Genomic DNA, 57090 nt, shown 5'->3' on the forward strand with positions numbered 1-57090 from the left:
TCGACAACGCATATGGCGACAGAAACCTAATCTGCACATGCCCCCCAATGGACGCTTACGAAGAAGCCGCTGAGTAAGCGGGCTGAAACTCACGACCGACCCCCGAAATTATGGGGGTCGGCCATAAGAAATGGGCGGTGCCCCGAAGGGCAAAGCCAAAGACCATCAGGTGGAGGAACAATGAAACACTATGTCCTCAAAAATGCCCGTTCACGGCAAGCCTGCGTTGCCAGGCAAACACCCAACAGAAATCATCACGTCGATGTTGTCCTCTCTGGCGAGGACACCGAAGCATCTGCACAGATCGTCCTGGATTTCTTTGATGCCTTGAACAGGCTGGTCGAACATCATTCTTACATCATCAACATTCGCAGGTTGGCTAAAGATCCGGTCGAAGGGCCGCTGTACTGGTCTGGGCGAACGGCACTGTTTTGGGGGGATATCCACGAAAACTGGCGGTTGGATGACTCTGAGAAATCCTGGACCTCACAGGTTGTGAACCTGTCGTCGCGCACAATATTTGTCGGCAGCGCCGTTTTGCTGCTTGCTCAGATCGGGCGGGCAGAAAAAACAGTCGCCGCGGTGCACCCCAACTTCACGGCCGCAGCGCAGGAAATCGGACTGATCGAAGATGGATCGGGTATCCACATGGCCAATGATAACCGTTTGCACAGCGCATCGACCCGGTTAAGCGCTTTACGGTTGTTGTCCAATTTCGTTTCGATCGATCACGGAGAGCACCTCGCAGACACTCTGCGCGGATACATCGGACTGTCCGAGCCTAAAAGGACCGCCAAGAGCCATCTTGCAATCCGGCTTTTCCAACGGTCCGAGGCCGATCCACAAGTGCGACGAGCCATCGAAACGATGAGTGATAATCTTGAGGAGCCATTGCGGATCTCGGATCTGGCGCAAATGCTGGGTACGTCCACCCGACAGTTGCAGCGTCGATTCCTAAACAGAACCGGGACAAAGCTTTTGACAACGTACAGAGAGTTGCGTCTGGAACGGGCTGACACGTTGCTTCGGACAACGGATTTGTCGCAGCGAGAGATTTCGGCAGCCACCGGGTTTTCTTCTGCCGTCGCTTTGGGGCGCGCCTTTCGCGCCCATTACAAGACATCCCCGGACGACATCCGAAATCAACGCTTTGCGGGACAGTTATCCGCCAGGTAGGACGAAAAGGACCGCGCCCCGGCAAACAGTCGGTTCGTCACCCTCACCTTAAGTCAAACACACTCGCTGACCCACGCGTCGGGTGAGTTGCCGTTCCCATTGGGCCGTCTTCAGAGTGCGCACTGAAGCCGTTTTGGTTGGCTCAGTCTTGTAGGTTGTAGGCGCGCTCATCGCTGGCACATGACCGCCGGACCCCGCCTTTTGAAGTTACGACGGGCGCAACTCCCTGCATTTGTCAGGGATAGGGGGCACAAACGTGAGGCGCCGCCCGGCTTTCGACCAGACGCGCCAATTCAAAGGCCGAAACGCGGGTTCCAATGCCTTTAAGATCGAACGGTCCCGCCGGGGTCATATCTATCCGGACCTGACGCGCAGTTGCATTTGAGACAAGCACCTGACCGTCCTTGGCGATTTCACACAGGCGTGCCGCCAGATTGGGCGCAGGCCCGATGGCCGAGTAATCCAGACGACCCTCAAAACCGATCCGACCCAAGGTCGCTGCGCCCGTTGCGATCCCAATGCCGAGGCCAAGACCATGCTGCGCTATACCCGCCCTGTATGGGACCATCGCCTTTCGAACATCCACTTGCATTTTCTGGGCCAGATCAACGGCTCTCTGCGCGGCATCATCCAGCGGCACCGGCGCGCCGAACAAAACCATCAAACCGTCGCCAAGAAACCGTTCCAATGTTCCCCCGCAGGCCTCAACAAGCGGCCCGCAAGTGCCGTGAAATGAGTTGAGCGCCGCGACAACCTGATCCGCATTGGCAACGGTGGCGAAGGCCGTGAACCCGCGCAGATCAGCAAAAAGAACCGTGATCTCGGCCTTACGGGTTCTCAAGACATCCGCCTCATCCGTCGCGCCGACAATCATCGCTGCCACCTGCGCCGGCAAGAAACGTTTCAGACGATTGGTGCGCTCGATCTCTTCTATCTGGTTGGCGACCCGAGTTTCCAGCGCTGCATTCAAATCAGCTAGTTGGGCTTTTTGCACTTCGACTTGCCCGTAAAGCGCACCCAGTTTTTCGCTGGTCTGGTTCACGTGGTTTGCCAGCTCGCCCAGTTCGTCCCGATTGGGAACCGTAATCCGGTTGTCGAACCCACCCCGGGACAGCTTGCTGAGCACCGCATGGATACGTTCGATCGGCCACAACAGGGACGACGAAATCGAATATCCCAACAAAAGGGCAATCCCAATCGCCGCGATCGCCGCAGCCGTGATGCTTAGGCGTGAAGTCAAATATGCTTGTTCTGTAGTCCGCGCCAGTTCGCGCACTTCCTGTTCGACATTCTGCGCCACGGTATACGCCTCGCGCTGCATGGCTTGGAGCGGCTCGAACATGTGGTCGATACCGTGTTGCGCTGCGGCTAACAGATTGCCTTCGCGGTTTAGACGGCGCAGTTCAGTGATTGCCGGTAAAATGTCCTGAAGGTCAGATCGAAGGTTCGCAATCGCCTGCGCATCCGGCATTCCGGGCTGCCCGAAACTGCGAAAACCAAGGGCAAGGTTACGCTCTAGTGCTGCCGAAACGTGAAGTATCGAACGCGTAGAAGCTCCCAGAAATCCGTTCTGACGAGGAAAGTCTTTCAGGTTTTGCGGAACGAACAAGGACAGTAGATGTGTGTTCAGGTTCGAGATCGTCGTGTGGGTGTCATTAAAAAACGCAATACGCTCCTGATCGCGCATCATCGTCTCGGACCGCAGATTGGCCTGATGCAAAGCATATAGACCAAACAACACCAAACAGACCAGCAGACCGGTTATTCCTAGAAAAGCCACCAGCAGCTTGGCCCGAACCGAAAGAGCGACCTTGGCGACGCTGAGCGCAACCAAGGGCGGCCTGTCAGGGCCACCGTTGCGGTCGTGTGTCATGCTGCACCCCCCGCCGAAATACGCGGCAGAACTGGCATCATTGTACACAAACATGCGAAAAAACGCTAGCAAATATGCCAAAATGTCTGCGCTAATAACCCTATCGAAGCGGAATGTGCGCTACTTCTCGGACGAGTCGCGTTCGGCATAGTCACGCAGGCTTTGGATATCCGCGATTTCGGCGTGATTGCGATTGATCTTCACACCCACCGGCTTGAGTCGCGAAAACGCCCGGCTCAGACTTTCGGGTTTCATGCCCAAGCGCCCGGCAATCAGCATTTTATCATAAGGCAGCTCAACCTCGCAGCCGCCAGACACCTTGTCGGACAGGTTCAGCAGAAACTCGGCCACCCTCTGTGCGCCGGTCTGAGCCTTGAGTTGCTCCAACTGCGCGACCAGTGAATGCAAATGGGTAAAAGTCGAAGCCAGGATCGACACGCCAATCTCAGGGTCTTCGCGCATCAGGGACAAAAGAAGCGGGCTGGGAATATGCATGATTTCGCAGGCCGAAACAGCCTCTGCAGAGACTGGGTAAGGCACATTGCGCAGCGCGACCGCCTCACCAAAGCTTTCGCCACGGGTAAAGACACTGACGACGGCCTCGGCCCCAGTGGGCGCCATGCGAAACAGCTTGACCCAACCCGCCAGAACCACGTGTACGGCCTTGGCCTCTTCCTCCTGCAGAAAGATCGTCTCACCCCGGTCGTAGCGCCGCCAGATCGCATGGCTGAGCAGTTTGTCGATATGGTGCTCTGGCAGGCTTTTTAGCAAGAGCGACTGTCTGGCGATTGCCTTTTGTGTTTCATGGGCCAAGAAGTGCCCCCTTTTTCCCTGGCCAATCTCTCAGCCGGTACATTCGTTGCCTTATGGCTATGCCAAACCTGAATCCTCTGCACCAGCTTTTTCCTGCGCCACAACTTGACAATTGTCATGTCATCGCACCGCCACCATGCCTAACCTCAGGTCAAAGCCAGTATTCCCGGGAGTGTGTGAGATGGACTACCAGCGATTTTTCACCCAGAGCCTTGATGATTTGCGGGACGAAGGAAACTATCGCGTTTTCATAGATCTGCAACGGCACTGCGGGGCCTTCCCAAACGCGCGCCAGACTGATGGAGCGGTGCAGCGAGATGTGCGGATCTGGTGTTCCAACGACTATTTGGGCATGGGGCAGCATCCGGAGGTGATTGGTGCGATGCATGACGCACTGGATCGCTACGGTGCAGGTGCGGGTGGCACGCGCAACATCTCGGGCACAACACATGACCACGTGCTGCTGGAAAATGAACTGGCCGATCTGCACGGGAAAGAGGCCGCGCTGCTGTTCACTTCGGGCTATGTCTCGAACTGGGCCGCGCTGGGAACTCTGGCGGCCAAAATCCCCGGCCTGATCGTTTTCTCTGATGCGTTGAATCACGCGTCGATGATCGAAGGCATCCGCCATTCGCGCGCGCAAAAGGTCATCTGGAAGCACAACGACCTTGAAGACCTCGAGGCGAAACTGGCCGCGGCCGCCCCCAACGCGCCCAAGATGATCGCGTTTGAATCTGTCTATTCAATGGATGGTGACATCGCTCCGATCAAGGGTATCTGCGATTTGGCCGACAAATACGGCGCGATGACCTATCTGGATGAAGTTCACGCCGTTGGTCTTTACGGCCCCCGTGGCGGTGGCATTGCCGAGCGTGAGGGGCTGATGGACCGGCTGACCGTGATCGAAGGCACGCTGGGCAAAGCATTCGGCGTGGTTGGCGGTTACATCGCCGCTTCGGCTGCGCTGTGCGATTTCGTGCGCAGCTTTGCCAGCGGGTTCATCTTTACGACGGCCCTGCCCCCCGCGATTGCAGCTGGTGCTGCGGCCTCGATCCGGCATTTGAAACAGTCGAATACCGAACGTGATCTTCAAAAAGCACGCGTGGGGCAGGTACGTGCCCGACTGGATGCCGAAGGAATTCCTCACCTTCCTAACCCCAGCCATATCATCCCCGTGATGGTAGGCGATCCGGTGAAATGCAAATTCATCTCGGATACGCTGTTGGAAGAGTTCGGTATCTATATCCAGCCGATCAACTACCCAACCGTGCCCAAAGGGACCGAGCGTTTGCGGATCACCCCTTCGCCTGTGCATACGGACGAGGATATTGACCATCTGGTCGGCGCCCTGTCGGCCCTGTGGCACCGCTGCCAGATCGCGCGGATGCCGATGGCCGCGCAATAGCCATGGTGCCCAATCGCACCTGAGAACTTGCCGCTCTTGAAGGCGGCTTTTTCTTTGATCACATGAGGTAGAGGGAAAAGATGACGAGCACAAAGCCGGTCAGCACCGCTGTGAACCCGCGCAGCCAAACCTGACTTTTTGCGAGGTCCAGATACAATGCAAGGATAACGCGGGCTTTGATCAGCGCGAGGATCAGGATACCGGCGCCCAGAAGCTCCGGTAGTACGGGCAGCATGGTCAACAATGCGGAAACAAGGCTTAGCGCGAGCAACGTAAGCCAAGCACGCAGGAGTGAGTTCGGGAGCCTCTGGCGGGCGCATTTGAAAAAAGATGAAGCCTGTGACACGGTGCCTATCCCAGAAGGTAAATCACGGGAAACAGCATGATCCATACCAGGTCGACCATGTGCCAGAACTGAGCGCCAGCCTCGATGTTACGTGCATCGTCGCGCCAGGCAACGAGCACCAGGATACCCACCCCTGCCAACACATGTGCTGCGTGAAACCCGGTCAGCAGGTAGTAGAACATGAAAAACGGGTGGGTCTCAAACGTGATCCCCTGCGCCGCTTTTCCCGTGTACTCGACCCCTTTGATGATCAGGAACACTACTCCCAGCAGGGCAGCACCGATCAAGGCAAGACGTGCGGCACCACGGCGTGCCACCTTGCGCCAAAGAAGCGCCTGCGCGGCGAGGTAACCTGACGTGACCAGCACTGCTGTATTGAAGGCCGCACCCGTGCGATAAAGATGCGACTGCGCCTCGGCAAAGCCCGCAGGGTCGGTCAGGCGAACGGCCATGAAGGCGATCAAGCCTGCCCCGAACACCAACAGCTCCGAGATGATGAGCACCCACATCAACAACTCACCTGGAAGCTCGTCGATCAGGGAGGTATCGCTCATGCGCCGACCAATTGGCGGTAGATCTGCGGCAGCGCCATGGTCAGGCGGTGCGGGTCGGGGATGACCGCAAACCCACCTTGTCCGAACATTCGCGGGAACCAGCTTTTGCCGGTTTTGTCGATGGTCACACCGAACACCGAATGCCCGGCGCGGCGCGCCTCGCGGACGGCCATGCAGGTATCTTCGATACCATGGCGCCCCTCGTAATGGTCCAGATCGTTAGGCTTGCCATCGGTGATGACCAACAGCAACCGCCGCTTTCGGCTTTGACCTGCTAGATCGGCCGAGCAATGGCGGATCGCGGCCCCAAGCCGCGTGTAATGGCCCGGCCGCAGCGACGCGATGCGCTGTTCGACAGTCGTACCCATCGGCTCATCAAAGCGCTTGCAGCGCTGGACGTAGACGCGTTGGCGTTTTAGCGAACTGAAGGCGTGGATGGCGAAATCGTCACCACAGGCGTTCAGGCCCCAGGCCAGCGCGGCCAGTGCCTCGCGCGCGATGTCGATCACGGCCCGTCCTGTGACGGCGCTTTCAGTGGAGCGGCTGACATCCAGCAGGATCGAGACGGCAAGGTCGCGCGCTTCGGGACGGGATTGCATCCAGATACGCTCGGTTCCTTCACCATTTGCGCAGCGATCAACCTGTGCCCGTACGGCGGCCTCGATATCCAGTTGGTCGCCATCCAGATGGCCGCGCGTCATAACACGACCGGGGCGCAACGCCTCGAACTGGCGCTTGACCGCGCGGATACGGCGAGCGGCGGCTGGGTCCTTGCCAAACTCCGCCGCGTCTTCGCGGATATCTGCATCCGAGAGCAGAACATTGACGTGATCGGGCAGATACCGACCCGTCCGCACATCCCATTCGGGATAGAGGATACGGCCCGACAACCGCTCTCGGTTCACATCCTCAGGGGCGAGGTCCAGATGCAGTTTTAGCTTGGTGGGCGGCGCCTTGGAGATCTGCCCAAGGCCAATCTCTTCTTGGTCGTCGGCAGCCTTTTTGGCGTTGTCGGGATCATCGTCATCGATACGGCGATTGATGTTTAGAAACTCAGCCCAGCTGAGGATGGCTTCGAACTTGTGTAGGATAAAGCTGTCGCTGCGGGACGCCTGATCGGATTTGCGACGGCGGGCACGGTGAGTTTTCTCGCCGGATTCTTCAGGCGGACCCTCGGTATCGGGGTTTTCGACCTCGTTGTGTTCGGAAAAGCCAACCGCACGCAGTGCGGGCCACAGTGGGACCGGGCGCATCGGTTGATAGCCGCGCGGTGCGGTCAGTTGATCGTCCATCGCCAACAGGTTTTCGGCCTGCTCCGACAATTCGGCGCGATCGCCCAGTCTGTGCCGGATCAGCTCTTCGACAGCGGCCTCGACAGGCGGAAGGTTGGGGGTGTCGCGTTGAAGCAGAAAACCTTTGCAAAGCTCGGTGTAAAGCGGGTGAAGGCCCGGGGCGCCTTCCAATGTCGCCTCGACCATGTTTCGAGCGGCGATCAGCGCTCGCAAATCGGCGCGCAGCGGGTCATCTTCGTCAATTCGTGTTCCGGCATGCGCGGCTGCTGCCGCCAGCCAGATATACAATGCGCCGTTTGCCTCGCGCACGGGAAACACCGCCAGACGATCTGGCAGGCGCAGAACCTCGCCATCAAACGAGGCGCGCGGCATCAATTCAGTCTCGGTAGCCAGCCGGCGACGCCAGCTTAAACGATGACGGGAAACCTCGGGTGAGACCGGACGCAATTCAACGCCCGGACTACCTCCCAGCCCTCGGAAAAGGACTGCCAGCCGCCCCGCGACCTCAGAGAGGTCGACCGCGGCTCCTACGTGCACCTCAGGTGCATCAAGGCGGCTGGCGAGGGTGTGCCACAGTTTCCCGATCGTTTCTTCGGGTTCCCATGGCTCAAAGTCGATCTTGACCATCGGCCGGCCTCACCCAAAGACAGCCGTGACAAGATCGAGGAGCCCGCGTTTGATATCCTCGTCATCCGTCAGAGGTTCGATCATTGCGGCAAGGATGGCGCGGTCGGTGGACATGCCTTGTGCGATCAGCGTCGCGGCATAGACGACCAGACGGGTGGAAACGCCTTCCTCGAGATCCTGACCCTTGAGCCCGCGCAGCTTACCGGCCAGTCGGACCAGTGGCTTGCAGCGTTCCAGCGGCAAGCCGCTTTCCTGCGCGACAACTTCGGCCTCCATCTCGGGCGAGGGGAAGTCGAACTCCAGCGAAATAAAACGCTGCCGGGTCGAGGGTTTCAGGGTTTTCAGAATGTTCTGATAACCGGGGTTGTAAGACGCCACCAGCATGAAACCGGGCGCAGCCTCGAGCTCTTCACCTGTGCGGTCGATCGGCAGGATGCGCCGGTCGTCGGTCAACGGGTGCAGCACGACAGTCACGTCCTTGCGGGCCTCAACGACTTCATCGAGGTAACAGATTGCGCCTTCGCGCACCGCGCGGGTTAGCGGGCCATCGACCCAGACGGTTTCGCCACCTTTCAGTAGGTATCGCCCGATCAGGTCGGCCGCGGCCAGATCGTCGTGGCAAGCCACTGTGTAAAGCGGACGGCCAAGGCGCGCGGCCATATGAGCCACAAAGCGGGTTTTTCCGCAGCCTGTCGGACCTTTCAGCAGGACCGGCAAGTTGTTGGCATAGGCGGCGGTGAACACATCGCATTCATCGCTTTGGGGCAGGTAGAAGGGGGCGTCAGCCGCCCCCGTTCCCATTTGAATGGAGCCATCCATTTGCATCACTCCGCAGGGGTTTCAGCTGCGCCCGGCTCGATGATCTCTTTGCGAGGCACCCAGACCGAGTAGATGAACAACAGCGCACCAAGGACCACCACGACGCCAGAGCCAAAGCGCATCCAGTAGAAGATCGCGATCTGGTCTTGCACGTCCATGAAGTAGTCTCCGACCACGCGCTGCATGTGCGTCTGCACGGTTCCGCCGAAAGTCAGCACGAAGGTCATGAAGACCATGCCGCTGGTCATCAGCCAGAACGACCCCATGTTCATCACCTGATTGTACGGATCGCGGTTTTTGAGGATCGGCATGGCATAGCTGAAGATCGCCAGGTTTAGGCAGACATAGGCACCGTAAAAGGCCAGGTGACCGTGGGCTGCGGTGATCTGCGTACCGTGGGTATAGTAGTTCACCCCGTGCAGCGTGTGCAGGAAGCCCCATACCCCGGCGCCAAAGAAGGCCAGCGTGGCACAGCCAAGCGACCACAAAAGCGCGGCCTTGTTGGGATGGTCCCGACGGCCCTTCCAGACCATGACGAAAGCAAAGGCCATCATCGCGAAGAACGGGATCACTTCGAGGCTCGAGAAGATCGAACCGATCCACTGCCAGTACGCAGGGGTACCGATCCAGTAGTAGTGGTGCCCAGTTCCTAGGATGCCCGAGAACAGCGCGGCCGCGACGATGACATAAAGCCATTTCTCGACCACCTCACGGTCAACACCGGTAAGCTTCAGCATCAGGTAGGCAAGGATCGAGGCCATGATCAGTTCCCACACACCTTCGACCCACAGGTGGACAACATACCACCAGTACTGCTTGTCCAAGGACAGGTTGCCAGGGTTGTAGAAGGCAAACAGGAACAGCAGCGCCAGCCCCCAAAGACCCAGCAGCAAGATGTTGGTGATCGCGGTCTTCTTGCCCTTCAGAACCGTCATCGACACGTTGTAAAGGAAGATCAGTGCGGCCACGACGATGCCGGCCTTGACCCATTTGGGTTGCTCAAGGAACTCGCGCCCCTCTTTGCCCAGCAGCCAGTTTCCTTCGAACAGGTTGAACGTATAGGTCAAAACCACGCCCAGTGTACCAACCACCAGAATGATCAGCTGCAGATATGCCAGCATGGGCGAATGGATCTCACGCTCGGCCTCTTCCGGGATCAGAAAATAGGCCGCGCCGAAGAAGCCCAGGATCAACCAGACGATCAGCGCATTTGTGTGCAGCATCCGCACAATGTTGAACGGCAAAAGCTCGCTCAGGAAATTGGGCGATACATAGATCCAGCCGGCGATCAGACCACCGATTACCTGGATCGCGAACAAGCCCATCGCTACGGCAAAGTAGGCATAAGCAATTTTTTGGGATTCGTACTTCATTACTCTGTTCCCTTCCTCAGCCGGCCTCGTTGGGCGGCCAGTCCTGAGCGTCGATATTGTCCGTCCAGATCAAAAAGTTGGTCAGATCACGGATTTCTTCGTCGCTGAGGTTGAAATTGGGCATCTGCCGACGACCAGGAATGCCTGTGGGTTGTGCTTCCATCCATCCCTTGAGGGCATCAAAGGCCGATTCCGGATCATCCAGAACATCCCACCGGGTCATCACGTTGCCGACCTCTGGGGCAAAGTAAGCCCCTTCACCCAGAATCGTGTGACAATTGATACAGGCGTGTTTTTCCCAGACGTGTTTGCCCCGCACCACGCTGTCATCAAGATTCGCGGCATTCTCGGAATTCACGATGTACCAGTGGGAATGGGCCGACAAAGCCAGAAAGATAAGAATAAAGAACAGTGACCCGCCATAGAAAATATTGCGGGCCATGCTCTTGGTCATGACTTCTCGCATCGCGCTCTCCTTTGCGCAGATTAGCTTGTGAAGATCAGCATGCAGTTGGGGACCGTGCAGCGCCTTAACGAAAGTCAAGACTGGCAAACATCGCTGATGAAGCACCCAGAGCCCGCAACAAAAAGGCCAACCCGAGTGTGGCCTGCGGAAGACTATTGCACCTACAATTGGTCTAAATACCCCAAAAATGCCGTTTTAACGCCTTGAAAAACGTCGCCAGACTTAGCAACATTTTTTCGTGAGCACTCAGTAGCGACGCTTTTGCGCGGCCTCGCAGAAGCAAAGCACACAAAGGTCAGGGTAACGATGGCAATTGATATTTACGGTGCATTCCGTTCTGACTCGACGATGTCGACCAGTCAGGCGCAGCTTTACCAAGTCAATACTACATTCCAGATATCTCAATACAGCCAGATTACGATTTCCGACGGTGCCGATCCTACGATCATCGATGGGGATAACGTATCCAATGAAACTCCCAATGACCCAACCCAGACATATCTTGGGCGCGCGTTTGATTGGGATTACACCATCCGGGTCCGTGATGAAGATGGCAATACTTATGAAATCGGCGTCATGGATTGGGACATCAACAACAACGGGTCTATGAATACCAACTCCGCTGAGCAGGGTTACTTCCTTGGCTTTATTGGCGGCAGCGTCCCTCCTCTGAACACGACGCTCACTATTATCGAATTGACCGACAATGGCCCGGACATTCCGGTTGATACGGTTGTGCCGTGTTTCACAAATGGTACGCTGATCGAGACGCCAGATGGCATGCGCCCTATCGAGGCGCTCGCGGTCGGGGATGAGGTGGTGACGATGGACAGGGGTCCGCAGCGTATTCGCTGGATCGGCGCACGCGCATTGACCGGCCAGGAGCTGTCGGAAAAGCCCAAACTTCGCCCGATCCGCATCGCGGCTGGAACATTGGGCAGCGGACTGCCGCAGCGCGACTTATTGGTATCGCCACAGCATCGGATGCTGGTGCGCTCGGCCATCGCGATCCGAATGTTCAACACCAGCGAAATTCTGGTGGCTGCTCATGCGCTGGTTGGCGTTCCCGGCATAACGGTCGAGGAAAACGCAGAGTCGGTCGAGTATTTTCACATGCTGTTCGAACAGCATGAGATCGTCTTTGCCGAAGGCGCCCCATCAGAAAGCCTGTTCGCCGGAGCCGAAGCGCTCAGAACCGTGCCACTTGCAGCCCGGGCAGAAATGCTGGAGCTGTTTCCTGCCCTGGCCACCGAGGATTTTGTGCCGCCATCCGCGCGTCCGATCCCGAGCAAAGGCAAACAGGTCCGACACATGGTGCAACGCCACATCAAAAACAGCCGCTCATTGATCGAATGATTTCGATCGTTTGAAACGATAAGGTTCCTAGTCTTGCTTCGCGCGCGGTCCTGTCAATGCGGGCCACATCGCAACCAGATACAGCGCAAAAGCCATGACCCACAGACCGTCAGACAACAGCATTGCGACCAAATAGCCCGTGTCCATCTCGGCCCCGATCCAACGCGACAGCGCCGCCGCCGCCATCAATCCATAGGCCACAACCATTGGTCCAGGTGCGACCAGCGCGCGACCGCTATGTCCGAGCGCGGCGCGACTCATGACCGCCAGTGTCATGCCACCTACGCAACCGATACCCAGGACATGCAGGGCGGCAACCTCATTGCCAAGACCCAGCACCGCCAAGCCCCACAGGATCAGACCCAGTGCCAGCATGCCCAACCCCAGATGCAGCGCCAGCAGGATCGGTTCACGCGCAGCCCAAATTGTCCGCCACCGAGCCATGCGCAGGATTTGCACAACGCCCAACGTTAGGGCAACAGCCCCGGCAATTTCCCAATCGCCTGATGCCAGAACGCTTAGCGGCAAGATAAGCGACAATCCCATACCGGCCTTGTTCAGCGCACCGACGGAAACGGGCCAGTCAGCCTCAGACGCCCCGGCGCGTTTCATGGCGTTGCGGGTAAAGGCCGGCGTGATCCGCCCGCCCAGAATGGCTATCATCGCGCAGAGCGTCAGCAAACCCATCCGCAACCCGGATTGTAACGTGTCATCCGTCAGCCCGATCCACTCAAAATGAGTCAGCAAGTCCGCGATCCAGATCAGGCTGAGCAAAAGTAGGAAAATCATGTTCTGCGGTTTCGGCCGGCGGATCAACAGCGTCGCTATCTTGGCTGCAAGGATCGGAACAAACGCAAGGTCGATCACGGCAACCATAACCGGCGGTAGCATACCGGAAAACCACATTGCCATCCGGCCTGCCAGCCATACCCCTGCCGCAAGGGCGATGAACCGCGCGCGCGCGTCAGGTGCACCGGTCCAGTTTGGCACCGCCGTCAAGAAGAACCCGCCCAGCGCCGCGGTGGCATAGCCAAAGATCATCTCATGCGCATGCCACATAGGCGGCGTCATGCCGTAATCCGGTGCCACGTAAGGCACCGTCAGCCACAAGCCCCAGACTAGCCCCACAAACAGGCCATACAGCCCGGCGGACAGAAAGAATACGCGGAACCCCTCACCAAAAATACGGGTGATGACTGCGGGCATGGCTGCTCTCCTAGGTCGTTTTTCCAAGCCCTAGCAGCCTGCTTGTTCGCGGCACTTAACCAAAATCAAAACGGCGGAAAACATGCCTCTAAAACACAGATTTTCTGAGGTTTTTTTGGGTGAATTTTTGCATCTCCACCCCGGTTTACGCCCCATCCGTTGACTTTCGTCAAGGAGCCGAAGGCTTCGGTGGGCCAACCTTAGCCCTGCCTCACCAGCAAATGGAGAGTGATCATGTCACTTGGAATCAGCTACAAAAAAACTGGCCGTGCCTTTGGGGTCGGTTTGGCGATGCTGCTGGGCAGCGTCGCTGCTCCGACACTCGCCGAAGAGCCAACCCTTGATAAGGACGCCTTTGAATCGTCAAAACAATTGTACTTTGAACGCTGCGCTGGCTGTCACGGCGTGTTGCGCAAAGGGGCGACGGGCAAAAGCCTTGAACCATTGGTGGAAACGAAAAACGCCGACGGCACCGTGACCGAATCCGGCACCCTCAAACTAGGACAGGAACGGCTCGAAAAAATTATCGCTTGGGGCACCGAAGGCGGGATGAACAACTTCTCGGACGTTATGTCTGAGGACGAGATCAGCAATATGGCGACCTATATCCAGATGGAGCCACCCAAGCCGCCGGAAATGTCGCTTGAGCAAATGATGGCGACCCGTAAGGTCTATGTCGAACCCGAAGATTACCCAAGCGAGCCACTGCACGGCCGAAACTGGGAAAACTTCTTTGTGGTTATCGAACGTGACGTAGGCAAGGTGGCTGTGATCGACGGCGACACCAAGGAAGTGCTGGCGCATATTCCGACAGGCTATGCCGTGCACGTTCTGAAAGCGTCTGAGCACCATAAACTGGAAGAGCCGGAAAACCCTGGCCGCTTCTGGTACACCATGGGCCGCGACGGCAAGATGACCAAGATCGACCTGTGGCAGAACCCTGAGAATATGCTCGTGGCCGAGGTCACCATTGGCTATGACGCCCGCGACGTGGCCGTTTCTGGTGATGGTAAATACGTGATCGGTGGGGCCTATTGGCCGCCGCATTTCGCGATCGTCGATGCCGAAACAATGGAACCGAAGAAGGTTGTCTCGACCCGAGGCTACAACGTGGACGGGGACTATGTGGAAGAGGCGCGTGTTGCCGCGATCTACACCACTCCGAACGAGCCAACCTGGATCGTAGCTGTGAAAGAACTTGGCCAGCTGTGGCAGGTCGATTATTCCGATCTGGATAACCTGCGGATCGACAAGATCGACAGCGCCAAGTTCCTGCATGACGGGTTCTTTGATCCAACCGGCCGTTACTTCCAGATCGCCGCGAACGCGTCGAACAAGATGGTTGTGGTCGATACCGAAACCCACAAATTGGAAGCCATGATCGACACGGCGCCGCTGCCGCACCCCGGCCCGGGCGCCAACTGGGAAGACCCGAATTGTGGCCCGGTTGCCGGTACGACCCACTTGGGCGAAGGCACTGTCACCGTGTGGGGCAACGACCCCGAAGGTCGTCCGGATGACGCCTGGAAAGTCTGCTACGAGGTGGAAACCGACGGACCCGGTCTGTTCATTCGGACACACCCGGAATCGGACTATATCTGGGCCGACCAGACCAAGCACCCTGAGCCTGAGGTTCAGCAATCGGTGCAGGTCATTGACAAGGCAACCGGTGAGATCGTGAAAACGATCCAGATCACAGAAGAGGAAGGCAACGTCGCAGTCCACTTCGAGTTCAACCAGGACGGTTCCGAGGTTTGGGTTTCCAAGTGGAACCGCTCGACCTCGAAGGAAGCGAACGGTGAGATCGTGATCTACGACGCCAAGACGCTGGAAGAGATTGGCCGCGTGAAGGGGCTGTTTGCACCGACCGGAAAATTCAACGTCTACAACCGGTCGAACCACGTAACCTGACGGATTCTCTACCAACTTCGGAAAGGGCGGGCCCCTCGCCCGCCCTTTCCTCGTTTGTTCACTCAGCCAAACTCACCGGCCTGCCATCCAAGGCCAGACAAGACAGCCAAAACGGAGCCCGGATATGACTTCCGAACCGGAAAAGAAAAAACCGATCTGGCGCCGGTATTTCCTGTGGGGAATGCCCGTGGCCGGTATTGCCGCAGCCTTTGTCGGCGGCATCATCTTCTGGGGCGGATTCAACACCGCCATGGAAGCCACCAACACCAAAGATTTCTGTATCTCTTGTCACGAGATGCGCGATTTTGTCTATGAAGAATACACCGGCACGATCCATGACGTGAATCGGTCCGGTGTCGGTGCGGTCTGTTCCGACTGTCACGTGCCCAAGGACTGGACCCACAAGATGATCCGCAAGATCAAGGCGTCCAAAGAGCTGTACGGCAAGGTGGTTGGCACCATCAACACGCGTGAGAAGTTCGAAGCCAAACGCGTGCATTTGGCGATGAATGAGTGGGAACGGATGAAGGCCACCGACTCGCGTGAATGCCGCAACTGTCACGACTTTGAATCGATGATGCCTGAATTCCAGAAACCCCGCGCGCGTCAACAGCACCTGAACGCGATGACTGTGGGCCAGACCTGTATCGACTGTCACAAGGGGATTGCGCACTCGGACGCCCGCGACCGGGCCGACGAAGAGTATCTGGAAGAGCTTGAAGCGCCGAACCCGGACTTTATCCGTCAGATCCCGCCGGAATATATGGCGAGCCTTGAACGGATCGAAGCCAAGGAAGCCGCAGAAGCCGAGACCGAGAAAGCCGCCAAACAGGCGCAACATGAAGCCGTGCAGGCTCAAATCGCTGCGGCGGTGGATGCGGCCGTGGCCGAAGAACGCGCCAAATCCAACGGTGATGAAGCAGCAGCGCCCGCAAGCGGGGGTGGTGACGATGTCGGCGCGGATATCGACTGGAACGCGGTTGCCAGCACCGATTTGAAACTGTTCTACCCCGGTCAAGCCTCGTTTGAATGGGTCCAAAACGGTAAGTTCCACGGCGGCGCGCGTCCTCTGACCAAAGGTGGAGACCAGTGTACGACCTGCCACGCCAAAGAGCTGGACACGATCGGCAACAAGATTGTTGCTGGCGGTGAATTGGAACCGACCCCGATCCCCGGCAAACGCGGCGTGATCGATGCGACCGTGCAGGCAGCGCATGATGACGAGAACCTCTATGTCCGCATGCAATGGCCGGATGCGGGTCACAATCCTGCGCCCTTTGTCGATGGCGGCAAGATGGATCCCGACAACCAGATCAAGGTTGCCATGATGATCACCGGCACCGGTATCGAACTGGGCGATCAGGTGGGGTGCTGGGCTTCGTGCCACGCCGACAACAGCTATATGCCCTTTGACCCCGGCGCGGATGCGATTGCCGCCAATGGCGACGTCGCAGGTCGCATGTCCGCGCAGGACACCGTGACCAAATACATCAGCGAAAGCCGCACGGATGTCGAAATCAAAGGCCGCCGTGGCAAAGCACTAGGCGGTTGGGACAAGCTGGAGGCCGAAGCACAGATCGAGCAGTACCTGGCCGATGGCACCTATCTAGACCTGATGCGCGTCTACGCCGATGGCAGCGCGACAAACGGCTATCTGCTGGAACAGCGCGTGGTCAATGACGGTGAAATCGCCGCCTCGGCGAACCTGTCCGGTGGCATGTGGACCGTGGTCTTTACCCGGCCGCTGAACTCGGGCGCGCCGGGTGACGTCCCGCTCGAGCCCGGCCAGACCTATACGGTTGGTTTTGCGATCCATGACGATTTCGCCGCCGCCCGGTTCCACCATGTCACGCTAGACACCAGCCTGGCATTGGACGACGACGACGCCTTCATCAACGTGGTCAAACAATAACAGATCGGGGCCGGGCACTCCGGCCCCACCCCATTTTGGAAAGGAGACTTGGACGATGAAACCCCAACACCTTCTTCCTGCCCTGCTTTTTCTGTCCGCGCCAGTATGGGCCGAGGACACTGCCGAGCTGTGCGCCGAAGCCGAAGACCGTTATCTCACGCTTTTTGGCCAGCCAACCTCGGCGGTCGAGGATGCCGAGGTGGTGCTGATGTACAAGTACAACTTCTGCCCATCCGAACTGACCGTGAAGGCCGGCACCACTGTCCGCTGGGTCAATGTCGACAAGCGGACCAGCCACTCGGTCTTGCTGAAGGATGGCGGTAAGCCGGAAAGCGACCGGTTGTTCCCTGAAGAAACGGTCGAGATTACCTTCCTTACCCCGGGTCCGCAGGAATACCTGTGTGGCCCGCATTGGGAAACACAGAACATGATCGGAATGATCACAGTCGAACCCTGAGCCGAGGCAAAAATACAGGCAGAAAGAAAGGAGCGCGGGCGCAAATCCCTCGCTCCTTAACTTTAGTCAAGGAAACAGCGCAGTTAATGCGCAAACCTACCAGCATGACACGCCCGGTTGGCCCAGCGACGTCCTCAATTCGCCGAATGGACCCGGGTTTCGAAGACATTCAGACCAAGCGAGTTTGCACATGAGCGGTAAGGTTTTTCTGATTGGTGCCGGTCCCGGCGACCCCGAACTCATGACCCTGCGCGCACTGCGCATGTTGCAAGAGGCCGATGTGGTTGTGTATGACCGGCTGGTTTCGGCCGACATTCTGGACCTGCATGCCCCCGGCGCGCGGCTGATCCCGGTCGGCAAAGCGCCCAAGTGCCATACGGTGCCGCAGGACCGCATTAATGACATTTTGGCAAAAGAGGCCCGCGCTGGCCTCACCGTAGCGCGTTTGAAGGGTGGCGACCCGATGATCTTTGGCCGCGGCTCTGAAGAGGCCGCGTATCTGATGGCGCACGGTATCGCCATTGAATACGCGCCAGGCATCACAGCGGCACAGGGGGCATCCAGTTCCACTGGCGTGCCGCTGACCCATCGCGGCCTGGCAACATCGGTTCAATATGTCACCGGTCACAGGCAAGCCGACAAAGTGCTGGACCTAGATTGGAAACGGCTGGCCGATCCTGACGCGACGCTAGTCATCTACATGGGTGTCGCAAATATCGGTCAGATCGCCATGGGCCTGATGACGGAAAACCTGCCTGGCTCGACGCCTGTTTTGGCCGTAGGCAAAGCGACAACGCCAGACGAGCGTCGACTTGTTTCAAGACTGGACAAATTGGCGGCGGATGTGCGCGAGGCGGATCTGAAGGCCCCGACGCTGTTTATCGTCGGGCAAGTGGTTACCCTTTATGCGGATCAACCCGTGGCGAACCTGCTGGAGCAGGCCCATGGTTAGTGATGTCCAATCGAATGGCGGGCTTCCGGCATGGGCCTCACGCGCTTTACTCACAACGGCCGTCCTCATAGCAACGTCAGCCCTTGCCGCCGATGTGCTTGATGGCAACGCGCTCAAACGGCTTGTGCATCAGGATTGCGGCTCTTGCCACGGGTTGTCTCTGAAAGGCGGTCTTGGGCCGGATCTACGGTCCAAATCGTTGGAGCATTACGATGCAAACGTTCTGACCGACGTCATCCTTGACGGTATCCCCGGCACTGCAATGCCCCCGTGGCGGCCCCTGATCAGCGAAGAAGAGGCCGAATGGATCGCCCATTACCTGCTGGAACAGGAGGAACAATGAAACACTTTTTCCTTGGTCTCGCGGCCATCCTGATGATGACAACGGCGCAAGCCGAACCCACCGCTACCGGCGACTTAGGCCTGGTGATCGAACGGGCCAAGGGCTCGGTCTTGCTGATTGATCAATCAGACCGTGTCGCGCTGGCGCGGATCGAAGGGCTTGGCGACCTGTCCCATGCCTCGCTGGTCTATTCGCCTGATGAACGCTTTGCCTATGTTTTTGGCCGTGATGGGGGCCTGACCAAGGTCGATATCGTCACACGCCAGATCGTGATCAGAGTCGTGCAGGCGGGCAATGCTATTGGCGGCGCGATTTCGGATGACGGCCAATTGGTAGCCGTATCGAATTATGAACCCGGCGGTGTGCGGGTCTTTGATGCCAACACGCTTGAAATGGTTGCCGACATCCCCACCGATAGCAAAACCATCGGTCTGGTCGACGCACCAGGCCGCCGGTTCGTGTTCACCATGTGGGACACGGGCGAGACCTGGATTGCCGATTTCTCGGCGGGCAAGCCAGAAATCACCAAGATCTTCGACATGGGCAAGAACCCCTATGACGCGCTTATCACCGCCAATGGTCGGACCTACATCACCGGGCTATTCGGCGAAGACGGGCTGACAGCGCTGGACCTCTGGGCCGACAACCCCGAACCGATCCGCGTGTTACCCGACTATGGTCGTGGTCAGGAAGAGATGCCCGTCTACAAGATGCCCCATCTGGAAGGCTGGGCACTAACGGGGCGCGAGTTTGTGCTGCCCGCCGTCGGCCATCACGAGGTGCTCTGGATCGACGCCGATACCCTGACGGAAACCGGGCGCACCCAAACCCATGGCCAGCCTGTCTTTGCCATGTCGCGACCGGATGGTCGAGAGGTCTGGGTGAACTTTGCCCACCCGCTGAACGACACGATCCAGGTGATCGACAGTGTCAGCAAAGAGATCATCCACGAGTTCAAACCGGGGCCTGCAGTGCTGCATATGGAGTTCACCCCGCGTGGGCATGAGGTCTGGATCAGCGTGCGCGATGCCAACAAGGTCATGGTTTACGACACACAAACTTTCGAAAAGCTGCGCGAGATCGAGGCGGACAGCCCATCTGGCATCTTCTTCACCGCCCGCGCGCACAAAACGGGGCTGTAGGCGATGGAACATATCACCGACCCGATCGATCGCCGCCTGCTGGATGAATTTCAACGCAATTTTCCGGTAACGGACCGCCCTTTCCAGGTTTTGGCTTTCACGTTGGGGCTGGACGAGATTGAAGTGTTGGATCGCCTAGCCCGAATGCGGGCGACCGGCCGGATTACGAGAGTCGGCGCGACCATTGCCCCTGGCGCGGTTTCTGCCAGCACTCTGGCCGCCGTCGCTGCACCGGGTGAACGTCTGGAAGACGTGGCCGCTCTGATCGACGCCGAACCGGGTGTGAACCATAACTACCAGCGCGAGGACAAATGGAACCTCTGGTTCGTGGCAACCGGTCCAGACCGGGCGCATGTAAATGACACGCTGGCTCGGATCGCCCAGCGCACAGGGCTGCAGGTTCTCGACCTTCGGTTGGTTCGTCCGTTCAACGTGGATCTGGGGTTTCGCATGTCAGGCAAGACCCGAAACGTTCCAAGCCCGCGCAAGATAGATCGATCGGTCTTGCAAGACGGCGATCGCGCGTTGCTTCAAGCCCTCAGTTCGGGTTTGCCGCTGGTCGCTGAACCCTATGCCGTGCTGGCCCAGTCAATAGGTCGCGACGCTGCGGGTGTGATGGATCGGATCGAGGTACTGCACAGAGCCGGTATCATCTCGCGCCTGGGCGTGATCGTGCGCCACCGTGCGCTCGGATGGTCAGCCAATGCAATGGTTGTCTGGGACTTGCCATCCGAACAGATCGACGCCGCCGGTCCTGCCCTTGCAGCCCACCCCGGAGTGACCTTGTGTTATGAACGGTGTCCGGCCGAAGGGGTCTGGCCTTATCGCCTTTACTCAATGATCCACGCCCGCACCCGCAGCGAAGCGCTGGAGATCCTGGCCAGTGCGCGCGCGCTGCCGGACCTGTTTGGCGCGCAGCACAAGGTTTTGTTCTCGACGCGCTGTTTCAAACAGACCGGCGCGCTGATCCAACCGAAAGAGGCCGCCGCATGAAACTGGATGGAACCGATCGCGCGATCCTGAACCGGATGCAGGACGATCTACCCTTGGTATCGCACCCTTATGCAGCCGTGGCAGAGGAGTTGGGCATTCCTGAAAGCGAAGTGCTTAACCGCCTGACCCGTATGAAAGACAGCCGAGTGATCACGCGCTTTGGTCCGTTCTTCGACGCCGCCGCCATGGGGGGCGCTTTTTGCCTGTGTGCAATGGCGGTGCCAACTGAAGAATTCGAAACCGTCCTGACCAAAGTCAATGCGCATGCAGAGGTTGCCCACAATTATGAACGTACGCACCGGCTGAACATGTGGTTCGTGCTGGCCACTGAAACTCCTGAGGGGATCGTGGGCACTGCTGATGCAATCGAACGGGAAACGGGGATCTGCGTTCTTCGTTTCCCCAAACTACAGGAATTTTTCATCGGCTTTCGGGTGGCGGCATGATCGACGCAACAGATCGAGAGATTATCGAGGCGCTGCAAGGCGGGCTGCCCCTTGTGCCCGCGCCTTATGCGCAGGTGGCCGAGATACTTGGCATGGATGAAGATGCCCTTTTGTACCGCTTAGCCGAGTTCAAGTCGCGCGGTGTGATCCGTCGCATCGCTGCCGCGCCGAACCACTACAAATTGGGCATGACATCGAACGGGATGACCGTCTGGGATGTGGATGACGACCGGATCACCGAATTAGGCGCCCGGATCGGCGCGTTGCCCTTTGTCACCCATTGCTATGAACGCCCCCGCGCCCTGCCCGATTGGCCATACAATCTGTTCGCCATGGTACACGGCGCTGATCGTGACGAGGTCGAAGCAAAGCGCGCCGAAATTGCTGACATTCTAGGCGATGCCTGCCGGGCCAAGGACATCCTCTATTCCACGCGCATCCTGAAGAAAACCGGGTTGCGCCTGAAAACGAAAGGCTGAGACATGTTCCGCCTGACCGAATACATGCACCAACTCGTCAAACCGACAACAGTGCGTAAACGCCGGCCCGGCCCGGTGAAGCCGGTGGTGATCTGGAACCTGACGCGGCGCTGCAATTTGAAATGCCGCCATTGCTATACTGTTTCGGCGGATGTGGCCTTCCCGGGTGAGCTCAGCCATGAGCAAGCCATGGTAACCCTTGAGGATCTGGGCCAATTTCGCGTCCCGGCCCTGATCCTCTCGGGTGGAGAACCACTGGACCGGTTCGATTTCTTTGACATCGCCAAACGGGCCCGCGATCTGGTGCCGATGCTGGCATTGTCGACCAACGGCACGCGGATCTATGACGAAACCGCCGATATGATTGCCGATGTGGGGTTCAACTATGTGGGAATCTCGCTGGACGGTATCGGGGCCACAAATGACTGGTTCCGAGGGGTCGAAGGCGCCTTTGCCGACGCCCTGCGCGGTGTTCGCGAATGTAAGAAGCGCGGCATCAAAGTGGGTCTTCGGTTTTGCCTGACCGAGGGCACGCAACACCACCTGCCCGATCTGCTGCAGCTGTGCGATGACGAGGGTGTCGACAAATTCTACCTGTCCCATCTGGTCTATGCCGGTCGTGGAGACAAGAACCGAGGCGAAGATGCTGAACATCTGCGCACACGGAACGGGCTGGACCTGCTGTTGGAGCGCGCATGGGAGGCTGCCTCAGGTGATCATCCTCTGGATATCGTGACCGGTAATAATGACGCTGACGCGGGGTATTTCCTGAACTGGGTCCGCGCGCGTTTCGATGCTGAAAAAACAGCTCATGTACGCGAACATCTGGCGGCGTGGGGTGGCAACTCCAGCGGCCTGGGCGTGGCCAATATCGACAATCTGGGCCGCGTACACCCCGACACCTACTGGTCGGACTACACGGTCGGCAACGTGAAGACCCGGTCGTTCTCAGAACTTTGGACCAGCGATGATCAAATGCTGGCCATGCTGCGTACACGTCCCCGCCCCCTGAAAGGGCGCTGCGGTGCCTGTCAGCTCAAGGATGTCTGTGGTGGCAACACCCGTATCCGAGCTTTGCAGGTGACCGGCGACCCGTGGGCGGAAGATCCGGCATGCTATCTGTCAAACCAAGAAATCGGCGTGGATGACGCGGGCGAACGCCTGCAGGTCACGCCGTTCCGGGGGAAACGCCATGATCCGGCGCATCAGTTCTTCTAAGACACTCAAACTCGGCACTCTCTGCTCGCTGTTGTTGATCGGAACCGCATGGGCTGACGCTCCTTCGGATTACGCTGAATTTTGTGCGTCCTGCCACGGCGAAAACCGCTTAGGCGGCGTGGGTCCGGCGCTTATCCCTGAAACGCTGAAGCGGATGCGCGGTCCTCGCGTTGCCGCAGTTATCGCCGAAGGGCGGACCGCAACCCAAATGCCTGCCTTCTCGCACGAGCTCGACGCTTTGCAGATTGAAGAACTGGCGGGTTGGTTGAAATCACCGCTGGAAAGCGATCCCGAGTGGGGTGAGGCCGACATAATGGCCAGCCGAATTCTGGACGAGAATTACGTCGCAGTTGAAGCACCCATCTGGGACAGCGACCCGATGAACATTACTCTGGCTGTTGAGACAGGGGACCATCATGTCAGCGTGCTGGACGGCGACACTTTCGAGGTTTTGGACCGGTTCGAGACACCCTTTGCCGTTCATGGCGGTCCAAAATTCAGCCCAGACGGGCGATATGTGTTCATCATGTCACGTGATGGCTGGGTCCAGAAGTATGACATCTGGGCCTTGGAACAGGTTGGCCGCGTGCGCGCTGGCCTAAACAGTCGCAACATCGCCATGTCGGGCGATGGCAAATGGGTGGCAGTGGCAAACTACCTGCCCAACAGCCTGACCTTGCTGTCGACCGAAGACCTGTCCGTGGTCAAGGTCATCGACATCAAAAGCAAGAAGGGCAAGCCCAGCCGCGTTTCGGCGGTCTATCAGGCCCCCCCACGCGAGAGCTTTGTTCTGGCCCTCAAGGATGTGCCCGAGATCTGGGAGGTCTTCTACGGGGCCAATCCTCCTCAATTTGGTATCGGTCATGATTTCCGCATCGAAGGACAATTCAAAAACCCTGACCCTTTCCCGGTGCGCAAGATCACCACGCCGGACTATCTGGATGATTTCTTTTTCGACCAGAGCTATGAATACGTCATGGGCGCATCCCGCGGCGGCGAGGGCGGTCAGGTGATTGATCTGGTCATCGGTCAGAAGGTCGCCGATCTGGATCTGCCGGGGATGCCGCACCTGGGCTCGGGGATCACGTGGAGGTATGGCGATACGACCGTGATGGCAACGCCGCACCTGACCGATGGCACCGTTTCCGTGATCGATATGGAGACCTGGAAAACTGTTAAGCAGATCAAAACCGAAGGGCCGGGGTTTTTCATGCGCAGCCATGAGAATTCTCCTTACGTCTGGGCCGATGTGTTCTTTGGACCCAACAAGGACGCTATGCATGTGATCGACAAGCAGAGTCTTGAAATCGTTAAGACTCTGCGCCCGGCCCCCGGTCAAACCGTGGCTCATGTGGAATTCACCAAAGATGGCAGCCACGCACTCGTGTCCATCTGGGAAGATGATGGCGCGGTTATTGTCTATGACGCGCAAACATTGGAAGAGGTCCGCCGCCTGCCGATGCGCAAACCTTCAGGGAAATACAATGTCTGGAACAAAATCACCTTCTCGGAAGGCACCAGCCACTGAGGGCAATTGGCCGGTCTGGAAACTGGCCATCCTTTTGTATCCGGCCACGGCTTTGACCGTGGCCATCAACCTGTTTCTAGCGGGGCTGATCGCCAACAGCGCCGGGTTTGGCGTGATTACGCCTGTAGCCGCGATCCTGTGGTCAATTCCCCTGGGCGTACCCGCCGCGTGGTTGGCAGGGCGTTGGTTGCGCGGGCTGATGGATGAAGCGGACGAATAACGCGAAATTTCCTGCAGCCTAACCGAAGTCAAGTATCACCAAGCGAGAATCCCCTACGACTTAGGAACGATTTCCGAGTTGGATTCTCCATGCCCGCCCTTAGCCCTCTGCACAGCCTCCCTGTTCGCGCGTTACGTGCGACGTGTGCGTTGGCGGGTATCCTTATGCTGTTGTTGCAAATGATCGGTCCGGCGCTGGCGAGTCCCGGCCAAAGCATGTGGGTGGAAATCTGCTCGGAGGCAGGGGCGGTCTGGGTCCAGATAGACCTTGAGGAGGAAGACTTGGACCCAACCGCGCCCTGCCCCAAATGCGCCGATTGCGCCCTGTGTGCTGTCACCTCGGCTGCCCCGGTGCCGAACTGGCCTTTCCTGGCACGGGACAACGCTATTCACACCGAACACTCTTCGCCCCGCGATCTGGTTCAGGTCTGCAGCTTGAAACGATTGTGGCCTGAAACCCGTGGCCCCCCGGCTGCGCCCAAGAAATACCTCGAACGCGCCCAGCGCGCGTCCATAGCGTCAATCCAAGTATCCGGAGGTGCGCTGTGGCCGTAAGTCGCGCAATCCAATTCCTGCGGGCCCTTACCCTGTCCTGCCTGATGGCGATCAGTGCCCATGCTGACAGCCTCGCCAGCTTCCTGCCTGACATCACCCCTTCTGAGTTGGCCCCTGAAGCCGATGCCTTTGGTCCCGTGCGCGATGACGTGCCCGTTGCTCCGGTTCTAAAGGGCGGCGAGACCATCGCATGGGCTTTTCTGACCTCGGATTTCGTCGGCACCACCGGCTATTCCGGCAAGCCCATCCACGTGGTCGCCGCCATCGACGACGACGCAGTTCTGGCCGGAGTGAAACTAGTCAAACACTCGGAACCCATTGTTCTGATTGGCATCCCCAATTCGCGCATGGTCGAGTTGACCGAAGGTTATGCCGGGCTGGACCTAAAAGTCGAAGCTGAGACCGGTGGTGAGGGGCATGACCTCGATATCATTTCGGGCGCGACTGTGACGATCATGGTGATTGATGACAGCCTGGTTCGTGGCGGCATCAAGGTAGCCCGTGCGCTGGGTCTGGGTGGTCTGTCGCCGCTACAGGCCGATGGTCCCAAGCGCGAAATCGATATGGCTAAGAACTCAGTCTATGACTGGACCACTCTGTCCGGCGATGGCTCGGTCCGGCGCCTGACTTTGGATGTCGGTCAGGTCAATGCCGCCTTTGCAGCCACAGGCGATCAGCGCGCCATCAAACGCCCGGAACCGGGCGAGCCGAATGACACGTTCATCGACATGCATGTGGCGCTGGTCTCGGTCCCATCGGTCGGCAAGTCCCTGTTGGGCGAGGCCGAATATCAGAATCTGACCGAGTGGCTGGACGAAGGTGAACAGGCCATTCTGGTGCTGGGGCGTGGGGCTTACAGCTTCAAGGGTTCAGGCTATGTGCGCGGCGGAATTTTCGACCGGATTCAGCTTATTCAGGGCGACAATTCGGTGCGGTTCTTTGACAAGCAGCAAGAGCGTCTGGGCAAGGTTGCGGCCCCGGATGCGCCCAGCTTCACCGAACTGGATATCTTCAAGATCCCTGCCGAGGCCGAGTTTGACCCCGCCGAGCCGTTCCGCCTGCAATTGCTGGTGCAACGGGCCGTGGGCGCGGTTGAGAAGACGTTCCTGACCTTCGATCTGGGCTACAAGCTGCCCGAGCAATACCTGCTGCCCGTCACCGCCCCGGCGGTTGTTGACGATGCCACGGGCGAAGCCGCGGCCAAAGCCGCACTTTGGAAGCGCATCTGGAAGGACCGCACGGTCGAGATCGCCGTGCTTGGCGTCATGCTGCTGGTGCTGACCGCAACCTTCTTCTTCCAGTTCCACGCGACGATGAATGCACGGGTCTTCTACTGGTTCCGCATCGGGTATCTGACCATGACCCTGTTCTTTATCGGCTGGTACGCCAATGCGCAGCTGAGCGTGGTGAACCTGATGGCATTGGCAGGCAGCCTGCGAACCGGCTTCTCATGGGATGCGTTCCTGCTGGATCCACTGGTCTTCATCCAATGGTTTGCCGTCGCCGCCGCGTTGCTATTCTGGGGCCGTGGTGCCTACTGCGGCTGGCTGTGTCCATTCGGCGCACTGCAGGAGCTGACCAACAAGATCGCGCGGGCCTTACGCGTCCCGCAATGGACGCTGCCTTGGGGCCTGAACGAACGCCTCTGGCCTGCGAAATACATGATCTTCCTGGGTCTCTTCGGCCTCAGCTTTGTCTCCATCCCGCTGGCCGAGAAGTATGCCGAGATCGAGCCCTTCAAGACCGCGATCATTCTGAAATTCATGCGCGACTGGCCGTTTGTGGTTTTTGCGCTGGCCCTGTTGGGGATCGGCCTGTTCGTTGAGCGGTTCTACTGCCGCTATCTCTGCCCGTTGGGCGGAGCACTGGCGATCCCGGCCCGCATGCGCATGTTCGACTGGCTACGCCGTTACAAGGACTGCGGCACCCCCTGTCAGACCTGTGCCAATGAATGCCCCGTTCAGGCGATCCACCCCACAGGTGAGATCAATCCGAACGAGTGCGTCACCTGCCTGCATTGTCAGGTGCTCTACCAGTCCGAGGACAAATGTCCCGTCGTTATCCGTCAACTGAAACGGCGGGCCAAGACAGGGTCGGTCGATCTCAAGACCCCACTCGGACAACCACCGGCGAACCATCCAAACGCCAAACCGAAAACCGTTTCCTAAAAGGAGGAACGATCATGTCGGAACATGACAACAAACTAACCGTCACACGCCGCGGTATGCTGGGGGCGACCGCCACTGGCGCCGTGCTGGCCGGAACCGGTCTGGGATCAACCCTGATGACCGCAAAACAGGCCAGCGCCGCGGCCAACGCCAATCTCGAACCTGGTGAGTTGGACGAATACTACGGCTTCTGGTCTTCGGGTCAGACCGGTGAGCTGCGCATTCTGGGCTTCCCGTCCATGCGCGAGCTGATGCGGGTGCCGGTGTTCAACCGTTGTTCGGCCACCGGTTGGGGTCAGACCAATGAATCGCTGAAGATCATGACCGATGGCCTGCTGCCGGAAACCAAGGAATTCCTCGCCAAGCGCGGCATGAAAACCTACGATAACGGTGACCTGCACCACCCGCATATGTCGTTCACCGACGGCACCTACGATGGCCGTTACCTGTTCATGAACGACAAGGCCAACACGCGCGTTGCTCGCGTACGCTGCGACGTGATGAAATGCGACAAGATCACCGAAATCCCGAACGCCAAGGCGATCCATGGTCTGCGTCCGCAGAAATTCCCGCGCACTGGTTATGTCTTTGCCAATGGCGAAGATGAAACTCCATTGGTCAATGACGGCACTGTGCTGGACGATCCGTCGCAATACGTGAACATCTTCACCGCGCTGGACGGCGACACTATGGAAGTGGCATGGCAGGTGATCGTGTCGGGTAACCTCGACAACACCGACTGCGACTATCAGGGTAAGTACGCCTATTCGACCTCGTACAACTCGGAAATGGGTATGAACCTGGCCGAGATGACCGAGAACGAGATGGACCATGTTGTTGTCTTCAACCTCGCCGAAATCGAAGCAGGTATCGAAGCAGGTGACTATCAGGAGCTGAAAGGCGTCAAGGTTCTGGACGGCCGTAAGGGTCAGAACAAGAAATACACCCGTTACATCCCGATCCCGAACTCACCGCACGGCATCAACACTGCGCCTGACGGCAAGCATGTCTGCATCAACGGTAAACTGTCGCCGACCGTATCGATCATGGATGTCACCAAACTGGACGCCCTGTTCGAAAGTGATGCCGATCCACGGTCCTGCATCGTGGGTGAGCCGCAGCTGGGTCTTGGCCCGCTTCACACTGCTTATGACGGCCAGGGCAACGCGTTCACCACGCTATTCCTGGACAGTCAGATCGTGAAGTGGAACCTCGACAAGGCAATCGAGGCTTACGGCGGCGCCGATGTAGATCCGATCATCTCGAAGGTCGATGTGCATTATCAGCCGGGCCATAATTCGACCACCATGGGTGAAACCAAGGAGGCTGATGGCAAGTGGCTGATTTCGATGAACAAGTTCTCGAAAGACAGGTTCTTGAACACGGGTCCACTTAAGCCTGAGAACGAGCAGCTGATCGATATCTCAACCAACGAGATGAAGGTGGTTCACGATGGACCGACCTTTGCCGAGCCGCATGACTCGATCATGGTGCGCGCTGACATCGTCAACCCGGTCAACGTCTGGGACCGTAACGACATCACCTGGGAGGACGCCCGCAAACAGGCTGAGGCCGATGGCATCGATCTGGAAGATGGTGCCGAGGAACCGATCCGGGACGGCAACAAGGTGCGGGTCTATATGACCTCGCAGGCCCCAACCTTCAGCCTTGAGAAGTTCACCGTCAAACAGGGTGATGAGGTAACAGTCTACATCACCAACCTGGATGACGTGGACGATGTGACCCACGGCTTCTGTCTTGGCAACTACGGCATCGCGATGGAAGTTGCGCCGATGGCGACCGCTTCGGTCACCTTCACCGCTGACCGTCCGGGCGTGCACTGGTTCTATTGCCAGTGGTTCTGCCACGCGCTGCACATGGAAATGCGCGGCCGGATGCTGGTCGAGCCGCAGGGCGCATAACCCATGCGTTTGCCCCTGCTCATACCGCTCCTGCTCGGCTCGCCCCTTTGGGCGGCGAACTGGGATGTGCCCAACCGGGCGGGGGCCATCAATGAAACACTGGCGCAGGCGGCGGATGGAGACACCCTCCGCCTGAGCCCCGGTGTCTACACCGAAACACTTGTGCTGGACCGGCCCGTCACCATCGACGGGCTGGGACAGGCCACCATCGACGGACAAGGTGAAGGCAGTGTCATCACCGTGACCGGGCCCGGCGTAACCGTGCGGGGTCTGGCAGTGATCGGTTCCGGTTCAAGCCATGACGGGATCGACAGTGGCATCCAGCTGACCAAAACGGCTAAGGCGCCGGTGGTCGAGGGTAACGTGCTGCTGGGCAATCTTTATGGCGTCGACATTCATGGTGCCAAGGACAGCATCGTTCGTGGTAACCGCATTGAAGGTCGCCAAGACCAGCGAATGAACGACCGTGGAAACGGAGTCTATGTCTGGAACGCGCCCGGTTCCGTGGTGGATAGCAACGACATCCGCTATGGCCGCGACGGGATCTTTGTGAACTCGTCGAAAAAGAACACCTTCACCGGCAACCTGTTCCGCGATCTGCGTTTTGCGGTGCATTACATGTATGCCGACGACTCAGTTGTCAGTGACAATGTCTCGATCGGCAACGATCTGGGTTATGCGGTGATGTTCACGACCAATGTGAAAGTCACCGACAACGTCTCAATCGGTGACCGTGAACATGGCGTGATGTTGAACTACGCCAACAAGAGCGAGATCACCGGCAATGTCGTGATCGGTGCCAAGGAAAAATGCACCTTCCTTTATAACTCCAACAAGAACGAATTCACCGACAACTGGTTCGAGGGATGCGGTATCGGCATCCACTTTACCGCTGGCAGCGAACGCAACCGCATCGTTGGCAACGCATTCATCGGGAACCGGACGCAGGTGAAATATGTCTCGACCAAATGGGTCGAGTGGTCCGAAGAAGAACGCGGCAATTACTGGTCCGATTTTGCCGCCTATGACGTGGACGGCGACGGCATCGCCGACGCCCCTTATCGCCCCAATGACAGTATGGACCATGTGCTGTGGACCCAACCCGCGGCCAAACTTTTGCTCGGCTCCCCCGCCGTGCAACTGGTGCGCTGGTCCCAATCGGCCTTCCCGGCGCTGTTGCCGGGCGGTGTGATGGACAGCAACCCACTGATGCAAGCCCCTGAACCCCCAGCAATGAAAAAGGTGCCTCATGACGGATAAGGCCCTATCTATCGACCATGTCTGCAAGGACCGAGGGAAAACCCGTGTTCTTGACGATATCACCCTGTCTCTTGCCCCTGGTCAGCGCGTGGCGCTGCTGGGCCATAACGGCGCGGGCAAGTCGACCCTGATCAAATCCATCCTCGGCCTGACGCCGATCCATGATGGAGCGATCCGGATCGGAAGTGCCACCCCCGGCAGCGCGCAGGCGCGGCGCGAGACGGCCTATCTGCCCGAGGCGGTTTCGTTTCATCCCGCTTTGACGGGGCGAGAACAGTTGACCCTGTTTGCGCAGCTCTCCGGAACCAAAGCCGATGTGCCCGGCCTGCTGGAGCGTGTCGGCCTGAGCGATGCGCTGGACCACCGGATCGGAACCTATTCCAAAGGGATGCGGCAACGTCTGGGTCTGGCGCAGGTGCTGCTGGGGCAGCCGAAAGTGGCGCTGCTGGACGAGCCGACCAGCGGGCTGGACCCAATCTCGCGGCAGGATCTCTATGCCATCATTGATGAGCTGGCCGCGCAGGGCACAGCCGTCCTGATTGCATCTCATGCGTTGACCGAGGTCGAGGCCCGCACCGACCGCATTGCCATCATGCGCAAAGGTCGGATGGTAGCTGACGACACGCTGACCAACCTGTCGGCGCTGGCCGGTCTGCCGATCCGCCTGAAGGTACGTGCCAGTGCCAACCCTGACGCCCTGGCTGCCGAGCTGGGCGGCAACCGGATAAATGGCGCATCCGTTGAGTTGCTCTGCTCACCCGAAGACAAGATGGAGGCCCTGCGCCGCATCGCCGGACTGGGCGACGCCGTGGCGGATGTGGAAATGACCCCGCCCAAACTTGAAGACCTCTACCGCCATTACGCACAGGAGGAGATGCAATGACCCGCTTCCTCGCCATCACCCGCACCGAAATGTTGATCCTGCGCCGCAACCGCTGGCTGTTGATGGCCACGCTGATAATGGTCCTGTTCGCCTTGGCCCTGACCTTTGCAGGCAGCGCGCCGACCGGCACGCTGGGCGTCGATATGCTGACGGTCTCGGTCGCTTCGATGACCACGCTTTCGGTCTATCTTGCGCCGCTGCTGGCGCTGATGATCGCTTTCGACGCCATCGCAGGCGACGTGGACCGGGGCAGTCTGTCGTTGCTGCTATCCTACCCCGCCGGACGCGGAGAAATTCTGCTGGGCAAATTCACCGCCCATCTGGCGGCATTGGCCTTTGCCATGACCATCGGTTTCGGCACCGCAGGCGCAGTGGCAGCGTGGTTCAGTGGCGCGGGCCAAGAAAGCCTGATGGCTCTGGCGCGTCTAATCCTTACCTCCATCTTGCTGGGCGCCGTTTTTCTGGCACTGGGGTACCTGCTGTCTGCTCTGGCAAGGGGCGCTACGGCGGCGGCAGGTCTGTCGGCCGGGCTTTGGCTGGTCTTTGTCGTCCTCTATGATCTGGGCTTGTTGGGAGCCGTGGTCATGGATGAGGGCGGCACATTCACCCAATCCGTCTTTCCATGGGTGATGGTGGCCAACCCGGCCGACGCATTTCGGCTGTGGAACATTTCCGCGACCGAAGGCGTCGCAATGGCGTCCGGCATGACCGGTGCGGCCCAAGCTCTGCCCGTCTGGGCCGCGCCCGCCTCGCTGCTGATCTGGCCGATACTGGGCTTTGCCCTCGCCCGCGCCGCCTTCCGGAGGGTTGAGCCATGAAACGTCTTGTGCTGATTGCGCTGATTGCCTTGGCGGCTTGCAAAGAGGAGGTCGCCGTTGCTCCCGACCCGGTTGATCTGACTCCCGATGCCCTGAGCTTCTTCTGCCAAATGAATATCGCCGAGCATGGTGGCCCCAAAGGGCAGATCCACCTGGAAGGATACCCCACGCCGCTGTTTTTTGCGCAGGTGCGGGACATGGTAGCCTATCTCAAAAGCCCCGAACGGGACGCTGATATCACCGCCGTCTATGTCAGCGATATGAGCGTTGCACTCAACTGGCGTCAGCCTGGCATCTCGAATTGGATCGACGCCGACGGCGCGACATTTGTTGTCGGCTCCAACGTGGCAGGCGGCATGGGTGCGCGTGAGGTGGTGCCATTTTCCAACCCAGCCGATGCCGCATCCTTCATCGACCAGTATGGCGGTGCCGCTCTGCCCTTGTCCGAGATTCCTGATACCGAGGTGCTAGGCCCGGTCGACCTGGGCTTACTACTGGAGACACCCGCATGACCTTTCTGTCCCGCCGCCGGTTTCTGACCATCTCGGCCGCAAGCGCGGCCTGTCCTGCAATCGCAGCCCCGGTTACAACCGCCCGGTGGCGCGGTTCTGCATTGGGCGCACCCGCCAGCATGCAGTTGGTCGGGCTGACAGATACCCAAGCCCGCCCCGTTTTTGCCGCCGTCGAAGCCGAAATCACACGGCTGGAAGATATCTTCAGCCTGTATCGCTCGAAATCCCAACTTTCGCGCCTGAACCGCGATGGGTTTCTTATGCAACCAGCGCCCGAGCTCTTGAGCCTGTTCAGCCTGTGCACAGTTTTGCACCAGAATTCAGGGGGCGCTTTTGACCCGACAATCCAGCCTCTCTGGGCTGCTCTGATCAACGGTGACGACGCCACAACCGCCCGCAAATCCATCGGGTGGGATAAGGTCACGGTTAATAACGATGGCGTCCGCCTGCCCTACCCAGGGCAGTCGGCGCTGACTCTGAATGGAGTAGCGCAAGGGGCAATCACAGATCGCATCGCTGCCCTGCTCAGATCACAGGGGCTGCAAGACGTTTTGGTCGACATGGGGGAAATCGCAGCGCTCGGACAACGCCACGATGGGCGCGATTGGCAAGTCGGTTTGGCAGGCCCCGAAAGTCAGATCACTAAGCGTATCTCTCTGCGCGACCGAGCTGTTGCGACCTCTGATTCCGGTAACCTGATGCTGACGGACGCTCACGGTCACATCCTCAACCCCACCGGTCAAACACCAGCGCGCCGGATTTTGTCGGTATCTGCAAACTCCGCAGCGCTCGCCGATGGGCTTTCAACAGCCCTGTGCGCACTGTCTGACGGAGATATACCGAGCGTTCTAAACCGTTTCCAAGATGCGCGATTAGAGATGAAAGTCTAACCGGAATCGCACGAGTCGGACAAAAACGTCGCGCAATATCGGTAACAAATGAGTTCGCGATTACGTCCGATTCAGAGTGTAATGGCGGAGACGAAGGGATTCGAACCCTCGAGACCCTTCCGGGCCTACTCCCTTAGCAGGGGAGCGCCTTCGACCACTCGGCCACGTCTCCGCTGGCGGGTATATCCTTGCATGTCGACCAGATACAAGACGATTTTGATCGAGCGCGATATTTTTCTGAAATCGATTGCGCTGATGCTGTTGGGATGCATTTGCTTGGCGAAAGCGCTGCCCCATCTGTTCCCTAATGCGATTTGGAACTATGAGGAGCGTCACCGCGACGTTAGCCCGGTTCGTCAGCTTCGATTGCCGCTCGCATGAGAAACAGTGTCGCCGGGTCCAGATTATTTTGAGCCATAATAGCTTCGAAGTTGGGGTTCAGTGCGTTGGTGCCCCAAGGTCGTACGGCCAGGGCAATCCAAATCGCAACAGTGCTGTCTTTGTCCAACTGATGCCTAAACACATCCAAGATCCGGGGTCGCAACTTGGGATAGGTCGTTCCGCCATCGGCCAGACTGCGGATCAGGAATCGCTTTTCGTCAGCCGTGCGTCCAGACCGTTCCAGCGACTTTTCGATTTCAAGTATTGCCTGTTCCCCATCCACTGCGATACCCGCCAAACCCCAGTCGTACAGGTTGAGACCCCCACTGCGAAGCGCGCTTTGATAGCCAAGCCTTACACGTTCTTTGGCCTTTGGATCCGACTGAAGACCCAACAATCGGATAAGTGCCGGTGCGTAGGCTAAACGATTGGGATTGCGAAGATCCTGCAATAATTGTGCGGTTGGCACGGCATCGGTCAGGTGGGTCAAAAGCCAAAAGGGCGCGCGATGGATTTCGATCAGCGCCGTGTTGCGCAACAGGCGATCTTCATGTGTGAGATAGGCACTAAAAAAGGCAACCTGCGCCGCGCGATCCGGCGCGCCACTGGCCCAGCCCTGCCCTTCGGCACGCAGTGTTTCAAGGAAATGGGCCCGATCCGGTGTCATCAAGAACCCCTTGGTCCAACCGCTGGGCAGGCTGCGGCCGGCCTTGTCCTGATACCCCGTCCCGTAGACCATCAAAACCGTTCTGTCCGGATTCGCACGAAAGGCGGATCGCATGACACTGTCGACCAGGAAAGGTATTTCGGGCAAAGCCTCAACCTGTTCCGGCGTGCCTTTCAAAACCGAAACGGGGGTGAACCTGAAAGGGTTGTCTGGCGATGGTGCCGCCAGCACGATCACACGCGCCGAAAGAATCCGGTCCGCCAGAGAATACTCCGGAAGCTCAACGCAGACGCCGCAGGCTTGAGCCGGGCGAGGCTCGAAGCCCACGCAAAGCGCGAGTACCGCAAGCATTTGCAAGACGCGCCACATGGATCACGCTCCGTCTAAAAGCACCCCAGCCTGAATGCGGGCTTTCGGGTTTCCTGATCATGTTATCCAAAAACCGGCTATTCGGCGAATGGTTTGCAATTTGCAGGCTGCACCGGTTGCAAATAGCCGCTGCACTTACATCAGGTCGTTTTCCACGTCCTCAGCCGAGATGCCCAGTGCATCCAAGCCATTTTCAAGGTGATCCGACAAGTGCGGCGTACCAATCAGGTAGTCCGCGCAAGGGGTCGAAGCCTCGGACTTGGCGGTTGCGATGGCCTCAGGCAGATCTTCGGCGAAAAAGCTTTCGCGCCCGACCCACATGACAGCCACCAGTTCGGCCTGTTCGTCCTCGCTCATCCGGTCGATGAAGGCGCGCAATTCGCCCTCGGCGCGACCCAGCTCGCGCCCCATCATCGCAACCTGAGCGATTTTCCTTGGCGAAATTTCCATCATGACCCAGCTCCTCGTGTTCGCGGTTTCAATAATACCACAACCATGAGGAGGGGGCTGAGTCTTTGATCTTAAGCAAAGACCTAAGCGCTAAGGCTTGCGACTGCGAGATATCGGCCGATCGGGCACAGGGGCGGTTCGGAACGGGACAAACCGGGCCTTTTTGATCTTAAGTTTGATCGCCTGCCAGATAATCAGGAAAAACGCACGCCGCGCACCGAAGGGGCGCCGCAGCAACGACCACACGATCGCCCGGTTGGACAGCGGTGCACGCGGTCCGGTCAGGGTGGCAATCAATCCACCCGCTTTTCGACCATAGTCAATCCAGACGCCGATACGCTCGGGGCGATGGTCGAACCGGAACTCATACGTCCCTTCGATCTTTTGAAACGGTGAGACATGCATCAGCTTGTCCGCAACGATGCGATCAGTCGGCTGGATCGGGGCAAACCCGGGATTGTTGCACAGATAGCTGTGGCGCGTGCCGTAAGTGTTCGTAACCTCTGCTACCACCGCATATAGTTGTTCATCGGCATCGAAACAGAACCAGAAGCTGACCGGATTGAAGACATGCCCCAGCACCCGTGGCTGCGTCAGCAACTCAAGTCTTGCAGGTTGCGTCACACCCATTTCGTTGAATTTGGCTCGCAACCACACCGCACCCTTCCCTTTGCCGGGTTCACCGCCATGGTCACGATCTCGCCAATACATCGCATTTACGCGGTTCATCGAAAACAAAAGCGGTGTGTCAGGCCGGGCTTCGGGGTCCAACAGGATGTAGTCGATGGAATACCGGAACGCATTCTCGATCCCGCCTTTTCGACCGTGGTAAGTATGGCCTGAAATATGGTCGATCCTGTTCATTCTCGTCAGTGTTCCAATTCGCCTGCAAGCCGTTCAAACGGCGCTGTTTTCTTCGACATATAGATACTTATCATACGAAACTTGGTCCGGTTCGGATTAAAATCGCATCACAATGTGATCCAGCTTGGGGCTTACCGCGTAATGTTGTTATGTTTACCGAGATCGATACCGCGACCTTGGATGAACCGGTGGCCAGCAGGCCTTCACAGAAACCGTGGCGCGCAAAGAAACGCATCAAGGGAAAACCGGTGAACCGAGCGCAAGACAGTTGTGACAAACGAGCTGAGTGGGTGGACCACGTCAGACGCATAAGGGACGCACAGGATCAGGCAGCGTTTGCTGAGTTGTTTCAGCACTTCGCGCCGCGGATCAAGGCGTTCCTGATCAAATCGGGCTCAGATGCGGCCATGGCCGAAGAGTGCGCACAAGAGGTCATGGTCACGCTGTGGCACAAGTCACATTTGTTCGACCCCACGCGGGCAACCGTGGCCACATGGGTGTTCACGATCGCCCGGAACAAGCGAATCGACGTCCTGCGCAAACAACGCCGCCCCGAGCCCGAAGAACTGGGATGGGGACCCGAGGCTGAACCGGAGCAGGACGACATACTCGTGCTGCAACAGGAAACCGCGCAGCTGCGCAACGCGATGACCGCGCTGCCAGAGGCGCAAAGACAACTGATCGAGAAAGCCTATTTTGGCGATCTGAGCCATCGAGAAATCGCTTCTCAGACTGGATTGCCACTGGGAACGATCAAATCCCGGATACGGCTGGCGCTGGACCGCTTGCGCCATGCGATGAATTGAGATGACGGATATGAGCAATAAAATCAAACATCACCTGACAGACGACCTGCTGATGGCTTACGCCGCAGGCACTCTGCCCGAGGCTTTCGACCTGATGGTCGCGACACATCTTTCCATGTGCAATCAATGTCGTGCTCAGGCCGAAAGCTTTGACGCCGTTGGCGGATATGTCCTGGAAGAACAGGACGAGACCGTTGCGATGAACGACAAGGCACTTGCGGAAACGATGGCTTTGATCGCAAACGGTGCGCCGATTGCCAAACCTAGGCGAGCCGGCTGCTCGGTTTTGCCAAGCCCGTTGCAGGATTACGTTGGCGGCGATGTGAACGACATCCGCTGGCGACCAATCGGCATGGGGGTCAAGCAGGCGATCCTGCCGACGAGCGGCGAAGCAACAGCTCGGTTGCTATTCATTCCGGCGGGCACCGCAGTTCCCGACCACAGCCATTATGGCGTGGAGCTGACAATGGTTCTGCAGGGCGCGTTTTCGGATGAGGTCGACCGTTTTGCCCGTGGCGATGTGGAGATTGCAGATGAAGACCTGCACCATACGCCGACAGCCGACATCACCGAGGATTGCATCTGCCTGGCTGTCACTGACGCGCCGCTGAAATTCAACAAGCTGATGCCGCGTCTGTTCCAACCGTTCCTGAAGATCTGACGCAATCAGCACTCAAATGGTATCCTGCCCTGCAAGCAGATTGGTGGAGGCATTTGAAATGATCCGGACTATGTTCTTTATTCTTGCCCTTATGGGTTTTTCATCTGTCGCTTCTGCCCAGTTGGTCGCTGACGTGAAGTTCGAACCGGGCAATTTCGGGACAATGGTCAATGGTACCGTCACTGGAAACGAGTACTTCGACTACAAGTTGGGTGCAAAAGCCGGGCAAGAGATGTTCGCCGACCTGAAGGTAAGCGACACAAATGGCTATGGCGTGATCTACTTCAACATCCTGCCGCCGGACAGTGATGGTTTCGCGATCTACAACGGCTCGATCGGCGGGAATACCGCGCGCATCGAATTGCCTGAGGATGGCGACTACACGATCCGGGTCTACCTGATGGGCAATGACCGCGATACGGACAAGACGGTCGGCTACAATCTGGATCTGTCAATCCAGTAATGCCTAGCCTTCGGACTGGCCCAGAGGCACAACGTTGGTCTGATCGTCAGGTGCCAGTTCCTCGAAATCGAAGTTATCCAACCGCTGAGCCCGGCGGCCAGCCTTTTCCGCGCTGATCTTGATTTCCGAGATATCCTTGGCCGCCTGCCCGAAATGGCGGTCCAGATTGCCGACCCGATCACCCAAACGCTCAACATCCTTGTGCAGCAAACCCAGTTCTTTGCGGATCGCCCCAGCTTGTTCACGCATCCGCGCGTCTTTGAGGATCGCACGCATCGTGTTAAGTGTCGCCATGCAGGTGGTGGGCGAGACGATCCACACGCGTTTGGTGAAACTCTCCTGCACCAGTTCAGGAAATTTGGCATGAAGTTCGGCATAGACCGCCTCGGACGGCAGGAACATCAGTGCTCCATCTGCCGTTTCACCGTCCAGAATGTACTTCTCGGAAATATCTGTAATGTGCTTGCGCACCGTGCTGCGGAACATCTGAACCGCCGCCTTCAACTCCATGTCATTGGTCGAACCGATCAGCGCCTCATAGGCCTCCAACGGGAACTTGCTGTCGATGACAATCGGTCCTGGAGGGTTCGGGAGGTTGATCAGGCAATCTGCGCGCCGTCCATTCGACAGGGTTGCCTGCAGCTGGAAACTATCCGAAGGCAGCGCCTTAGAGACGATATCATTCAGCTGAATCTCTCCGAAAGCACCACGCGTTTGCTTGTTCGACAGGATATCCTGCAAAGACAGCACGTCGCCCGACAGTTTTGTGATATTGTCCTGCGCCTTGTCGATGGCGGCTAAACGTTCCTGCAACTGCGTTAGCGATGTCGCGGTTTGTTTGGATGATCCATGCAGGGATTCCTTCATCCGCTCCTGCATCTCGGCCAAAGCACGCGCCGATTTCATCGCGTTATCCGCCAGCCGGTCATTCATCTGCTGCTGGACCGAGGACAGACGGGTTTCAACCGTTTGGATCACCTGCACCTGCGCATTGGCCTGCGTGTCCGAAACATGCTGCAATCCGCCGCGCAATTGTTCCTGCCCCTGCCCCAATTGCTGCACATGCTGGCCAAGATGCGCCATCTGGCGGGACAGAGGTTCCGCCATCCGGGCCGACCGGTTGGCTGCGCGCAGCGACAAAAACAGCAACAGCAGGATCAGCGTAACAACCCCGCCCACGGTCAGGATCACGGGGTCGTTCAACGCATATTGGGTTCCTGCAATCTCGATCATGTCGCCTCGGGTGTTCTTGTTTTATTCTCCATAGCCCAACCAAGCCAATGGATCAACTGCGGCCGAACAATCGCTCGATATCGCTCAGCTTCAATTCCACATAAGTCGGCCGCCCGTGGTTGCACTGACCGGAATGGGGCGTGGCCTCCATTTCCCGTAGAAGGGCGTTCATTTCTTCGGCCCGCATACGGCGACCCGACCGGACCGACCCATGACAGGCCACCCGGCTGAGAATCGCCTCAATCCGCGCCTGCACGGTCTGGCTTTCGCCCTGATCGGCCAGTTCGTCGAGGATATCGAGGATCATCGCCCGCGCGTCCACCTCTCCCAGAATGGCAGGAGTTTCACGCACCGCGATGGCACCGCCGCCGAAAGGTTCAATGGTCAGCCCCAGGTTCGTCAAATCATCAGCCACCTGCATCAAGCGCGCGCAATCGCTGTCGGACAGTTCAACAATTTCCGGGATCAAAAGCGCCTGCGCAGCAACCCCACTCTCGGCCATCTGTTTTTTGAGCTTTTCATAAACCAGCCGCTCATGTGCCGCATGTTGATCGACGATCACCATGCCGTCTGCGGTTTGGGCGATGATGTAGTTTTCATGTACCTGCCCACGTGCCGCGCCCAAAGGCAGGTCTTCAACCGGAGCCTCGGCGGTTGGCACAGGGCCCGGCTCGACCACGTTGCCGCTGTAATCTTGTGACAGCTCGGCGAACCCCGGCGCCTGCGCTTGATACGCCGCCTGCCGTGCAGATGGCGAAGGTCGGTCCATCTGATAAACGCGCGCAGGCGTAGGCTGTGCGGGTTCAGGACGCATCGCGCCCAGTGTCGCATTGGCCACTGTGGAGGAGGCCCTGTGCCCGGCCTCGGCCAGCGTGTGCCTCAGGGCCGAGACGATCAACCCGCGCGCGACGCCCGGATCGCGGAACCGGACCTCGGACTTTGCCGGATGCACATTCACGTCGACCAATGTCGGATCGCAATCGATAAACAATGCTGCTGCCGGATGACGATCCCGGCTGAGGAAATCGAAATAGGCCGCCCGCAGCGCGCCCGTCAGCATCTTGTCGCGCACAGGACGACCATTGACGAACAGATACTGCGCCACCGCCGCACCGCGCGAATAGGTTGGCAAGGCGGCGTAACCGTACAACCGGATCCCCTCGCGCGTGGCATCGATCTGCAGGGCATTTTCAGCAAACTCGCGCCCTATAACGCGGGCCAGCCGGGCATGCAGTGCGTCGAACAGATCACCATTTTCGCGGTCAGCGCGGAAGGTCACGCGCCCTTCTCCACCGCCAGAGACGTCACGCAAAGTGAAAGTCACCGCAGGCTCGGCCATGGCCAGCCTTTTGACGGTGTCGGAGATTGCCTGGGCTTCGGCCCGGTCGGTGCGCATAAATTTCAATCGCGCAGGCGTTGCGAAAAAGAGATCGCGCAGTTCGACCACTGTGCCAGCACGTAAGGCGGCAGGTTTCACCGCCTCGATCCGACCACCCGCCACATGGACCGAAGCCGCCTCGCCCCCCGGCACCCGGCTGGTAATGGTCAGGCGCCCGACGGCGCCGAGCGATGGCAGCGCCTCACCCCGAAACCCGAAGGTGTGGATATTCAGCAGATCAGACCCGTCGATTTTCGAAGTCGCATGGCGCGACAAGGCCAATGGCAGATCCTCAGCAGCAATCCCACAGCCATCATCGGTGACGCGAATCAGCGTCTTACCCCCATCGGCAATGTCGATCGCGACGCGGGTTGCGCCTGCGTCGATGGCATTTTCCACCAATTCCTTGACTGCAGAAGCCGGACGTTCAACAACCTCGCCTGCCGCAATACGGTTGATTGCTGCGTCGTCAAGTTGCCGGATGACCGGTCGATTTTCGCTGATATTGGGGTGTGCCTGCGCCATACCACCAGAACTAGCACATTCGCGCACGATTCTGCCACCGCTTTGGCTTGCATTTAGTGTGAGGAGGGGGCGTTCGAACAATCGCACCTTGCCAGCCTAGACTTGCGGCCAGTCTGGGCGCGATTGCTCGAACGATCCGGAGTGAGTGGTGGTCATCCAATAATCAATGGGTCAATTCATACCACGAATACGGTTTCACGATGCGAAGACTCTCTGGGCCTCAAGTCGGGTGGCGAAGTTTGGCCGATACCACGCAGGACCCAGCGGCGGGAAAATGCCGGGTCAAGCGGTTCCGGGTGCACCCGCCCGGGTCCGGCACGGCCCCCACAAAGCCGCAAACGCAAGGATCAGACCAGACATCGTTGCGATCATGCCCGCTGCACTGACCGCGTCCGCCGCCCCTAGCCAGAGCGGACCATATCCAGCCAGCACATACCCGGAGACAGCCGACAGGATGGCAAAGATGATGCTCCACGCGATTTGGGTTTCCAGCCGGTTGGTCATCATGCGCGCCGCCGCCGGGGGGCAAATAAACATGGCAATCACAATGATCGAACCCACGGCGTCAAACGCCGCCACGGCGGCAATCGCTGCCGTGATCACAAGGGCCATGCCCAGAACTCCGGTCCGGACACCAATGGTGCGCGCGAACCCTTCGTCAAAGGTGGAAATCTTCAGCGGCCGCCAGAACAGCCATACAAAGACGGATACCCCCAGCAAAGTCAGCGCAATCCGAGGCAATTCCGGCGGCAGCCCCGCCAGCGCCACGGGATCCAACACCGAAGACCAGCCCACAGCGTCCAACCAGATCAGGCTTTCCAGATTGCCATAAAGCGCATGTTCAACATCCAAGTGCACAGTCGAGGTATCGGTTTGTTCGAGCAGCAGCACACCAGCTGCAAACATCGTGGTGAAAACCACCCCCATCGCGGCACCCGCCTCGATCTGCCCCAGCCGCCTGACGGCTTCGATCAGAACCACGGCCACCACCGCCGCACCCGCGGCGCCCAGCATCATTGGCCAGGTTGAAATCGTTCCGGTTAGCAGAAAGGCCACGACAATACCCGGCAGCACCACATGGCTGATCGCATCCCCGATCAGGGCCTGTTTGCGCAGGACCAGGAAGTTCCCGGGCAAAGCGCAAGCGATGGCGGCAAACGTGCCGATCAGCAAGGGTGTCAAAGACAGGGGTACGAATTCTTCACCGTTCATGCCAGAACCTCCTGCGGGCCGCCGATCTGGCGGTCGATCTCGGCGATCTGATCTTGGGTCAGGACGGTTTCGATGTCCCGCAACCCGTCGTACAGCGCTGCCGTTGCCTCATGCATCTGATCGGCCCTGACGATTTCCCAGCGCTTTTCATCCCGCAGCGCCTTGGCAGCCCGGGCTTTGCCGATTTCGGTGGCCACGCCATCTGCCCGCGCAAAACCGGCACGCCGCAACAGGCGCAAGGTCAACGGCTCATAGATCTTTTGCCCTTGCGCCAGTGCCAGCAGACCCTGCCGAATGTGAACCCGACGCTGGAACCGCAGTTGCCGCAGAACCGCTGCCAGAACACCCCGAACAGGCGCAAGTAACAGGGACAGGGCAAAAAAGCCGAAGCTGACCAGAACAATAATTGGGCCAGTTGGCAGGTTGGGCGCCGAGGCCGACATCGCAGCACCCAGATAGCCCGCCAACCCTCCGGCCAGTCCAGCTAGCAGCACCACGCGGTCCGAGCGGTCCGTCCAGAACCGCGCCGTGACAGGTGGGATGATCAGCAGCGCCACAATCAGGATTAGCCCGACAATTTTCAGGCCCACCACGGTAACCGCCATGACCAGCCCCATCATCGCCAGATCAATCCGGTGCACCGGCAGGCCCCGGGCAGCAGCGTATTCAGGGTCGAAGGCGACCATGGTCATAGGTCGGCGAATGATCATGACCAGCAACAGCGTCGCTGCCCCACCGATTGCGATGACCAGCGCATCCGCCCACAACATCCCTGCGGTCGAGCCAAGCAGGAACCCTTCCAGCCCGGCCTGACGACCGACGCCCATGGTCTGGATCACGGTCAACAGCACGATGCCAAGACCGAAGAACACCGACAGGATGGCACCAATGGCTGCATCCTCGGCCAGTCGTGTGTGGCGTGTCAGCCAGTTCATGCAAAGCAAACCGACCCAAGCCGACACCGCCGATCCGGCCAGCAGACCGATCAGGTTGCGCCCATCGCCGCCAAGGGCGACCAAAACCATGAACCCAAGGCAGACGCCGGGCAGAGTTGCGTGGCTGATTGCGTCGCTGACCAGCGCGCGTTTGCGCAGGAACAGGAACGTGCCGGTCACACCAGCGGATATACCCAGCAAGGTCGCACCAATCGCGACCAGCGTGGCGTTATAGCCCAGCTGCAGGGTCAGAGCATCCCAAAGCATGATTTACCCCAATGCGCGCGAAATCTGGTCGATCTGCGCAGTGGCCAAACGGCCGCCATACGCCGATTGCAGGGTTTCGGCGGTAAAGGCCTCGGCCACAGTTCCCTCGGCCACTTTGCGGGTATTGATCAGGAATACATGGTCGAAATAATCAGTCACCGTGGCCAGATCGTGATGCACGACAACAACGGTCTTGCCCGCCTCTTTCAGCGACTTCAGCACTGCGATGATTGCTTTTTCCGTCGCTGCATCGACACCTGCGAATGGCTCATCCAACAGATAAAGATCAGCATCCTGCGCCAGAGCACGGGCAAGAAAAACGCGCTGTTGCTGGCCGCCGGACAATTGACCAATCTGACGATCGGCAAAATCGCGCATCCCGACCCGGTTAAGACAGTCCATGGCCCGGGACATATGCCGGGCACGGACACGACCCAGCAAGCCCAGCTCGCGGGACAGACCCATCAACACAACATCAATCACGCGCGTCGGAAAATCCCAGTCGACGCTTGCTCGTTGCGGCACATAGGCAATTCGTGCACGCTGTTTCTCCAGCGGTTCACCAAAGACGGACACCTGCCCGGACAGGGGCGAAACGATGCCCAGCGCCGCCTTCAGAAGCGTAGACTTCCCCGCCCCGTTCGGGCCGATGATCGCCGTCATCGCGCCGGGTTGCACGGTCATATCCACCGAAAACACGGCAGGTTTCTGACCGTATGAGACAGTCAGGCCGCGAATGGCCAGCGGGCAGTCCTTTGTAATTTTTTCAGCAACCGAAGCACCCTGATGCGCAGCCAGCGACAGCATCGTTCAAGACCCCGCCGACAATTTGCCGTTCATGCCGCGTTCGGGCACGTCTGCGCCCAGCGCTCCGGCAATCACAGAGATGTTGTGATCCAGCATCCCGATATACGTGCCTTCATAGGTGCCCGGTTCACCCATTGCGTCGGAATACAGCTCTCCGCCGATGCCAACATCATGGCCTTTGGCCGCGGCCCCTTCGATCAGCGCGCGCATGGACCGATCAGAAACCGAGCTTTCCACGAAGACTGCCGTCAGCTGCTGATCCACCAAGGTATCGACCAGCTCGCCAATCCGGTTCAGACCGGCTTCGGACTGGGTCGAGATGCCCTGTATACCAAGCACCTCATAGCCGTATTCCTCACCGAAATAGCCAAAGGCGTCATGCGCCGTTACAAGCACACGGTTGTTTTCCGGTACGTCGGCCAGCACTTGTTTGCCGTAGGCTTCCAACTGATCAATCTCGGCCAGATGTGTCTGCGCGTTCGCGGCGAAAAAATCAGCAGCCTCGGGGCGGGCCTCTGTCAGGGCTTCTTGAACCTCGACCACCACATCGCGCCAAACTGCCGGGCTCATCCATACATGCGGGTCATACTTATCGGCATAGTCGTCATGCGCGCGCAGTTTGGACTTATCGACACCTTCGGCCACAGCCACGACCGGACGTTTACGTCCGAGATCATGGAAGAAGTCTTCCATCTGCGCTTCAAGGTAAAGACCGTGCCACAGGATCAGATCCGCCCGGGTCATAGCAACGATGTCGCTGCGGGTCTGACGATAGGCATGCGGGTCGACGCCCGGGCCCATCAAGCCCTTGACCTCAACCTGATCGCCACCGATCTGACGTGCCGCATCAGCGATCATGCCCGTGGTGGCAACAACCTTCAGCGGCGCCTCGGCCCATGCCGCGAGGGGCAAAGCGGCGGCAAAAGCCATAACCGCAAGAAAACTACGACGAATCATTTCTGACCCCATTTAGGTATCCTCTTGAGAATGAATATGCGAACCATTCGCAACTAAGTCAACGCTATTGCGAATTATTCGCAAGAAAACCTCAAATTTGTCCATTTGGTCAAAAAAATTGCACACGGAAGGCCGCTATGCCTTCCAATTAGCGCCAAGCCGTGCGAATTTGGCGCAAACCTCCCAAAGGATGTGAAGATGGAAACGCAGAGCTCAGAAAGCCCCGTGCGCACCGCGCATCTGCCGCAAGTGACCGAGCCCAGAAACCCCGGTATGGATCTTGATCTGGACTGGGTACGCGCCGTGCAGGTCAATACTTCGGCCATTGAACGCCGCGCCGCGACCCTGCCCGGTCGTCGGTCCGTCAAAAAAGAATATCAGGCCGCATGGCTGTTAAAGGCGGTCACGATGATCGACCTGACCACCCTGTCGGGTGACGACACGGTTGGTCGAGTCCGCCGTCTGTGTGCCAAGGCACGGCAACCCGTTGCACCTTCGGTTCTGAAGGCGCTGGATATGCCGCCTATCACAACCGGGGCCGTTTGCGTCTATCACGACATGATCGAAACCGCCGCAGACGCGCTGCATGGCACCGGCATACCTGTTGCCGCGGTTTCCACCGGCTTCCCGGCTGGTTTATCGCCATTCCATCTGCGCGTGGCCGAGATCGAAGAAAGCGTAAAGGCCGGGGCCGAAGAGATCGACATCGTGATCTCGCGCCGCCATGTCCTGTCGGGTGACTGGCAGGCATTGTATGATGAGATGAAGGCTTTCCGCGTCACCTGCGGCGATGCACATGTCAAAGCCATCCTCGCCACCGGAGAGCTGGGCAGCCTGCGCAACGTCGCGCGTGCTTCGCTGGTTTGCATGATGGCCGGGGCGGATTTCATCAAGACCTCGACCGGCAAGGAAAGCGTCAACGCTACCTTGCCGGTTTCGCTGGTCATGATCCGCGCGATCCGCGACTATTATGACCGCACCGGACACCGGGTCGGCTATAAACCGGCAGGCGGCATATCCAAGGCCAAGGACGCGCTGGTTTATTTGTCGCTGATCAAGGACGAACTGGGCGACCGCTGGCTGGAGCCGGACTTGTTCCGTTTTGGCGCGTCGTCCTTGTTGGGCGACATCGAGCGGCAGTTGGAACACTATGTAACTGGCGCATACTCCGCCGGTTACCGTCACTCCATGGGCTGAGGACAAAAACAATGACAGTCAAAGAGATATTCGAAACCATGGATTACGGCCCTGCCCCCGAAAGTGCCGCCGAGGCTCTGGCCTGGCTGGTCGATCAGGGCGACAAGTTCGGTCACTATATCGATGGTGCGTTCACCAAACCCGGCAAAGGGTTCGACAGCCGCAACCCGGCGACCGGAGAGGTTTTGGCCAAGCTGACGCAAGCCAAACAGGCCGATGTGGATGCTGCCGTTTCTGCCGCCCGAAAGGCGCAACCGAAATGGGAGAAGCTGGGCGGTGCAGCCCGTGCGCGGTACCTCTATGCCATCGCGCGCCTGTTGCAGAAGCATTCGCGCCTGTTTGCAGTGCTTGAGAGCCTCGACAACGGCAAGCCGATCCGTGAATCACGCGACATCGACATCCCGTTGGCGCAGCGACATTTCTACTACCACGCGGGCATGGCGCAGCTGATGGAAAGCGAACTGCCCGATGCTGAGGCGTTGGGCGTCTGCGGGCAGATCATCCCGTGGAACTTCCCGTTGCTGATGCTGGCGTGGAAGATTGCGCCGGCACTTGCGATGGGCAACACCGTGGTTCTGAAGCCAGCCGAGTACACTTCGCTGACCGCACTTTTGTTTGCTGACATTTGCACACAGGCCGGGCTGCCCAAAGGCGTAGTCAACATCGTCACTGGTGACGGCGCCGTGGGCGAGATGATCGTGAACGCGGACGTGGACAAGATCGCCTTTACCGGCTCGACCGTTGTGGGCCGCCGCATCCGTGAAGCAACCGCGGGTTCCAGCAAGGAACTGACATTGGAGCTGGGCGGCAAGTCGGCCTACGTCGTCTTTGATGATGCCGATATCGACAGTGCCATCGAAGGTCTGGTCGACGCGATCTGGTTCAATCAAGGGCAGGTCTGCTGTGCGGGCTCGCGCCTGTTGGTGCAGGAAGGCATCGCTGATCGCTTTCACGACAAGTTGCGCGCACGGATGGACAAGCTGCGCATCGGCGATCCGCTGGATAAATGCATTGATGTGGGCGCGGTTGTAGACCCGGTCCAACTGCAAACCATCAAAAGCATGGTCGAAAGCAACACCGCTGGTCACGTGCACCAAGCCGCGTGCGATCTGCCTGCGAACGGATGTTATTACCCACCCACGCTGATCTCGGGCCTCGAAACTTCCGACCCGCTGATGCAGGAAGAAATCTTTGGCCCGGTGCTGGTGTCCTCAACCTTCCGCACGCCGGAAGAGGCGGTGGAGCTGGCCAACAACACCCGTTACGGGTTGGCTGCGACCGTGTGGACCGAGAATGTAAACCTTGCACTGGATATCGCGCCCAAGCTGGTTGCGGGTGTCGTCTGGGTTAATGCCACCAATCTGTTTGATGCGGCCGCTGGTTTCGGCGGCGTGCGCGAAAGCGGCTTTGGCCGTGAAGGCGGCTGGGAAGGGCTGACGGCCTATACCAGGCTCAAAGGCAAAGCTAAGCCGTTGGCGAAGGTCGAAGCGGCCATCGGCGAGGGCTCTCCGGTCGATCCGATTGACCGTACCGCCAAGATGTATGTCGGAGGCAAGCAGGCACGGCCCGATAGCGGCTATTCGAAACCCGTCTGGGGTAAATCCGGGCTGTTGGGCCACGTGGGCCTCGCCAATCGCAAGGACGTCCGCAATGCGGTTGAAGCTGCGGCAGGGGCCAAAGGTTGGTCCAAGACCACCGGCCATCTGCGGGCACAGATCCTTTATTACATCGGCGAAAACCTCTCGGCTCGCGCCGACGAGTTTGCCGCTCGCATCGACGCAATGACCGGCAAGAAAGACGGTGCGAAAGAGGTCGAAGCTTCAATCCAACGCCTGTTCTCCGCCGCCGCTTGGGCCGACAAATATGACGGTCAGGTGCACGGCGTTCCGATCCGTGGCGTGGCGATTGCCATGAAGGAATCCGTGGGTGTCATCGGCGCGCTGTGCGCGGATGAGGCACCTCTGTTGGGTCTGGTCTCGGCCATGGCCCCGGCGATTGCGATGGGGAACCGGACAGTCCTGGTGGCCTCAGAGCCCTACCCTCTGGCAGCGACTGATTTCTACCAGATCCTTGAGACGTCTGACGTCCCCGCTGGCGTGGTCAACATCCTAACCGGCAGCCACGCGGAACTGGCGAAACCGCTGGCATCGCACCTGAACGTCGATGCTGTCTGGTCGTTCTCGTCCACTGACCTGTCGAAAGAGATCGAGGTCGTCTCGGCCGGGAACCTGAAACGGACCTGGGTGAATAACGCGACGGCAATCGATTGGGGCGTGGACCATTCCCGCCGCTTCCTGCAGGCTGCGACCGAAGTCAAAAACATCTGGGTGCCCTACGGCGAGTAGGGCTCCCCGCCAAGGGAGGCCTACATGGACTTTTCAGGAAAAACCGTCATCGTCATTGGCGGAACCAGCGGTATCAATCGCGGCATTGCCGAGGCCTTTGCGGCCTCGGGTGCCAAACTGGCCGTCGCCAGCCGGTCGCAGGAAAAGGTCGATGACACTGTTGCCGCGCTGAAAGAAGCGGGCGCACAGGACGCCATTGGCGCGGCGTTCGATGTACGTGACCCGGAGGCCGTGGCAAACGGGCTGAAACAGTTCCACGACGCGTTCGGTGACTTCGACGTGCTGGTATCGGGCGCGGCGGGCAACTTCCCGGCATTGGCGGCAGAGATGTCGGTCAATGCGTTCAAGACCGTGATCGATATCGACCTGATGGGCACGATCCACGTGATGAAGGGGGCCTATCCTTTCCTCAAGCGTCCGGGTGCCAGCATCATCAACATCTCGGCCCCTCAATCCTACCTGCCTTACGAAGGCCAGACCCATGTCTGTGCCGCCAAGGCAGGCGTGGATCAGATCACCCGCACCCTGTCGATGGAATGGGGCGTCGAGGGTATCCGCGTGAACTCGGTCGTGCCGGGCTTTATCGAAGGCACTGAAGGGGCCAAGCGTTTGGCCCCTACGCCAGATGCCGGAGAAGCGTTGCGCAAGGACGTCCCCTTGGGCCGTTGGGGTCAGCCGCAGGACGTGGCGAACGCCTGTATGTTCCTAAGTTCTGATCTGGCTAGCTATATCAGCGGCACGGTTCTGGCCGTCGATGGCGCGTTGTACCAACGTGGTTCGGGCAAGTTCGGCCAGATGATGGGGCAAATGTTGCGCGCGCAGGCGAAAGCACGCTCATAAGACCCATTAACCTGTGAGGTTGTTCATTTACGGCTTCACGTAATTGGCACAGCGTAAGACCCATTCATTGCGAGGGTGGGTCCTTACATGCTGAATAGTCCATTTGAATTTACCGAGTTTGTCGAATTGGCCACCATGATCGGCGTAGCCGGGGCTGGCCTTTACATTCTGAACTACTTTTTACTGCAAATCGGCATAGTCCGCGGCAATGGCGTGCTCTACCCGGTTCTAGTTATCGTTGCTGCAACCTGCGTTCTGATCAGCATGGTTGAAGAATTCAATCTTGCCGGTTCGATCATACAGATGGCCTATATCGCGATCTCGGTCATCGGATTGCTGCGCGGATACCTTTCGCGGCATCTCATTCGCTTTTCCGCAGCCGAGCGCCAGTTCATCTCACATCATCTTGGGTCACTGAAACCGCATCATGCCCGAAAGCTATTGAACACTGCGTCGGTTCAGGAGTTCGCCAAAGGCGACATTCTGATCGAAGAAGCTAGAACAACAGATTTCCTTGGCTATGTCCTGAGCGGCCGAACAACCATCCTTCAAAATGGTCAGGTCATCAATATTTGCGGCTCGGACGAGACACTAGGAGAGCTGACATTCGGCCTTGGCCTACCCGCAACGGCCACCGTCATCGCCTCAGAGCCGACAACCTGCCTGGTGTTCAACAATTTCCGTCTGTCCCGCCTGCTACGCCGCAACCGCTATATCGACGATGCGCTCAAAGCTGCGCATTTCAGGCATGCGCGGCAAAAGCTTCTGAACAGCAACAAGCATACGCTTCGGGCACAGAAACAGCCCGTCGCGGCCTGAACGGGTTTAGCCATCCAGACCCTCGGGCTTGCCGACAATGGTGAAGTGGAGCCCATCAGGGTCCAGCAATTCGCTGGCGACCCGGTTGATCTCTTCAAGCGTGATCGCATTCACCTTGTCGTTGCGGGTGGCGATATAGTCGATGGGCAGGTCTTCCATCTGCATCCCGACCATGATCCCCGCGATCTGGCCATTGCCATCAAACCTCAGCGGGTAAGCGCCCGTCAGATAGGTTTTGGCATCGTCCAGTTCTTTTTGGGTTACACCTTCGGACGCGGCACGAGCCCACTCGTCGCGGATCACCTCGACCGCTTCGGCAATGCGATCATTGCTGGACGACACGGACCCCAGATAGACCGAGGCCAGGTCCTTGGGCACCAGATAAGTGCCGATTCCGTAGGTCAAGCCACGCTTTTCTCTAACTTCCTGCATCAGGCGGCTTTCAAACCCGCCCCCGCCAAGGATGTGGTTCAGGACAAAGGCGGCAAAGAAATCGGGATCATCGCGGTCAATGCCGGCATGTCCGAACAGGGCCACAGATTGCGGCGTGTCGAACTCGACAACGCTGACACCACCGGGGATGGACACATCGGCACGTTCAGGGATCGGCTTTCCAGTTTTTGGCAGGTCGGCCAGCAGTTTATCCAGCAACGCGCCCAGCTCTTCGGGGGTGATGTCACCCACTGCGCCGACATACATCCGGTCTTGGACAAAGACATCCTCATAGGCGGTGACCACGTCATCGCGCGTCAGGGCGGTCACGCTTTCGATCGTACCCTTACCTTCGGTGCCGTAAGGGTGATCGCCGTAGGCCATTTGGGCAAAGTTACGACCCGCAATGTCATTCGGGTCGGTTTGATCGGATTTAAGGCCGGACAACACCTGCGCCTTTACCCGGTCCACTGCATCCTGATCAAAGCGCGGCTCGTGAATGGTGGTGCGCAGCAAGTCGATCACGTCGTCCCGGTTCTCGGTCAGGAACTGCGCGGTGATCGACACCGAGTCATCGGTTGCACCGTACCGGAACGAGGCCGCCAGCGATTCCAGCTCACGCGCATAGGTGCGGGCATCCATGTCACCTGCGCCTTCCTCAATCAGGCCGCTCATCAGGTAGACCGCACCGCGTTTGTCCGCGTCATCCAGCGATGTGCCGCCGCGAAAACGCAGCTCCAGCGCGGTGAAGGGGATCGAGTGATCCTCGACCAGCCAGGCGGTGATACCACCAGGAGAAGTAACCTCTTCGATCTCGATATCGGCCCACACGGGCAGAGCGACAACGAACGCGATCAGGGTTGCGAATATCCGTTTCATTGCGTCACCTCGTCATCGCGCATTAGCCAGCCGGTGACCGATGTTTCCGGTTGTATTACCTCGCGGGCAGCGGCGATGATCTCATCCCCAGTGACAGCTTGCAGAATATCGGGCCAGGCCTGCACGTCCTCAACTGTCAGGCCGCTGGTCAGTGCGCGGCCATAGCGGTTGCCAATCCCATCCACATTGTCGCGCGCATAGGTCTGCGACGCCCGCAGCTGCATCTTGATCCGGTCAAGGTCTTCTTCGTTCACACCCTCAGCAATGAAGTCGGCAACCACCTGATCCATTGCATCTTCGGCCTCTTGCAGGGAAACGCCTGCAGCCGGGACGACGATCAGGTCAAAGGTCGTATCATCCAGCGAGACACCCCGATAGAACGCCCCGGTGTAGACAACCTTCTGCTGCTCGAACTGCAGCTTTTCGTTCAGGTAGGATGTCGTGCTTCCGCCCAACAGTTCTGCCAACAAAAACAGAGCAGCCGCTTTTTCCTGTTCGCCCGGATCACGCTCGGGTGCCAGATAGCTGCGCTGCACATAGGGCTGCGACACGCGCGCGTCTTTGTATGTCAGACGGCGTTCTGCCGTTTGCGGCGGTTCCTGCGACCGGACCCGTTCTGGCAGGTCAGGGTTGGCGGGGATCACGCCGTAATACTGCTCGGCCAGCGATTTGACCTCGTCAGGTTCGACATCACCGGTGACGACCAGAATGGCGTTATTGGGCGCGTAGTGGGTCTGGTAGAAGGACAGCGCGTCCTCCATGTCCAGCGTTTCCATCTCGTGCCGCCAGCCGATGATTGGCACGCCGTAGCGATGGTTGAGGTATTGCGACGCGCTCATCTGTTCACCGAACAGGGCACGCGGGCTGTTGTCCGTGCGCTGGTTGCGTTCCTCAAGGATCACGTCGCGTTCGGTGACAATATCATTTTCGCTCAGGCGAATATTGCGCATCCGATCCGCTTCCATCCGCATCATCAATTCCAGCCGGTCGGCGGCAACCCTTTGGAAATATGCAGTGTAGTCGTACGACGTGAACGCGTTGTCGGTGCCGCCATTGGCCGCAACAGTGGCCGAAAATTCGCCCGGGGCCAAAGTGTCAGTGCCTTTAAACAGCAGGTGTTCCAGGAAATGCGCTACGCCCGATGATCCCACGGGCTCATCTGCTGACCCTGCGCGATACCAGACCATATGCTGCACAACAGGGGCGCGGTGATCCTCGATCACGACGACATCCATGCCGTTGTCCAACGTAAAGGTCGTGACCGCTTCGTGCCCCTCGCTTGCAGCAAGAGGGGTTGCGGCCATCAGGGCTGCCGACAATGCCAGGGCCCGAACCATAGGGCGTCCTCCGTTTGATTTATGCTGTTCAAACTACGGTGGCGCCACGCGGGTTCAAGGCCAATGACGAAAAGTTAAAGATTATTCATCTACCGGTGGCGCCGAAGGTGTTTCTATCCCGGCTTGGCGTGCTGCCTCATTCTGACGGTCGGGATTCAACGTTTCGCGGCGGTAGACCTGCGAATACCGATCCACGTTGAACAAGCGCAAGCGCGTCAGGCGGCTCTGCTTTCTGCGGAATTCTGCATCCTCGGCATCAACCACCTGCCGGGCATTTGCCGGAACCCCATACCGGCTGGAGGCCGTCACAAGGGCGGCGTCCGTGGACGGGATGGCCGTATTTGCATTCAGCGAAGATTCGTTCCCGCCAAGGGCAACGACAGCTTCGGCCTTAGGGTTCGGATCGGTCAGGTTCTCACCACCCAGAGTGGGCGCAGGCAGAAAAGCGTAATCCTTGGGCTGAGTCAGTGGTTTGACAGGCAGGACCGAGAATTCGTCCGGCCCCTGCCCGGGCGCTTCCAAGTGGCGCAATCCGATATCGGAACAGCCCGCAGCCGCAAAGGCCAATGTCAAAGCAAATATGGAACGCGGCAGCCGCATCAGAGTCTCCAGCCTGTTTCAGGCGCTTTTATCGCATTTCAAATGGCACGTCACGAGGCCTTTTTGCCTTCGAACAGCACCAGACCAATCGCTCCCGCAAAAATGAACACATCAGCAAGGTTGAACACGAAAGGGTTGTTGATGCCGCAACAGGACATGTTCAGGAAATCCAGAACATAACCATAAAGCAGGCGATCCACGACGTTGCCCAGCGCCCCTCCAATCAGCAACCCGCCGCAAACCAGCATCAGTTTCGACGGGGCTGTGCGCATAAGCCAGATCAGCACACCGATTGCGATGACCATGGAAACACCGATCAACGCCCATCGGGCAGCATCGGTATTGCCCTGAAACAAGCCGAAATTGATGCCCCGATTCTCACCGTATTTGAACACCAGCAGCGGCGGCAGAACATCAATGTTCCCATCAGCCACACGCATAACGTGAACGACGAGATACTTGCTGATCTGGTCGATCAGTAACGCAGCCAGTACGGCCCAGAGAAGCAGACGAAAGCGCATCAGTGGCGGAAGTGGCGCATGCCGGTAAAGACCATGGCGAGACCGGCCTCATCCGCGGCTGCGATCACCTCGTCATCGCGCATCGAGCCACCCGGCTGGATAACACAGGTCGCGCCGGCCTCGGCCGCTTCCATCAGACCGTCCGGGAACGGGAAAAACGCATCCGACGCCACGGCGGAACCGATTGTCAGTGGTTGGGCCAAGCCCAGAGCATCAGCCATACGCTCGGCTTTCTTCGCTGCAATCATCGCCGAGTCCAGGCGGCTCATCTGCCCGGCACCCACACCCACGGTTGCTCCGTCTTTGACATAGACGATGGCATTGGATTTGACGTGTTTCGCCACTTTCCACGCAAACAGAAGATCGCGCATCTGTTCCTCGGTCGGGGCTTTCTTGGTGACGACCTTCAGGTCATCCAGGTCGACAAATCCGTTGTCCTTATCCTGCACCAGAAGGCCACCAGCTACCTGACGGACGGTTTTGCCACCTGCGGTCACGTCCGGCAGACCTTCGGTTGTCAGCAGACGCAGGTTCTTTTTGGCGGCAAAGATTGCCTTGGCCTCATCTGACGCACCCGGAGCGATCACAACTTCGGTGAAAATTCCGGTGATTTCCTGCGCGGTTTCGGCATCCAGCGGCTGGTTCAGCGCAATGATCCCGCCAAAGGCCGAAGTGCGGTCACAATCAAACGCGGCCTTATAGGCCTCGATCAATGTCGCGCCCTTCGCAACACCGCAGGGGTTGGCATGCTTGATGATCGCGCAGGCTGCGCCTTGCGCCGGATCGAACTCGGCCACCAGTTCAAATGCCGCGTCTGTGTCGTTGATGTTGTTGTAGCTCAGTTCCTTGCCCTGATGCTGCACCGCTGTCGCCACACCGGGGCGGTTGGTGCCATCGGTGTAGAAAACCGCCTGTTGGTGGCTGTTTTCGCCATAACGCAAGGTCTGCTTCAATTCTCCGGCAAAGGCGCGACGGCGCGGGGCCTCGGCGGCCAGCGCATCGGCCATCCAATTCGACACGGCCGCGTCATAGGCGGCGGTACGAGCATAGGCTGTCTGCGCCAGGTTCTGACGGAACGCATAGGAAGTCTGCCCATCGTTAGCCGCCAGCTCAGCCAGCAGCGCGTCGTAATCCTGAACATCCACAACTACATTCACAAAAGCGTGGTTTTTCGAGGCCGCGCGGATCATCGCCGGGCCACCGATATCGATGTTTTCGATGCATTCGTCGTAACCCGCACCTTTGGCTACCGTGGCCTCGAACGGATAGAGGTTCACCACCAGCAGGTCGATCGCACCGATGCCGTGCTCATCCATCGCCGCTACATGACTTTCGTTGTCACGCAGTGCCAGCAGACCGCCATGCACCATGGGATGCAGTGTTTTAACACGGCCATCCATCATCTCGGGGAAGCCAGTGATCTCGCTGACATCCTTCACCTCAAGCCCTGCATCCCGCAGCGCCTTGGCGGTACCACCGGTCGACAACAGCTCGACCCCGCGCTCGGCCAGTGCCTTGCCCAGCTCGATCAGCCCGGTCTTGTCGGAAACGGAAAGCAACGCGCGGCGCACGGGGTGAAGATCGGTCATGGGGTCAAAGGTCCTTTTGGCGTCAGTAAAACTCGGGCTCGTCCCGGTGTATATCCCGCACGGCATAGGCTGTGTCCTGGGCCTTGCTCAGCGTCCACCGGATGCGCGTCGCATACTCCATTGCGCGGCCAGATAGAACGATCTGTTTTGTCGCGCGTGGTTTTAAACGCCCGTTTTCCAAATAAACGCTTGGTTCTACAGATAATTTTCCGACGCCATCATGGCGGAAAACCCAAATCTCACCACTTTTCAGCGCCATCGACACCGCAGCGCCCCCCAGATCCAGTGCCGCATCCACGTCCGGATGCAGGTGAAACCGGATGTCAAAGGCGATGCCCTTCAGACCCGAGGCGTCCATCGCCTTGTCAAATTGGCGCTTCGCCTTGTCGGTGGCCGTCAGCAGAATATCCTCGCAGGCCAGCTCACGCCCATCAAAGCGCAGCTCAAAGGTACGCGCATGTGTCAATCCGAAGACCTTGGTATACCCGTCATGCCCGGCCATGAATCGCGTGCCTTCAAAGGCATCCTCGAAATCAATGGGAACCTCATGCGGCGCATCCACCAGTGCCTCGCGTTCGGCTCCCTGCGTCGGTGGCGCCAGCCGAGCGCTTGAATACCCATCAAGGCACAGTGTCGAATGCG

General features: G+C 58.6%; 54 protein-coding genes and 1 tRNA gene (1 of these 55 only partly in view). 30 read left to right on the plus strand and 25 right to left on the minus strand.

Going from position 1 to position 57090, the window contains the following annotated elements; genetic code table 11:
- Positions 1–180: 180 nt before the first annotated feature.
- A complete protein-coding gene (locus AC2FJE_RS04065; protein WP_496697112.1) occupies positions 181–1176 on the plus strand; it encodes a helix-turn-helix domain-containing protein in 996 nt (331 codons plus the stop codon).
- A 235-nt stretch (positions 1177–1411) separates the two neighbouring features.
- Here AC2FJE_RS04065 and AC2FJE_RS04070 read toward each other — a convergent pair whose 3' ends face one another.
- Positions 1412–3049 carry an adenylate/guanylate cyclase domain-containing protein gene (locus AC2FJE_RS04070; RefSeq protein ID WP_282121479.1) on the minus strand — a complete coding sequence of 546 codons (1638 nt, stop codon included), beginning with the start codon at positions 3047–3049 and terminating at the stop codon, positions 1412–1414.
- 120 nt (positions 3050–3169) lie between these two features.
- Positions 3170–3862, minus strand: a complete 693-nt coding sequence (locus AC2FJE_RS04075) for a Crp/Fnr family transcriptional regulator (RefSeq protein WP_058274905.1) — start codon at positions 3860–3862, stop codon at positions 3170–3172.
- 181 nt (positions 3863–4043) lie between these two features.
- On the opposite strand from AC2FJE_RS04075, the gene hemA reads away from it, so the two are divergent.
- The gene (hemA, locus tag AC2FJE_RS04080) at positions 4044–5267 is read left to right on the plus strand and encodes a 5-aminolevulinate synthase (protein WP_496755310.1); all 1224 of its coding nucleotides are present in this window, start codon (positions 4044–4046) and stop codon (positions 5265–5267) included.
- 58 nt (positions 5268–5325) lie between these two features.
- On the opposite strand, the gene AC2FJE_RS04085 is transcribed toward hemA, so the two are convergent.
- From AC2FJE_RS04085 to AC2FJE_RS04110, 6 genes are read right to left on the minus strand one after another with little or no spacing between them, the layout of a single operon-like run.
- Positions 5326–5658, minus strand: a complete 333-nt coding sequence (locus tag AC2FJE_RS04085) for a cytochrome C oxidase subunit IV family protein (protein ID WP_496760663.1) — start codon at positions 5656–5658, stop codon at positions 5326–5328.
- Positions 5619–6167 carry a cytochrome c oxidase subunit 3 gene (locus tag AC2FJE_RS04090; protein WP_496755312.1) on the minus strand — a complete coding sequence of 183 codons (549 nt, stop codon included), beginning with the start codon at positions 6165–6167 and terminating at the stop codon, positions 5619–5621. Before AC2FJE_RS04090 ends, AC2FJE_RS04085 begins: the two co-directional genes overlap by 40 nt.
- A complete protein-coding gene (locus AC2FJE_RS04095) occupies positions 6164–8086 on the minus strand; it encodes a nitric oxide reductase activation protein NorD (protein WP_496760664.1) in 1923 nt (640 codons plus the stop codon). The genes AC2FJE_RS04090 and AC2FJE_RS04095 overlap by 4 nt, the downstream gene beginning before the upstream one ends.
- 9 nt (positions 8087–8095) lie before the next feature.
- Positions 8096–8905, minus strand: coding sequence for a CbbQ/NirQ/NorQ/GpvN family protein (locus AC2FJE_RS04100; protein WP_496760665.1), 810 nt, complete (start codon positions 8903–8905; stop codon positions 8096–8098).
- A gap of 5 nt (positions 8906–8910) precedes the next feature.
- Positions 8911–10278: a cbb3-type cytochrome c oxidase subunit I gene (locus tag AC2FJE_RS04105; RefSeq protein ID WP_058274912.1), complete on the minus strand. Its 1368-nt coding sequence runs from the start codon at positions 10276–10278 to the stop codon at positions 8911–8913.
- Positions 10279–10294: 16 nt separating this feature from the next.
- On the minus strand, positions 10295–10744 hold the full coding sequence (locus tag AC2FJE_RS04110; protein ID WP_058275223.1) for a c-type cytochrome: 450 nt from the start codon (positions 10742–10744) through the stop codon (positions 10295–10297).
- A gap of 306 nt (positions 10745–11050) precedes the next feature.
- Between AC2FJE_RS04110 and AC2FJE_RS04115 the strand changes: the two genes are divergently transcribed.
- The gene (locus AC2FJE_RS04115) at positions 11051–12100 is read left to right on the plus strand and encodes a Hint domain-containing protein (protein ID WP_496760666.1); all 1050 of its coding nucleotides are present in this window, start codon (positions 11051–11053) and stop codon (positions 12098–12100) included.
- 27 nt (positions 12101–12127) lie between these two features.
- On the opposite strand, the gene AC2FJE_RS04120 is transcribed toward AC2FJE_RS04115, so the two are convergent.
- On the minus strand, positions 12128–13306 hold the full coding sequence (locus AC2FJE_RS04120; RefSeq protein ID WP_496760667.1) for an NnrS family protein: 1179 nt from the start codon (positions 13304–13306) through the stop codon (positions 12128–12130).
- 234 nt (positions 13307–13540) lie between these two features.
- Between AC2FJE_RS04120 and AC2FJE_RS04125 the strand changes: the two genes are divergently transcribed.
- The 20 genes from AC2FJE_RS04125 to AC2FJE_RS04220 all read left to right on the plus strand — a co-directional run bounded on the left by AC2FJE_RS04125 (position 13541) and on the right by AC2FJE_RS04220 (position 33914).
- Positions 13541–15217 (plus strand): cytochrome D1 domain-containing protein, encoded by a 1677-nt coding sequence (locus AC2FJE_RS04125; protein ID WP_058277288.1) that lies wholly within the window; start codon positions 13541–13543, stop codon positions 15215–15217.
- Between the two features lie 124 nt (positions 15218–15341).
- Positions 15342–17129 carry a NapC/NirT family cytochrome c gene (locus AC2FJE_RS04130; RefSeq protein ID WP_496755316.1) on the plus strand — a complete coding sequence of 596 codons (1788 nt, stop codon included), beginning with the start codon at positions 15342–15344 and terminating at the stop codon, positions 17127–17129.
- 55 nt (positions 17130–17184) lie between these two features.
- Positions 17185–17586, plus strand: coding sequence for a cupredoxin domain-containing protein (locus AC2FJE_RS04135; RefSeq protein ID WP_058274917.1), 402 nt, complete (start codon positions 17185–17187; stop codon positions 17584–17586).
- A 190-nt stretch (positions 17587–17776) separates the two neighbouring features.
- Positions 17777–18538, plus strand: coding sequence for a uroporphyrinogen-III C-methyltransferase (gene cobA, locus AC2FJE_RS04140; RefSeq protein WP_496755317.1), 762 nt, complete (start codon positions 17777–17779; stop codon positions 18536–18538).
- Positions 18531–18881 (plus strand): c-type cytochrome, encoded by a 351-nt coding sequence (locus AC2FJE_RS04145; RefSeq protein WP_058274919.1) that lies wholly within the window; start codon positions 18531–18533, stop codon positions 18879–18881. The genes cobA and AC2FJE_RS04145 overlap by 8 nt, the downstream gene beginning before the upstream one ends.
- Positions 18878–20023 (plus strand): cytochrome D1 domain-containing protein, encoded by a 1146-nt coding sequence (locus AC2FJE_RS04150; protein WP_496755318.1) that lies wholly within the window; start codon positions 18878–18880, stop codon positions 20021–20023. The genes AC2FJE_RS04145 and AC2FJE_RS04150 overlap by 4 nt, the downstream gene beginning before the upstream one ends.
- Positions 20024–20026: 3 nt before the next feature.
- The gene (gene ahbB, locus AC2FJE_RS04155) at positions 20027–21016 is read left to right on the plus strand and encodes a siroheme decarboxylase subunit beta (protein ID WP_496755319.1); all 990 of its coding nucleotides are present in this window, start codon (positions 20027–20029) and stop codon (positions 21014–21016) included.
- The gene (locus tag AC2FJE_RS04160) at positions 21013–21462 is read left to right on the plus strand and encodes an Lrp/AsnC family transcriptional regulator (protein ID WP_058274922.1); all 450 of its coding nucleotides are present in this window, start codon (positions 21013–21015) and stop codon (positions 21460–21462) included. Before ahbB (AC2FJE_RS04155) ends, AC2FJE_RS04160 begins: the two co-directional genes overlap by 4 nt.
- The gene (gene ahbB / locus AC2FJE_RS04165) at positions 21459–21941 is read left to right on the plus strand and encodes a siroheme decarboxylase subunit beta (RefSeq protein WP_496755320.1); all 483 of its coding nucleotides are present in this window, start codon (positions 21459–21461) and stop codon (positions 21939–21941) included. The genes AC2FJE_RS04160 and ahbB (AC2FJE_RS04165) overlap by 4 nt, the downstream gene beginning before the upstream one ends.
- 3 nt (positions 21942–21944) lie before the next feature.
- On the plus strand, positions 21945–23159 hold the full coding sequence (nirJ, locus tag AC2FJE_RS04170; RefSeq protein ID WP_496755321.1) for a heme d1 biosynthesis radical SAM protein NirJ: 1215 nt from the start codon (positions 21945–21947) through the stop codon (positions 23157–23159).
- Complete coding sequence (locus tag AC2FJE_RS04175; protein ID WP_282121463.1) at positions 23134–24687, plus strand: nitrite reductase; 1554 nt, start codon at positions 23134–23136, stop codon at positions 24685–24687. The genes nirJ and AC2FJE_RS04175 overlap by 26 nt, the downstream gene beginning before the upstream one ends.
- A complete protein-coding gene (locus AC2FJE_RS04180) occupies positions 24644–24907 on the plus strand; it encodes a hypothetical protein (protein ID WP_058274926.1) in 264 nt (87 codons plus the stop codon). Before AC2FJE_RS04175 ends, AC2FJE_RS04180 begins: the two co-directional genes overlap by 44 nt.
- An 89-nt stretch (positions 24908–24996) precedes the next feature.
- A complete protein-coding gene (locus AC2FJE_RS04185; protein WP_496755322.1) occupies positions 24997–25461 on the plus strand; it encodes a hypothetical protein in 465 nt (154 codons plus the stop codon).
- 44 nt (positions 25462–25505) lie between these two features.
- Positions 25506–27629 (plus strand): 4Fe-4S binding protein, encoded by a 2124-nt coding sequence (locus AC2FJE_RS04190; RefSeq protein WP_496760767.1) that lies wholly within the window; start codon positions 25506–25508, stop codon positions 27627–27629.
- A 14-nt stretch (positions 27630–27643) separates the two neighbouring features.
- Positions 27644–29551, plus strand: coding sequence for a TAT-dependent nitrous-oxide reductase (nosZ, locus tag AC2FJE_RS04195; protein WP_281972625.1), 1908 nt, complete (start codon positions 27644–27646; stop codon positions 29549–29551).
- Between the two features lie 3 nt (positions 29552–29554).
- The gene (locus AC2FJE_RS04200; protein WP_496760668.1) at positions 29555–30811 is read left to right on the plus strand and encodes a nitrous oxide reductase family maturation protein NosD; all 1257 of its coding nucleotides are present in this window, start codon (positions 29555–29557) and stop codon (positions 30809–30811) included.
- Positions 30801–31694 (plus strand): ABC transporter ATP-binding protein, encoded by an 894-nt coding sequence (locus tag AC2FJE_RS04205; RefSeq protein ID WP_496755325.1) that lies wholly within the window; start codon positions 30801–30803, stop codon positions 31692–31694. Before AC2FJE_RS04200 ends, AC2FJE_RS04205 begins: the two co-directional genes overlap by 11 nt.
- Positions 31691–32512, plus strand: a complete 822-nt coding sequence (locus tag AC2FJE_RS04210) for an ABC transporter permease (RefSeq protein WP_496755326.1) — start codon at positions 31691–31693, stop codon at positions 32510–32512. The genes AC2FJE_RS04205 and AC2FJE_RS04210 overlap by 4 nt, the downstream gene beginning before the upstream one ends.
- Positions 32509–33024, plus strand: coding sequence for a nitrous oxide reductase accessory protein NosL (locus tag AC2FJE_RS04215; protein ID WP_282170236.1), 516 nt, complete (start codon positions 32509–32511; stop codon positions 33022–33024). Before AC2FJE_RS04210 ends, AC2FJE_RS04215 begins: the two co-directional genes overlap by 4 nt.
- Positions 33021–33914 (plus strand): FAD:protein FMN transferase, encoded by an 894-nt coding sequence (locus AC2FJE_RS04220; RefSeq protein ID WP_496760669.1) that lies wholly within the window; start codon positions 33021–33023, stop codon positions 33912–33914. The genes AC2FJE_RS04215 and AC2FJE_RS04220 overlap by 4 nt, the downstream gene beginning before the upstream one ends.
- 82 nt (positions 33915–33996) lie before the next feature.
- Here the strand turns inward: AC2FJE_RS04220 and AC2FJE_RS04225 are convergent.
- From AC2FJE_RS04225 to AC2FJE_RS04240, 4 genes are all read right to left on the minus strand, one after another.
- Positions 33997–34086: transfer RNA gene (locus AC2FJE_RS04225), tRNA-Ser, on the minus strand.
- A 171-nt stretch (positions 34087–34257) separates the two neighbouring features.
- Positions 34258–35331: a hypothetical protein gene (locus AC2FJE_RS04230; protein ID WP_496705673.1), complete on the minus strand. Its 1074-nt coding sequence runs from the start codon at positions 35329–35331 to the stop codon at positions 34258–34260.
- A gap of 135 nt (positions 35332–35466) precedes the next feature.
- On the minus strand, positions 35467–35784 hold the full coding sequence (locus tag AC2FJE_RS04235; protein ID WP_058275224.1) for a DUF3775 domain-containing protein: 318 nt from the start codon (positions 35782–35784) through the stop codon (positions 35467–35469).
- An 87-nt stretch (positions 35785–35871) separates the two neighbouring features.
- Entirely contained in the window at positions 35872–36645 is a 774-nt protein-coding gene (locus AC2FJE_RS04240) for a DUF1365 domain-containing protein (RefSeq protein WP_282170233.1), read from the minus strand.
- A gap of 149 nt (positions 36646–36794) precedes the next feature.
- Between AC2FJE_RS04240 and AC2FJE_RS04245 the strand changes: the two genes are divergently transcribed.
- The 3 genes from AC2FJE_RS04245 to AC2FJE_RS04255 are packed head-to-tail and all read left to right on the plus strand — an operon-like array spanning position 36795 to position 38575.
- Complete coding sequence (locus AC2FJE_RS04245; RefSeq protein ID WP_282119536.1) at positions 36795–37451, plus strand: sigma-70 family RNA polymerase sigma factor; 657 nt, start codon at positions 36795–36797, stop codon at positions 37449–37451.
- A 10-nt stretch (positions 37452–37461) separates the two neighbouring features.
- Positions 37462–38112 carry a ChrR family anti-sigma-E factor gene (locus AC2FJE_RS04250; protein WP_282170231.1) on the plus strand — a complete coding sequence of 217 codons (651 nt, stop codon included), beginning with the start codon at positions 37462–37464 and terminating at the stop codon, positions 38110–38112.
- Positions 38113–38170: 58 nt separating this feature from the next.
- Complete coding sequence (locus AC2FJE_RS04255; RefSeq protein ID WP_282170230.1) at positions 38171–38575, plus strand: hypothetical protein; 405 nt, start codon at positions 38171–38173, stop codon at positions 38573–38575.
- A 3-nt stretch (positions 38576–38578) separates the two neighbouring features.
- Here AC2FJE_RS04255 and AC2FJE_RS04260 read toward each other — a convergent pair whose 3' ends face one another.
- The 6 genes from AC2FJE_RS04260 to AC2FJE_RS04285 form a co-directional block, all read right to left on the minus strand.
- On the minus strand, positions 38579–39808 hold the full coding sequence (locus AC2FJE_RS04260) for a DNA recombination protein RmuC (RefSeq protein WP_282119539.1): 1230 nt from the start codon (positions 39806–39808) through the stop codon (positions 38579–38581).
- Positions 39809–39860: 52 nt separating this feature from the next.
- The gene (mutL, locus tag AC2FJE_RS04265; RefSeq protein WP_496755530.1) at positions 39861–41711 is read right to left on the minus strand and encodes a DNA mismatch repair endonuclease MutL; all 1851 of its coding nucleotides are present in this window, start codon (positions 41709–41711) and stop codon (positions 39861–39863) included.
- Positions 41712–41993: 282 nt separating this feature from the next.
- Entirely contained in the window at positions 41994–42923 is a 930-nt protein-coding gene (locus AC2FJE_RS04270) for a metal ABC transporter permease (RefSeq protein WP_496755332.1), read from the minus strand.
- Positions 42920–44125, minus strand: a complete 1206-nt coding sequence (locus AC2FJE_RS04275; RefSeq protein WP_496755333.1) for a metal ABC transporter permease — start codon at positions 44123–44125, stop codon at positions 42920–42922. Before AC2FJE_RS04275 ends, AC2FJE_RS04270 begins: the two co-directional genes overlap by 4 nt.
- Positions 44126–44128: 3 nt before the next feature.
- A complete protein-coding gene (locus AC2FJE_RS04280; RefSeq protein ID WP_058274943.1) occupies positions 44129–44932 on the minus strand; it encodes a metal ABC transporter ATP-binding protein in 804 nt (267 codons plus the stop codon).
- 3 nt (positions 44933–44935) lie between these two features.
- A complete protein-coding gene (locus AC2FJE_RS04285) occupies positions 44936–45889 on the minus strand; it encodes a metal ABC transporter solute-binding protein, Zn/Mn family (protein WP_472724640.1) in 954 nt (317 codons plus the stop codon).
- 198 nt (positions 45890–46087) lie between these two features.
- Here AC2FJE_RS04285 and deoC point away from each other — a divergent pair, with 198 nt between their 5' ends.
- The 4 genes from deoC (at position 46088) to AC2FJE_RS04305 (ending at position 51090) form a co-directional block, all read left to right on the plus strand.
- The gene (deoC, locus tag AC2FJE_RS04290; RefSeq protein WP_472722728.1) at positions 46088–47086 is read left to right on the plus strand and encodes a deoxyribose-phosphate aldolase; all 999 of its coding nucleotides are present in this window, start codon (positions 46088–46090) and stop codon (positions 47084–47086) included.
- A gap of 11 nt (positions 47087–47097) precedes the next feature.
- On the plus strand, positions 47098–49431 hold the full coding sequence (locus tag AC2FJE_RS04295) for an aldehyde dehydrogenase family protein (protein ID WP_496760670.1): 2334 nt from the start codon (positions 47098–47100) through the stop codon (positions 49429–49431).
- Between the two features lie 24 nt (positions 49432–49455).
- Positions 49456–50271, plus strand: coding sequence for an SDR family oxidoreductase (locus AC2FJE_RS04300; protein WP_496760671.1), 816 nt, complete (start codon positions 49456–49458; stop codon positions 50269–50271).
- An 87-nt stretch (positions 50272–50358) separates the two neighbouring features.
- Positions 50359–51090, plus strand: a complete 732-nt coding sequence (locus AC2FJE_RS04305) for a cyclic nucleotide-binding domain-containing protein (RefSeq protein WP_282170223.1) — start codon at positions 50359–50361, stop codon at positions 51088–51090.
- Between the two features lie 6 nt (positions 51091–51096).
- Here the strand turns inward: AC2FJE_RS04305 and AC2FJE_RS04310 are convergent, their stop codons facing one another.
- From AC2FJE_RS04310 to AC2FJE_RS04335, 6 genes are all read right to left on the minus strand, one after another.
- Entirely contained in the window at positions 51097–52401 is a 1305-nt protein-coding gene (locus tag AC2FJE_RS04310) for a M16 family metallopeptidase (RefSeq protein WP_496760672.1), read from the minus strand.
- Complete coding sequence (locus AC2FJE_RS04315; RefSeq protein WP_282170221.1) at positions 52398–53738, minus strand: M16 family metallopeptidase; 1341 nt, start codon at positions 53736–53738, stop codon at positions 52398–52400. The genes AC2FJE_RS04310 and AC2FJE_RS04315 overlap by 4 nt, the downstream gene beginning before the upstream one ends.
- Before the next feature lie 81 nt (positions 53739–53819).
- On the minus strand, positions 53820–54338 hold the full coding sequence (locus AC2FJE_RS04320) for a DUF3035 domain-containing protein (RefSeq protein WP_109313574.1): 519 nt from the start codon (positions 54336–54338) through the stop codon (positions 53820–53822).
- 50 nt (positions 54339–54388) lie between these two features.
- Positions 54389–54859 carry a signal peptidase II gene (gene lspA / locus AC2FJE_RS04325; protein ID WP_496760673.1) on the minus strand — a complete coding sequence of 157 codons (471 nt, stop codon included), beginning with the start codon at positions 54857–54859 and terminating at the stop codon, positions 54389–54391.
- Complete coding sequence (gene purH / locus AC2FJE_RS04330) at positions 54859–56448, minus strand: bifunctional phosphoribosylaminoimidazolecarboxamide formyltransferase/IMP cyclohydrolase (RefSeq protein WP_496760674.1); 1590 nt, start codon at positions 56446–56448, stop codon at positions 54859–54861. Before purH ends, lspA begins: the two co-directional genes overlap by 1 nt.
- Positions 56449–56470: 22 nt before the next feature.
- Positions 56471–57090, minus strand: the end of a protein-coding gene (locus AC2FJE_RS04335) for a heparinase II/III family protein (protein WP_496697185.1). It continues 1120 nt past the right edge of the window; only the last 620 of its 1740 coding nucleotides appear in the window; its start codon lies beyond the right edge, outside the window; the stop codon is at positions 56471–56473.

Source organism: Ruegeria sp. CDSC002, assembly GCF_059610905.1.

Bases quoted from the DNA above. Each gene is read 5' to 3' on its own strand.
- AC2FJE_RS04065 (WP_496697112.1), top strand. From the start codon at position 181: ATGAAACACTATGTCCTCAAAAATGCCCGTTCACGGCAAGCCTGCGTT.
- AC2FJE_RS04070 (WP_282121479.1), bottom strand. From the start codon at position 3,049: ATGACACACGACCGCAACGGTGGCCCTGACAGGCCGCCCTTGGTTGCG.
- hemA (WP_496755310.1), top strand. From the start codon at position 4,044: ATGGACTACCAGCGATTTTTCACCCAGAGCCTTGATGATTTGCGGGAC.
- AC2FJE_RS04085 (WP_496760663.1), bottom strand. From the start codon at position 5,658: ATGGATCATGCTGTTTCCCGTGATTTACCTTCTGGGATAGGCACCGTG.
- AC2FJE_RS04090 (WP_496755312.1), bottom strand. From the start codon at position 6,167: ATGAGCGATACCTCCCTGATCGACGAGCTTCCAGGTGAGTTGTTGATG.
- AC2FJE_RS04095 (WP_496760664.1), bottom strand. From the start codon at position 8,086: ATGGTCAAGATCGACTTTGAGCCATGGGAACCCGAAGAAACGATCGGG.
- AC2FJE_RS04100 (WP_496760665.1), bottom strand. From the start codon at position 8,905: ATGGATGGCTCCATTCAAATGGGAACGGGGGCGGCTGACGCCCCCTTC.
- AC2FJE_RS04105 (WP_058274912.1), bottom strand. From the start codon at position 10,278: ATGAAGTACGAATCCCAAAAAATTGCTTATGCCTACTTTGCCGTAGCG.
- AC2FJE_RS04110 (WP_058275223.1), bottom strand. From the start codon at position 10,744: ATGCGAGAAGTCATGACCAAGAGCATGGCCCGCAATATTTTCTATGGC.
- AC2FJE_RS04115 (WP_496760666.1), top strand. From the start codon at position 11,051: ATGGCAATTGATATTTACGGTGCATTCCGTTCTGACTCGACGATGTCG.
- AC2FJE_RS04120 (WP_496760667.1), bottom strand. From the start codon at position 13,306: ATGCCCGCAGTCATCACCCGTATTTTTGGTGAGGGGTTCCGCGTATTC.
- AC2FJE_RS04125 (WP_058277288.1), top strand. From the start codon at position 13,541: ATGTCACTTGGAATCAGCTACAAAAAAACTGGCCGTGCCTTTGGGGTC.
- AC2FJE_RS04130 (WP_496755316.1), top strand. From the start codon at position 15,342: ATGACTTCCGAACCGGAAAAGAAAAAACCGATCTGGCGCCGGTATTTC.
- AC2FJE_RS04135 (WP_058274917.1), top strand. From the start codon at position 17,185: ATGAAACCCCAACACCTTCTTCCTGCCCTGCTTTTTCTGTCCGCGCCA.
- cobA (WP_496755317.1), top strand. From the start codon at position 17,777: ATGAGCGGTAAGGTTTTTCTGATTGGTGCCGGTCCCGGCGACCCCGAA.
- AC2FJE_RS04145 (WP_058274919.1), top strand. From the start codon at position 18,531: ATGGTTAGTGATGTCCAATCGAATGGCGGGCTTCCGGCATGGGCCTCA.
- AC2FJE_RS04150 (WP_496755318.1), top strand. From the start codon at position 18,878: ATGAAACACTTTTTCCTTGGTCTCGCGGCCATCCTGATGATGACAACG.
- ahbB (WP_496755319.1), top strand. From the start codon at position 20,027: ATGGAACATATCACCGACCCGATCGATCGCCGCCTGCTGGATGAATTT.
- AC2FJE_RS04160 (WP_058274922.1), top strand. From the start codon at position 21,013: ATGAAACTGGATGGAACCGATCGCGCGATCCTGAACCGGATGCAGGAC.
- ahbB (WP_496755320.1), top strand. From the start codon at position 21,459: ATGATCGACGCAACAGATCGAGAGATTATCGAGGCGCTGCAAGGCGGG.
- nirJ (WP_496755321.1), top strand. From the start codon at position 21,945: ATGTTCCGCCTGACCGAATACATGCACCAACTCGTCAAACCGACAACA.
- AC2FJE_RS04175 (WP_282121463.1), top strand. From the start codon at position 23,134: ATGATCCGGCGCATCAGTTCTTCTAAGACACTCAAACTCGGCACTCTC.
- AC2FJE_RS04180 (WP_058274926.1), top strand. From the start codon at position 24,644: ATGTCTGGAACAAAATCACCTTCTCGGAAGGCACCAGCCACTGAGGGC.
- AC2FJE_RS04185 (WP_496755322.1), top strand. From the start codon at position 24,997: ATGCCCGCCCTTAGCCCTCTGCACAGCCTCCCTGTTCGCGCGTTACGT.
- AC2FJE_RS04190 (WP_496760767.1), top strand. From the start codon at position 25,506: ATGGCGATCAGTGCCCATGCTGACAGCCTCGCCAGCTTCCTGCCTGAC.
- nosZ (WP_281972625.1), top strand. From the start codon at position 27,644: ATGTCGGAACATGACAACAAACTAACCGTCACACGCCGCGGTATGCTG.
- AC2FJE_RS04200 (WP_496760668.1), top strand. From the start codon at position 29,555: ATGCGTTTGCCCCTGCTCATACCGCTCCTGCTCGGCTCGCCCCTTTGG.
- AC2FJE_RS04205 (WP_496755325.1), top strand. From the start codon at position 30,801: ATGACGGATAAGGCCCTATCTATCGACCATGTCTGCAAGGACCGAGGG.
- AC2FJE_RS04210 (WP_496755326.1), top strand. From the start codon at position 31,691: ATGACCCGCTTCCTCGCCATCACCCGCACCGAAATGTTGATCCTGCGC.
- AC2FJE_RS04215 (WP_282170236.1), top strand. From the start codon at position 32,509: ATGAAACGTCTTGTGCTGATTGCGCTGATTGCCTTGGCGGCTTGCAAA.
- AC2FJE_RS04220 (WP_496760669.1), top strand. From the start codon at position 33,021: ATGACCTTTCTGTCCCGCCGCCGGTTTCTGACCATCTCGGCCGCAAGC.
- AC2FJE_RS04230 (WP_496705673.1), bottom strand. From the start codon at position 35,331: ATGTGGCGCGTCTTGCAAATGCTTGCGGTACTCGCGCTTTGCGTGGGC.
- AC2FJE_RS04235 (WP_058275224.1), bottom strand. From the start codon at position 35,784: ATGATGGAAATTTCGCCAAGGAAAATCGCTCAGGTTGCGATGATGGGG.
- AC2FJE_RS04240 (WP_282170233.1), bottom strand. From the start codon at position 36,645: ATGAACAGGATCGACCATATTTCAGGCCATACTTACCACGGTCGAAAA.
- AC2FJE_RS04245 (WP_282119536.1), top strand. From the start codon at position 36,795: ATGTTTACCGAGATCGATACCGCGACCTTGGATGAACCGGTGGCCAGC.
- AC2FJE_RS04250 (WP_282170231.1), top strand. From the start codon at position 37,462: ATGAGCAATAAAATCAAACATCACCTGACAGACGACCTGCTGATGGCT.
- AC2FJE_RS04255 (WP_282170230.1), top strand. From the start codon at position 38,171: ATGATCCGGACTATGTTCTTTATTCTTGCCCTTATGGGTTTTTCATCT.
- AC2FJE_RS04260 (WP_282119539.1), bottom strand. From the start codon at position 39,808: ATGATCGAGATTGCAGGAACCCAATATGCGTTGAACGACCCCGTGATC.
- mutL (WP_496755530.1), bottom strand. From the start codon at position 41,711: ATGGCGCAGGCACACCCCAATATCAGCGAAAATCGACCGGTCATCCGG.
- AC2FJE_RS04270 (WP_496755332.1), bottom strand. From the start codon at position 42,923: ATGAACGGTGAAGAATTCGTACCCCTGTCTTTGACACCCTTGCTGATC.
- AC2FJE_RS04275 (WP_496755333.1), bottom strand. From the start codon at position 44,125: ATGCTTTGGGATGCTCTGACCCTGCAGCTGGGCTATAACGCCACGCTG.
- AC2FJE_RS04280 (WP_058274943.1), bottom strand. From the start codon at position 44,932: ATGCTGTCGCTGGCTGCGCATCAGGGTGCTTCGGTTGCTGAAAAAATT.
- AC2FJE_RS04285 (WP_472724640.1), bottom strand. From the start codon at position 45,889: ATGATTCGTCGTAGTTTTCTTGCGGTTATGGCTTTTGCCGCCGCTTTG.
- deoC (WP_472722728.1), top strand. From the start codon at position 46,088: ATGGAAACGCAGAGCTCAGAAAGCCCCGTGCGCACCGCGCATCTGCCG.
- AC2FJE_RS04295 (WP_496760670.1), top strand. From the start codon at position 47,098: ATGACAGTCAAAGAGATATTCGAAACCATGGATTACGGCCCTGCCCCC.
- AC2FJE_RS04300 (WP_496760671.1), top strand. From the start codon at position 49,456: ATGGACTTTTCAGGAAAAACCGTCATCGTCATTGGCGGAACCAGCGGT.
- AC2FJE_RS04305 (WP_282170223.1), top strand. From the start codon at position 50,359: ATGCTGAATAGTCCATTTGAATTTACCGAGTTTGTCGAATTGGCCACC.
- AC2FJE_RS04310 (WP_496760672.1), bottom strand. From the start codon at position 52,401: ATGAAACGGATATTCGCAACCCTGATCGCGTTCGTTGTCGCTCTGCCC.
- AC2FJE_RS04315 (WP_282170221.1), bottom strand. From the start codon at position 53,738: ATGGTTCGGGCCCTGGCATTGTCGGCAGCCCTGATGGCCGCAACCCCT.
- AC2FJE_RS04320 (WP_109313574.1), bottom strand. From the start codon at position 54,338: ATGCGGCTGCCGCGTTCCATATTTGCTTTGACATTGGCCTTTGCGGCT.
- lspA (WP_496760673.1), bottom strand. From the start codon at position 54,859: ATGCGCTTTCGTCTGCTTCTCTGGGCCGTACTGGCTGCGTTACTGATC.
- purH (WP_496760674.1), bottom strand. From the start codon at position 56,448: ATGACCGATCTTCACCCCGTGCGCCGCGCGTTGCTTTCCGTTTCCGAC.